50 protein-coding genes and 1 pseudogene (1 of these 51 only partly in view) are annotated in these 57,671 nt (G+C 57.4%); 25 read left to right on the top strand and 26 right to left on the bottom strand.

Features of this window, described 5'->3' with window-relative positions; translation table 11 throughout:
- The 3 genes in view from tamA to IM273_RS09675 are tightly spaced (at most 2 nt apart) and all read left to right on the top strand, a layout consistent with a single transcriptional unit that may run on beyond the window.
- Positions 1 to 1,584, top strand: partial view of an autotransporter assembly complex protein TamA gene (gene tamA / locus IM273_RS09685; RefSeq protein WP_045259622.1) — the 3' portion only. Its footprint begins 150 nt before the window's first position; the window shows 1,584 of its 1,734 coding nt (coding positions 151–1,734); the start codon falls outside the window, past its left edge; its stop codon occupies positions 1,582 to 1,584.
- Positions 1,581 to 5,357, top strand: a complete 3,777-nt coding sequence (gene tamB, locus IM273_RS09680; RefSeq protein ID WP_193051133.1) for an autotransporter assembly complex protein TamB — start codon at positions 1,581 to 1,583, stop codon at positions 5,355 to 5,357. The genes tamA and tamB overlap by 4 nt, the downstream gene beginning before the upstream one ends.
- A 2-nt stretch (positions 5,358 to 5,359) precedes the next feature.
- Positions 5,360 to 5,704 (top strand): gamma-glutamylcyclotransferase, encoded by a 345-nt coding sequence (locus IM273_RS09675; RefSeq protein ID WP_008501424.1) that lies wholly within the window; start codon positions 5,360 to 5,362, stop codon positions 5,702 to 5,704.
- 314 nt (positions 5,705 to 6,018) lie between these two features.
- Here IM273_RS09675 and IM273_RS09670 read toward each other — a convergent pair whose 3' ends face one another.
- The 3 genes from IM273_RS09670 to ppa all read right to left on the bottom strand — a co-directional run bounded on the left by IM273_RS09670 (position 6,019) and on the right by ppa (position 7,820).
- Positions 6,019 to 6,489 (bottom strand): hypothetical protein, encoded by a 471-nt coding sequence (locus IM273_RS09670; RefSeq protein WP_193051132.1) that lies wholly within the window; start codon positions 6,487 to 6,489, stop codon positions 6,019 to 6,021.
- Complete coding sequence (locus tag IM273_RS09665) at positions 6,486 to 7,070, bottom strand: hypothetical protein (RefSeq protein ID WP_028015288.1); 585 nt, start codon at positions 7,068 to 7,070, stop codon at positions 6,486 to 6,488. The genes IM273_RS09670 and IM273_RS09665 overlap by 4 nt, the downstream gene beginning before the upstream one ends.
- Positions 7,071 to 7,289: 219 nt before the next feature.
- Positions 7,290 to 7,820, bottom strand: a complete 531-nt coding sequence (ppa, locus tag IM273_RS09660; RefSeq protein WP_006810347.1) for an inorganic diphosphatase — start codon at positions 7,818 to 7,820, stop codon at positions 7,290 to 7,292.
- Positions 7,821 to 8,129: 309 nt separating this feature from the next.
- Here ppa and ytfQ point away from each other — a divergent pair, with 309 nt between their 5' ends.
- The 5 genes from ytfQ (at position 8,130) to IM273_RS09635 (ending at position 14,343) form a co-directional block, all read left to right on the top strand.
- Positions 8,130 to 9,086: a galactofuranose ABC transporter substrate-binding protein YtfQ gene (ytfQ, locus tag IM273_RS09655; protein WP_021240696.1), complete on the top strand. Its 957-nt coding sequence runs from the start codon at positions 8,130 to 8,132 to the stop codon at positions 9,084 to 9,086.
- Positions 9,087 to 9,151: 65 nt separating this feature from the next.
- Positions 9,152 to 10,654 carry a galactofuranose ABC transporter, ATP-binding protein YtfR gene (gene ytfR, locus IM273_RS09650; RefSeq protein ID WP_059357779.1) on the top strand — a complete coding sequence of 501 codons (1,503 nt, stop codon included), beginning with the start codon at positions 9,152 to 9,154 and terminating at the stop codon, positions 10,652 to 10,654.
- 10 nt (positions 10,655 to 10,664) lie between these two features.
- Positions 10,665 to 11,690: a galactofuranose ABC transporter, ATP-binding protein YtfT gene (ytfT, locus tag IM273_RS09645; protein WP_028015290.1), complete on the top strand. Its 1,026-nt coding sequence runs from the start codon at positions 10,665 to 10,667 to the stop codon at positions 11,688 to 11,690.
- Positions 11,677 to 12,678, top strand: coding sequence for a galactofuranose ABC transporter, permease protein YjfF (gene yjfF / locus IM273_RS09640; RefSeq protein WP_021240694.1), 1,002 nt, complete (start codon positions 11,677 to 11,679; stop codon positions 12,676 to 12,678). Before ytfT ends, yjfF begins: the two co-directional genes overlap by 14 nt.
- A 93-nt stretch (positions 12,679 to 12,771) precedes the next feature.
- Positions 12,772 to 14,343: a methyl-accepting chemotaxis protein gene (locus IM273_RS09635; protein ID WP_047364065.1), complete on the top strand. Its 1,572-nt coding sequence runs from the start codon at positions 12,772 to 12,774 to the stop codon at positions 14,341 to 14,343.
- Here the strand turns inward: IM273_RS09635 and IM273_RS09630 are convergent.
- Positions 14,315 to 14,671: a LysR family transcriptional regulator gene (locus IM273_RS09630; RefSeq protein WP_193051131.1), complete on the bottom strand. Its 357-nt coding sequence runs from the start codon at positions 14,669 to 14,671 to the stop codon at positions 14,315 to 14,317. The genes IM273_RS09635 and IM273_RS09630 overlap by 29 nt on opposite strands.
- Before the next feature lie 148 nt (positions 14,672 to 14,819).
- Positions 14,820 to 15,818, bottom strand: a complete 999-nt coding sequence (fbp, locus tag IM273_RS09625; protein WP_028015293.1) for a class 1 fructose-bisphosphatase — start codon at positions 15,816 to 15,818, stop codon at positions 14,820 to 14,822.
- A 197-nt stretch (positions 15,819 to 16,015) separates the two neighbouring features.
- On the opposite strand from fbp, the gene mpl reads away from it, so the two are divergent.
- A complete protein-coding gene (mpl, locus tag IM273_RS09620; RefSeq protein WP_028015294.1) occupies positions 16,016 to 17,389 on the top strand; it encodes a UDP-N-acetylmuramate:L-alanyl-gamma-D-glutamyl-meso-diaminopimelate ligase in 1,374 nt (457 codons plus the stop codon).
- A 73-nt stretch (positions 17,390 to 17,462) separates the two neighbouring features.
- On the opposite strand, the gene yjgA is transcribed toward mpl, so the two are convergent.
- Positions 17,463 to 18,014, bottom strand: a complete 552-nt coding sequence (yjgA, locus tag IM273_RS09615; protein WP_028015295.1) for a ribosome biogenesis factor YjgA — start codon at positions 18,012 to 18,014, stop codon at positions 17,463 to 17,465.
- A 95-nt stretch (positions 18,015 to 18,109) separates the two neighbouring features.
- Here yjgA and pmbA point away from each other — a divergent pair, with 95 nt between their 5' ends.
- On the top strand, positions 18,110 to 19,462 hold the full coding sequence (gene pmbA / locus IM273_RS09610) for a metalloprotease PmbA (protein WP_032644960.1): 1,353 nt from the start codon (positions 18,110 to 18,112) through the stop codon (positions 19,460 to 19,462).
- Between the two features lie 41 nt (positions 19,463 to 19,503).
- Positions 19,504 to 19,890: a cytochrome b562 gene (gene cybC / locus IM273_RS09605; RefSeq protein WP_193051129.1), complete on the top strand. Its 387-nt coding sequence runs from the start codon at positions 19,504 to 19,506 to the stop codon at positions 19,888 to 19,890.
- A 70-nt stretch (positions 19,891 to 19,960) separates the two neighbouring features.
- Here the strand turns inward: cybC and IM273_RS09600 are convergent, their stop codons facing one another.
- Entirely contained in the window at positions 19,961 to 20,116 is a 156-nt protein-coding gene (locus IM273_RS09600; protein WP_041911460.1) for a Hok/Gef family protein, read from the bottom strand.
- Between the two features lie 416 nt (positions 20,117 to 20,532).
- Here IM273_RS09600 and IM273_RS09595 point away from each other — a divergent pair, with 416 nt between their 5' ends.
- Genes IM273_RS09595 through IM273_RS09550 form a run of 10 tightly spaced genes read left to right on the top strand, consistent with a single transcriptional unit; the run spans position 20,533 to position 29,107 of the window.
- Positions 20,533 to 20,871: a PRD domain-containing protein gene (locus tag IM273_RS09595; RefSeq protein ID WP_026080657.1), complete on the top strand. Its 339-nt coding sequence runs from the start codon at positions 20,533 to 20,535 to the stop codon at positions 20,869 to 20,871.
- Between the two features lie 10 nt (positions 20,872 to 20,881).
- Positions 20,882 to 21,244, top strand: coding sequence for an SFCGS family glycine-rich protein (locus IM273_RS09590; protein ID WP_023293430.1), 363 nt, complete (start codon positions 20,882 to 20,884; stop codon positions 21,242 to 21,244).
- Positions 21,245 to 21,246: 2 nt separating this feature from the next.
- The gene (locus IM273_RS09585) at positions 21,247 to 21,546 is read left to right on the top strand and encodes a DUF4312 family protein (protein WP_006810338.1); all 300 of its coding nucleotides are present in this window, start codon (positions 21,247 to 21,249) and stop codon (positions 21,544 to 21,546) included.
- 22 nt (positions 21,547 to 21,568) lie between these two features.
- On the top strand, positions 21,569 to 22,345 hold the full coding sequence (locus tag IM273_RS09580) for a DUF4311 domain-containing protein (RefSeq protein WP_023310182.1): 777 nt from the start codon (positions 21,569 to 21,571) through the stop codon (positions 22,343 to 22,345).
- A 13-nt stretch (positions 22,346 to 22,358) separates the two neighbouring features.
- Positions 22,359 to 23,000: a DUF4310 family protein gene (locus IM273_RS09575; RefSeq protein ID WP_003856081.1), complete on the top strand. Its 642-nt coding sequence runs from the start codon at positions 22,359 to 22,361 to the stop codon at positions 22,998 to 23,000.
- Between the two features lie 42 nt (positions 23,001 to 23,042).
- Positions 23,043 to 24,176: an amidohydrolase/deacetylase family metallohydrolase gene (locus tag IM273_RS09570; protein WP_193051127.1), complete on the top strand. Its 1,134-nt coding sequence runs from the start codon at positions 23,043 to 23,045 to the stop codon at positions 24,174 to 24,176.
- On the top strand, positions 24,160 to 25,278 hold the full coding sequence (locus IM273_RS09565; protein WP_028015299.1) for a DgaE family pyridoxal phosphate-dependent ammonia lyase: 1,119 nt from the start codon (positions 24,160 to 24,162) through the stop codon (positions 25,276 to 25,278). The genes IM273_RS09570 and IM273_RS09565 overlap by 17 nt, the downstream gene beginning before the upstream one ends.
- Positions 25,275 to 26,015 carry a KDGP aldolase family protein gene (locus IM273_RS09560; protein ID WP_193051125.1) on the top strand — a complete coding sequence of 247 codons (741 nt, stop codon included), beginning with the start codon at positions 25,275 to 25,277 and terminating at the stop codon, positions 26,013 to 26,015. Before IM273_RS09565 ends, IM273_RS09560 begins: the two co-directional genes overlap by 4 nt.
- A 25-nt stretch (positions 26,016 to 26,040) precedes the next feature.
- Positions 26,041 to 27,177: a lactonase family protein gene (locus IM273_RS09555; RefSeq protein WP_193051123.1), complete on the top strand. Its 1,137-nt coding sequence runs from the start codon at positions 26,041 to 26,043 to the stop codon at positions 27,175 to 27,177.
- A 19-nt stretch (positions 27,178 to 27,196) separates the two neighbouring features.
- Positions 27,197 to 29,107, top strand: coding sequence for a PRD domain-containing protein (locus IM273_RS09550; RefSeq protein WP_193051121.1), 1,911 nt, complete (start codon positions 27,197 to 27,199; stop codon positions 29,105 to 29,107).
- 31 nt (positions 29,108 to 29,138) lie between these two features.
- On the opposite strand, the gene nrdG is transcribed toward IM273_RS09550, so the two are convergent.
- The 5 genes from nrdG to IM273_RS09525 all read right to left on the bottom strand — a co-directional run bounded on the left by nrdG (position 29,139) and on the right by IM273_RS09525 (position 36,776).
- Entirely contained in the window at positions 29,139 to 29,603 is a 465-nt protein-coding gene (nrdG, locus tag IM273_RS09545) for an anaerobic ribonucleoside-triphosphate reductase-activating protein (RefSeq protein WP_048999490.1), read from the bottom strand.
- Positions 29,604 to 29,688: 85 nt separating this feature from the next.
- Complete coding sequence (gene nrdD / locus IM273_RS09540; RefSeq protein ID WP_100170980.1) at positions 29,689 to 31,827, bottom strand: anaerobic ribonucleoside-triphosphate reductase; 2,139 nt, start codon at positions 31,825 to 31,827, stop codon at positions 29,689 to 29,691.
- A gap of 369 nt (positions 31,828 to 32,196) precedes the next feature.
- Positions 32,197 to 32,769: a PTS sugar transporter subunit IIA gene (locus IM273_RS09535; RefSeq protein ID WP_126326224.1), complete on the bottom strand. Its 573-nt coding sequence runs from the start codon at positions 32,767 to 32,769 to the stop codon at positions 32,197 to 32,199.
- Position 32,770: 1 nt separating this feature from the next.
- Positions 32,771 to 35,368 carry a glycoside hydrolase family 38 C-terminal domain-containing protein gene (locus tag IM273_RS09530; RefSeq protein ID WP_193051119.1) on the bottom strand — a complete coding sequence of 866 codons (2,598 nt, stop codon included), beginning with the start codon at positions 35,366 to 35,368 and terminating at the stop codon, positions 32,771 to 32,773.
- A gap of 10 nt (positions 35,369 to 35,378) precedes the next feature.
- On the bottom strand, positions 35,379 to 36,776 hold the full coding sequence (locus IM273_RS09525; RefSeq protein ID WP_072058717.1) for a PTS fructose transporter subunit IIC: 1,398 nt from the start codon (positions 36,774 to 36,776) through the stop codon (positions 35,379 to 35,381).
- Between the two features lie 179 nt (positions 36,777 to 36,955).
- Here IM273_RS09525 and IM273_RS09520 point away from each other — a divergent pair, with 179 nt between their 5' ends.
- Positions 36,956 to 37,615: a MurR/RpiR family transcriptional regulator gene (locus IM273_RS09520; protein ID WP_028015308.1), complete on the top strand. Its 660-nt coding sequence runs from the start codon at positions 36,956 to 36,958 to the stop codon at positions 37,613 to 37,615.
- A gap of 8 nt (positions 37,616 to 37,623) precedes the next feature.
- Here IM273_RS09520 and IM273_RS09515 read toward each other — a convergent pair whose 3' ends face one another.
- The 4 genes from IM273_RS09515 to treR all read right to left on the bottom strand — a co-directional run bounded on the left by IM273_RS09515 (position 37,624) and on the right by treR (position 42,706).
- On the bottom strand, positions 37,624 to 38,370 hold the full coding sequence (locus tag IM273_RS09515; protein WP_028015309.1) for an oligogalacturonate-specific porin KdgM family protein: 747 nt from the start codon (positions 38,368 to 38,370) through the stop codon (positions 37,624 to 37,626).
- 135 nt (positions 38,371 to 38,505) lie between these two features.
- Positions 38,506 to 40,161: an alpha,alpha-phosphotrehalase gene (gene treC / locus IM273_RS09510; protein ID WP_193051116.1), complete on the bottom strand. Its 1,656-nt coding sequence runs from the start codon at positions 40,159 to 40,161 to the stop codon at positions 38,506 to 38,508.
- A gap of 51 nt (positions 40,162 to 40,212) precedes the next feature.
- Positions 40,213 to 41,631: a PTS trehalose transporter subunit IIBC gene (treB, locus tag IM273_RS09505; protein ID WP_045259643.1), complete on the bottom strand. Its 1,419-nt coding sequence runs from the start codon at positions 41,629 to 41,631 to the stop codon at positions 40,213 to 40,215.
- Positions 41,632 to 41,758: 127 nt separating this feature from the next.
- Positions 41,759 to 42,706, bottom strand: a complete 948-nt coding sequence (gene treR, locus IM273_RS09500; RefSeq protein WP_028015312.1) for a trehalose operon repressor TreR — start codon at positions 42,704 to 42,706, stop codon at positions 41,759 to 41,761.
- 390 nt (positions 42,707 to 43,096) lie between these two features.
- Between treR and mgtA the strand changes: the two genes are divergently transcribed.
- Positions 43,097 to 45,805, top strand: coding sequence for a magnesium-translocating P-type ATPase (gene mgtA, locus IM273_RS09495; RefSeq protein WP_193051114.1), 2,709 nt, complete (start codon positions 43,097 to 43,099; stop codon positions 45,803 to 45,805).
- A gap of 178 nt (positions 45,806 to 45,983) precedes the next feature.
- Positions 45,984 to 48,368: a beta-N-acetylhexosaminidase gene (locus IM273_RS09490; RefSeq protein ID WP_193051112.1), complete on the top strand. Its 2,385-nt coding sequence runs from the start codon at positions 45,984 to 45,986 to the stop codon at positions 48,366 to 48,368.
- Positions 48,369 to 48,451: 83 nt separating this feature from the next.
- On the opposite strand, the gene gbpA is transcribed toward IM273_RS09490, so the two are convergent.
- From gbpA to IM273_RS09465, 5 genes are all read right to left on the bottom strand, one after another.
- The gene (gene gbpA, locus IM273_RS09485) at positions 48,452 to 49,903 is read right to left on the bottom strand and encodes an N-acetylglucosamine-binding protein GbpA (protein ID WP_045259606.1); all 1,452 of its coding nucleotides are present in this window, start codon (positions 49,901 to 49,903) and stop codon (positions 48,452 to 48,454) included.
- Between the two features lie 139 nt (positions 49,904 to 50,042).
- The gene (ridA, locus tag IM273_RS09480) at positions 50,043 to 50,429 is read right to left on the bottom strand and encodes a 2-iminobutanoate/2-iminopropanoate deaminase (protein ID WP_003863373.1); all 387 of its coding nucleotides are present in this window, start codon (positions 50,427 to 50,429) and stop codon (positions 50,043 to 50,045) included.
- A 73-nt stretch (positions 50,430 to 50,502) separates the two neighbouring features.
- On the bottom strand, positions 50,503 to 50,964 hold the full coding sequence (gene pyrI, locus IM273_RS09475; protein WP_010427352.1) for an aspartate carbamoyltransferase regulatory subunit: 462 nt from the start codon (positions 50,962 to 50,964) through the stop codon (positions 50,503 to 50,505).
- A 12-nt stretch (positions 50,965 to 50,976) separates the two neighbouring features.
- Entirely contained in the window at positions 50,977 to 51,909 is a 933-nt protein-coding gene (gene pyrB, locus IM273_RS09470; RefSeq protein ID WP_028015316.1) for an aspartate carbamoyltransferase, read from the bottom strand.
- 34 nt (positions 51,910 to 51,943) lie between these two features.
- Positions 51,944 to 52,048 carry a pyrBI operon leader peptide gene (locus IM273_RS09465; RefSeq protein ID WP_022646880.1) on the bottom strand — a complete coding sequence of 35 codons (105 nt, stop codon included), beginning with the start codon at positions 52,046 to 52,048 and terminating at the stop codon, positions 51,944 to 51,946.
- Here IM273_RS09465 and IM273_RS09460 point away from each other — a divergent pair.
- A pseudogene (locus IM273_RS09460) lies at positions 52,028 to 52,145 on the top strand (hypothetical protein). The gene IM273_RS09465 and the pseudogene IM273_RS09460 sit on opposite strands and share 21 nt — an antisense overlap.
- Before the next feature lie 3 nt (positions 52,146 to 52,148).
- Here the strand turns inward: IM273_RS09460 and IM273_RS09455 are convergent.
- The 5 genes from IM273_RS09455 to arcA form a co-directional block, all read right to left on the bottom strand.
- Positions 52,149 to 52,628: an arginine repressor gene (locus IM273_RS09455; RefSeq protein ID WP_028015317.1), complete on the bottom strand. Its 480-nt coding sequence runs from the start codon at positions 52,626 to 52,628 to the stop codon at positions 52,149 to 52,151.
- Between the two features lie 80 nt (positions 52,629 to 52,708).
- Complete coding sequence (locus IM273_RS09450) at positions 52,709 to 54,112, bottom strand: YfcC family protein (protein WP_045259604.1); 1,404 nt, start codon at positions 54,110 to 54,112, stop codon at positions 52,709 to 52,711.
- 47 nt (positions 54,113 to 54,159) lie between these two features.
- Positions 54,160 to 55,164, bottom strand: a complete 1,005-nt coding sequence (argF, locus tag IM273_RS09445) for an ornithine carbamoyltransferase (RefSeq protein ID WP_003863360.1) — start codon at positions 55,162 to 55,164, stop codon at positions 54,160 to 54,162.
- Positions 55,165 to 55,189: 25 nt separating this feature from the next.
- On the bottom strand, positions 55,190 to 56,101 hold the full coding sequence (gene arcC, locus IM273_RS09440; protein WP_126345977.1) for a carbamate kinase: 912 nt from the start codon (positions 56,099 to 56,101) through the stop codon (positions 55,190 to 55,192).
- Between the two features lie 9 nt (positions 56,102 to 56,110).
- Entirely contained in the window at positions 56,111 to 57,331 is a 1,221-nt protein-coding gene (gene arcA, locus IM273_RS09435; RefSeq protein WP_193051110.1) for an arginine deiminase, read from the bottom strand.
- Positions 57,332 to 57,671: the final 340 nt, after the last annotated feature.

Raw genomic sequence — 57,671 nt, 5'->3', positions numbered from 1 at the left:
GTGACGCCGGACCGGCGTTTTCGCGCGCGCGTGGATGACGCGATCCGTGAAGGGCTAAAAGCGCTGGGGTATTACGAACCCACCATTGATTTCGATCTCCGCCCGCCGCCAAAGAAGGGGCGTCAGGTGCTTATTGCCCGCGTCTCGCCGGGCGAGCCGGTGCTGATTGGCGGCACGAACGTCATCCTGCGCGGCGGCGCGCGTACCGACCGCGACTACCTGGACCTGCTCAGCACGCGGCCGAAAATCGGCACCGTGCTCAACCACGGTGACTACGACCACTTCAAAAAAGAGCTGACGAGCGTCTCTCTGCGCAAGGGCTACTTCGACAGCCAGTTCAATAAAAGCCAACTGGGCATCGCGCTGGAGCGACGTCAGGCCTTCTGGGATATTGACTACGACAGCGGCGAACGCTACCGCTTTGGCGATGTAACGTTTGAAGGTTCGCAAATTCGTGAAGAGTATCTGCAAAACCTCGTGCCGTTTAAAAAAGGCGATTACTACCAGTCGAGCGATCTGGCGGAGCTGAACCGTCGCCTCTCCGCTACCGGCTGGTTTAACTCCGTGGTTGTCGCACCGGAATTTGATAAGTCTCGCAAAACCAAGGTGTTGCCGCTGCATGGCGTTGTCTCGCCGCGCACCGAGAACACCATTGAGACCGGTGTTGGCTACTCGACAGACGTCGGTCCGCGCGTGAAGACCTCCTGGAAAAAGCCGTGGATGAACTCCTACGGCCACAGCCTGACCACCAGCGCCAGCATTTCCGCACCGGAACAGCAGCTTGATTTCAGCTATAAAATACCGCTGCTGAAAAACCCGCTTGAGCAATATTACCTGGTGCAGGGCGGCTTTAAGCGTACCGATTTGAACGATACCGAGCAGGACTCGACGACGCTTGCGGTTTCACGCTTCTGGGATCTCTCCAGCGGCTGGCAGCGCGCCATTAACCTGCGCTGGAGCCTTGATCACTTTACCCAGGCAAACGTCACCAACACCACTATGCTGCTTTATCCGGGCGTGATGATCAGCCGTACCCGCTCGCGCGGCGGCCTGATGCCAACCTGGGGTGATTCACAGCGTTACTCTATCGACTACTCCAATACGATGTGGGGCTCTGACGTCGACTTCACGGTGGTGCAGGCGCAAAACGTCTGGATCCGCACGCTGTATGACAAACACCGCTTTGTGATGCGCGGCAATCTCGGCTGGATTGAGACGGGTGATTTCGAGCGCGTTCCGCCGGACCTGCGCTTCTTCGCCGGGGGCGACCGCAGCATTCGCGGGTATAAGTACAAATCGATCTCACCTGAAAACGAAAAAGGCCAACTGACCGGGGCATCCAAACTGGCGACCGGATCGCTGGAGTATCAGTACAACGTCAGCGGCAAGTGGTGGGGCGCAATGTTTGTTGACGGTGGTGAAGCGGTGAACGATATCCGCCGCAGCGATTTCAAAACCGGTGCAGGCGTGGGCGTACGCTGGCAATCACCCGTCGGACCTATCAAGCTCGATTTCGCCGTGCCGGTGGGCGACAAAGATGAACACGGATTACAGTTTTACATCGGTCTGGGGCCTGAATTATGAGTTTATGGAAGAAAATAAGCCTCGGGGTGCTGATTTTTATCGTGCTGCTGCTCGGTACGGTGGCGTTTCTGGTGGGAACGACGACCGGGCTGCATCTGCTGTTTAACGCCGCGAACCGTTGGGTGCCGGGGCTGGAAATTGGTCAGGTAACGGGCGGCTGGCGAGACCTGCGTCTGAAGAACATCCGCTACGAGCAGCCGGGCGTGGCGGTCAACGCCGGGGAATTCCATCTCGCGGTGAAGCTGGGCTGCCTGCGGGATAGCAAGCTCTGCGTGAACGATCTGTCGCTAAAAGACGTCAACGTGGCGATAGACTCAAAGAAAATGCCGAAGTCTGCGCCGGTTGAGGAAGAGGACAGCGGCCCGTTGAATCTCTCCACGCCGTACCCGATTGCGCTCTATCGGGTGGCGCTCGATAACGTCAATATCAAAATCGACGACACCACCGTTTCGGTGATGGATTTCACCTCCGGCCTGCGCTGGCAGGAGAAAAACCTCACCCTGACGTCAACCTCGCTGCAGGGGTTGCTGATCGCGCTGCCGAAAGTGGCGGACGTGGCGCAGGAAGAGATCGTCGAACCGAAGATCCAGAACCCGCAGCCGGAAGAGAAGCCGCTGGGCGAAACGCTGAAAGAACTCTTCTCGAAGCCTGTCCTGCCTGAAATGACCGACGTGCATCTGCCGCTGAACCTCAACATTGAGGAGTTCAAAGGCGAGCAGCTGCGCCTGACCGGCGACACCGATCTGACGGTCTTTAACATGCTGCTGAAAGTCAGCAGCATTGACGGCAACATGAAGCTCGACGCGCTGGATATCGATACCAACCAGGGCTCGGTGAACGCGTCAGGCAACGCCCTGCTGCGCGACAGCTGGCCGGTGGATATCACCCTCAATAGCGCCCTGAATATCGACCCGCTGAAGGGCGAAAAAGTGAAGGTTAAAGTGGGCGGGGCGCTGCGCGAGAAGCTGGATATCGGGGTGAATCTCTCCGGCCCGGTAGACATGGCCCTGCGCGCGCAAACCCAGCTGGCGGAAGCCGGGCTGCCGCTCAATCTGGAGGTTGTCAGCAAGCAGCTTTACTGGCCGTTTACCGGCGAAAAACAGTATCAGGCCGACGATCTGAAGCTGAAGCTGAGCGGCAAGATGACCGACTACACGCTCTCGTTCCGCACTGCGGTGAAGGGGCAGGGCGTGCCGCCCGCGACCATCACGCTGGATGCAAAAGGCAACGAACAGCAGGTTAACCTCGACAAGCTGACCGTCGCGGCGCTGGAAGGCAAAACGGAACTGACCGCGCTGCTCGACTGGCAGCAGGCGATCAGCTGGCGCGGCGAGCTGAAGCTGACGGGAATTAACACCGCCAAAGAGGTGCCGGACTGGCCGTCGAAGCTGGACGGGCTGATCAAAACCCGCGGCAGCCTCTACGGCGGCACGTGGCAGATGGACGTGCCGGAAATCAAGCTCACCGGGAACGTGAAGCAGAACAAGGTGAACGTTGAAGGCTCGGTGAAGGGCAACAGCTACCTGCAGTGGATTATCCCGGGACTGCACGTGGCGCTGGGCCGCAACACGGCGGATATCAAAGGCGAGCTGGGGGTAAAAGATCTCAATCTTGACGCCACCATCGACGCGCCGAATCTGGATAACGCCCTGCCGGGTCTGGGCGGTACGGCGAAAGGACTCCTGAAAGTGCGCGGCACCGTGGACGCGCCGCAGCTGTTGGCAGATATCACCGCCAACAATCTGCGCTGGCAGGAGCTGAGCGTTGCCCGCGTCCGCGTGGAAGGGGATGTGAAATCCACCGATCAGATCGGCGGCAACCTGAACCTGCGCGTGGAGCGCATTTCCCAGCCGGACGTGAACATCAGCCTGGTGACTCTGGACGCCAAAGGGAACGAGAAGCAGCACGACCTCCAGCTGCGCGTGCAGGGCGAGCCCGTCTCCGGCCAGCTTCACCTGACCGGCAGCTTCGACCGGAAGGAAACGCGCTGGAAAGGAACGCTGGACAACACCCGCTTCAACACCCCGGTGGGGCCGCTGGCGCTGTCGCGCTCCATTGCGCTGGACTACCGCAACGCCGAGCAGAAGATCAACATCGGGCCTCACTGCTGGACCAACCCGAACGCGGAGCTGTGCGTGCCGCAGACCATTGATGCGGGGGCGGAAGGGCGCGCGCAGATCAACCTGAACCGCTTCGATCTGGCGATGCTGAAACCGTTTATGCCGGACACCACGCAGGCCAGCGGCGTCTTCAGCGGGAAAGCCGATGTCGCCTGGGACACCACCAAAGAGGGGCTGCCGCAGGGCAGCGTCACGCTTTCCGGCCGTAACGTGAAGGTAACGCAGGAGGTGAACGATGCGACGCTGCCGGTGGCCTTCGACACCCTGAATGTGAGTGCAGACCTGCATAACAACCGTGCGGAGCTGGGGTGGCTTATCCGTCTGACCAACAACGGCCAGATGGACGGGCAGATACAGATTACCGATCCGCAGGGGCGGCGCAATCTGGGCGGCAACGTCAATATTCGTAACTTCAACCTGGCGATGGTCAACCCAATCTTCGCCCGCGGGGAAAAAGCCGAGGGCATGGTGAATGCCAACCTGCGCCTGGCGGGCAACGCGCAAAGCCCTCAGCTGTTCGGCCAGCTGCGGCTCAGCGGTGTGGATATCGACGGTAACTTTATGCCATTCGATATGCAGCCCAGCCAGATTGCGATGAACTTCAACGGCATGAGCTCGACGCTGAACGGCTCGGTATTAACTCAGCAGGGGCAAATCAACCTGAGCGGCGACGCGGACTGGAGCCAGCTCGACAACTGGCGCGCCCGTATTGCCGCGAAAGGCAGTAAGGTGCGCATCACCGTACCGCCAATGGTGCGCCTGGACGTCTCGCCGGACGTGGTCTTTGAGGCGACGCCAAGCCTCTTCACCCTGGATGGCCGCGTGGACGTGCCGTGGGCGCGCATCGTGGTTCACGAGGTGCCGGAAAGCGCGGTTGGCGTCTCCAGTGATGAAGTTATGCTCAATGAAAATCTGAAACCTGCCGAAGAGAAGAGCGCTGGCATACCGATTAATAGTAACCTTATCGTGCACGTGGGAAATAACGTGCGGTTGGATGCGTTTGGGCTGAAGGCGAGGCTCACGGGCGACCTGAAAGTGGCGCAGGATAAACAAGGGCTTGGCCTCAACGGGCAGATCAATATTCCTGAAGGGCGTTTCCATGCCTATGGTCAGGATCTGATTGTCCGTAAAGGCGAGCTGCTGTTCTCCGGTCCACCGGATCAACCGCTGTTGAATATCGAAGCGATTCGTAACCCGGAAGCGACGGAAAACGACGTCATTGCTGGCGTACGCGTCACCGGCTCTGCCGACGAACCGAAGGCGGAGATCTTCTCCGACCCGGCGATGTCGCAGCAGGAAGCCCTCTCTTATCTGCTGCGCGGACAGGGTCTGGACAGCGGACAAAGCGACAGTGCGGCGATGACCTCAATGTTGGTCGGTCTGGGGGTTGCACAAAGTGGGCAGGTTGTGGGTAAAATCGGCGAGACGTTCGGCGTAAGCAATCTGGCGCTGGACACCCAGGGCGTGGGTGACTCCTCGCAGGTGGTGGTCAGCGGCTATGTACTGCCGGGTCTGCAGGTAAAATATGGTGTGGGGATCTTTGACTCACTGGCAACACTCACGTTACGCTATCGCCTGATGCCTAAGCTATATCTGGAAGCAGTGTCCGGCGTAGACCAGGCACTTGATCTGCTCTATCAGTTTGAGTTTTAGCAATGCGAATATTTGTCTACGGCAGTTTACGAACCAGGCAAGGCAACAGTCACTGGATGACCAATGCCCAGCTACTGGGGAATTACAATATCGAGAACTACCAGTTGTACAGCCTGGGCCACTATCCAGGCGCGGTTCCCGGCGAAGGAACAGTACAGGGTGAAGTTTATCGTATTGATAATGCTACACTTGCCGAACTTGATGCCTTGCGCACCAGGGGCGGTGAATACGCTCGCCAGTTGATCCAGACACCGTACGGAAGCGCGTGGATGTATGTCTACCAGCGTCCGGTCGACGGGTTAACGCGGATTGTAAGCGGTAACTGGTTAGACAGAGACCAGTACTGAAAAACGACAACGCCACCGTGAGGTGGCGTTGTTTTTTTCACTTTCAATTCTCTTCTGTATCCCTGCGTCGGGTTAAAAAAAGAGGAACGAACAGCATGATGTATGGGGCAATAAGCCATAAAAAACACAAGGCGCGTGAACGGCCATAGTAGTTTATGCATCGCGTATTGCTTGATATGACGGGCAGGAAAAACAGTAAAAACAGCAAAATCGCATAATCGCTTCGATAAGGGATCCATAAGTAAAACAAAAACCAGGCAAGTTGGAATGTCAGGATGCAGAGATACTGCCATTTGCTGTCTTTGCCGTAACAGTCAAACGCCTTTATGTAGCCCATCTTTATGCTTTGAAGAAAGAAACTTAGCATGTATAACGCTCACGATCGCGACGGTCAGAAGCGTGCTCGTCAGCAACGCTCCTAAAAAATAGCTGTGGGTGATATCAGTAGCACCCGAGCTTAAAGTATGTAATTTACTATATCCTCTATCTACTGCAACAAAAAGCGTATATAGCCCGATGTTAATAAAGAACTGAAGCAGACAAGAAGTGACAATATTCGCTGGAATTCTTTTTAATATAGTGAGCAACGTATAAATAATACTTGCTGAAAGAGCGAAGTAAAGCCCGTTAAATAAACTGGATAGTAAGGGGCTGTTTATTTCGCTGAATATTAAATTATCGCTTCCATAATACCATGCCAGATATTGAGTATACGTACTTCTGCCAAAGATAAAGGAGGCAATAATAATGACGAGTAGACTTACGATATGGATTTTCTTACTCATAATTTTGCTCCCTTAGAAAGCAGTTCCTTCATCGTTTTACTGGCCTCCAGCTGATCTTTGATTATGGCAAGGTCACGATTGTTGTGATTATATTTTGCAATAGCGGTTGGCGTTCCTTTACCACCATTGTCCATAAAGAAGACAATATCCTTACGACCATAAAGAAGGACCTGTGGGATGGGATCACGCCCATAGCTCACCGCCTGAGGAAGGGAGTGAATAGACTCTGTCGTGAGGAAGCGAGGAATATTTTCATGCTCAATATTGCCTAAAGGTGTAGTGGCTACAAGAGAGCCGATAAAATCAGTCGTATACACTAACGTATCTGTATCTTTGGTCGTTACTTTCGAGCCCGTAAGATATTTTATCTGTTGCCAAAGTGTAATATCTTTTGGGGTAACCTTAACACCATCCATAAACATATCTTGCTTGCGTTTTAGCTGAATGACAGTGCGGTGTACCTGTGTCAAAGAGGGGCTGATTTCCCCAACGGAAGGCATAAGTCCATCGCGGGAATATAGCCTTTCAATAATAAAGTAAATTCCAGTTGGGCGGGCAACATCAATGTTAATGGATGACATATGAATCCTGTAATCAATGGGGATTAATGCTCATTATGACAGTATGTGATTAATTGACAGCCTATTCAACCACTCCCACCATAAATGAGAGGGTGTCTTTGTTGTATTAACATGAAAGCCAAAGGGAATGGGATTTATCTTAAAAGCTAATGTATGCTGCTTTTAACAAAGATAAAAAAAGCCCCAGTATGCGGGGCTTTCATCAATCGACAGTAAGAATTACTTCTTAGCAGCGCGTTCGAAAGAGGCGATGATTTCTGCTTTCGCCGCTTCTGCGTTGTCCCAGCCTTCAACCTTAACCCATTTACCTTTTTCGAGGTCTTTGTAGTGCTCGAAGAAGTGGGCGATCTGCGCTTTCAGCAGCTCTGGCAGGTCATTCACATCTTTAATGTGATCGTACTCTTTGCTCAGCTTGGTGTGCGGTACCGCAACCAGCTTCGCATCTTCACCCGCTTCGTCAGTCATCTTCAGCACGCCAACAGGACGGCAGCGAATGACGGAGCCTGGCTGCAGTGGGTATGGCGTTGGAACCAGCACGTCAACCGGGTCACCGTCCAGAGACAGGGTGTGGTTGATGTAGCCGTAGTTGCACGGATAGAACATGGCGGTAGACATGAAACGGTCAACGAACAGCGCACCGGTGTCTTTGTCGATTTCGTATTTGATTGGATCTGCGTTGGCCGGGATTTCAATAACAACGTAGATGTCTTCTGGCAGTTCTTTACCCGCTGGGACGTTGAGTAAGCTCATGTCGGTGTCCTTTAAAATGGATGGTAAACAAGTGGCAGGTATTATAGCCAACTCACGCTGAATGTCTCCGCCTCTTTTCGCATTCTCTCCCCGCAAGCCCCACTTTTCAGACCGTTTCCATGACAGGAAAATCCATAAACTCAGCCGCATTTTTAATGGTGAAATGAAAGCGATTACAAACTTGTGATTAACATTTTATTCACTTTCCTGAAGTGTGATGTAACGCAATTCGTTACATATTTCATTGGCTATAGTCATTTCGCAGAACATCTTTTAACCAACAATAAACACCCCTACGAGGACGCTCATATGTGGAAGCGCTTACTTCTTGTCACAGCAGTTTCGGCAGCCATGTCGTCTATGGCGATGGCCGCTCCCTTAACCGTAGGTTTTTCGCAAGTTGGCTCTGAATCCGGCTGGCGTGCGGCGGAAACCAACGTTGCGAAAAGCGAGGCTCAGAAACGCGGCATCACCCTGAAAATCGCCGATGGTCAGCAAAAGCAGGAAAACCAGATAAAAGCCGTGCGCTCGTTTATCGCCCAGGGCGTGGATGCCATCTTTATTGCACCAGTGGTGGCGACCGGCTGGGAACCGGTTCTGAAGGAAGCGAAAGACGCTGAAATTCCGGTCTTCCTGCTCGACCGTTCCATCGATGTTAAAGACAAATCTCTCTATATGACCACCGTCACCGCTAATAACGTGCTTGAAGGGCAGTTAATTGGCGACTGGCTGATTAAACAGGTCGACGGCAAGCCGTGTAACGTCGTTGAACTGCAGGGCACCGTCGGCGCGAGCGTGGCCATCGACCGTAAGAAAGGGTTTGCTGAGGCCATTGCCAAAGCGCCAAACATCAAGATTATCCGCTCCCAGTCCGGCGACTTTACCCGCAGTAAGGGTAAAGAGGTCATGGAGAGCTTTATCAAGGCTGAAAACAACGGCAAGAATATCTGCATGGTTTACGCCCACAATGATGACATGGCGATCGGGGCGATTCAGGCGATTAAAGAAGCGGGCCTGAAGCCGGGCAAAGATATCCTCACCGGCTCTATCGACGGCGTGCCGGACATCTACAAAGCGATGATCGACGGTGAAGCCAATGCCAGCGTCGAGCTGACGCCGAACATGGCGGGCCCGGCATTCGACGCGCTGGAGAAATTCAAGAAAGACGGCACGATGCCTGAGAAGGTGACCGTCACCAAGTCCACGCTCTACCTGCCTGATACAGCGAAAGAAGAGTTAGAGAAGAAGAAAAATATGGGCTACTGATCCAGTGAAATTGCCGGGTGGCGCTGCGCTTACCCGGCCTACGGGAACGTGCCGGGGACGTGAATATGAAAACTGAACAACACCAGGAAATCCTCCGCACAGAGGGCTTGAGTAAATTCTTCCCCGGCGTAAAGGCGCTGGATAGCGTTGATTTCAGCCTGCGGCGCGGTGAGATCATGGCGCTGCTGGGCGAGAACGGCGCGGGAAAATCGACGCTGATTAAATCGCTGACGGGCGTTTATCACGCCGATCGCGGCACCATCTGGCTGGAAGGCAACGCCATTTCGCCAAAAAATACCGCCCACGCCCAGCAGTTGGGGATCGGAACGGTTTACCAGGAAGTGAACCTGCTGCCGAATATGTCGGTGGCGGACAACCTGTTTATTGGCCGCGAGCCACGCCGCTTTGGCCTGCTGCGCCGCAAAGAGATGGAGGCGCGCGCCACGAAGCTGATGGAGTCCTACGGCTTCTCCCTCGACGTTCGCGAGCCGCTGAACCGCTTTTCCGTGGCGATGCAGCAGATCGTCGCCATCTGTCGCGCGATCGATCTCTCTGCGAAGGTGCTGATCCTCGATGAACCCACCGCCAGCCTCGATACCCAGGAAGTGGAGATGCTCTTCACCCTGATGCGCCAGCTGCGCGATCAGGGCGTGAGCCTGATCTTCGTCACGCACTTCCTCGATCAGGTGTATGAGGTGAGTGACCGCATTACGGTGCTGCGCAACGGCAGCTTTGTCGGCTGCCGCGAAACCCGCGAGCTGCCGCAGATCGAGCTGGTGAAAATGATGCTGGGCCGCGAGCTGGAAACCAACGCGCTCAAGCGCGCGGGCCGCACGTTGCTGAGTGAAAAACCGGTTGCCGCGTTCAGCGATTACGGCAAGAAAGGCGTGATATCGCCGTTTAACCTTGAGGTGCGTCCCGGCGAAATTGTCGGGCTGGCGGGCCTGCTAGGCTCGGGCCGAACCGAAACCGCCGAGGTGATCTTCGGGATCAAGCCTGCCGACAGCGGCACCGCGCTGATCAAGGGCAAACCGCAAACCCTGCGATCGCCGCATCAGGCCTCCTGTCTGGGCGTTGGCTTCTGCCCGGAAGACCGGAAAACGGACGGCATCATTGCCGCCGCCTCGGTGCGGGAAAATATCATCCTGGCCCTGCAGGCCCAGCGCGGCTGGCTACGCCCGATCCCTCGTAAAGAGCAAAACGCCATCGCCGAGCGCTTTATTCGCCAGCTCGGCATCCGCACCCCGAGCGCGGAACAGCCGATTGAATTTCTCTCCGGCGGTAACCAGCAGAAGGTGCTGCTCTCCCGCTGGCTACTGACCAAACCGCAGTTCCTGATCCTTGACGAGCCGACGCGCGGTATCGACGTGGGCGCGCACGCCGAAATTATCCGGCTTATCGAAACGCTCTGTGCGGACGGGCTGGCCCTGCTGGTTATCTCATCCGAGCTGGAGGAGCTGGTGGGCTATGCCGATCGCGTCATCATCATGCGCGATCGCAAACAGGTGGCAGAGATCCCGCTGGATAAACTGTCCGTTCCGGCAATCATGAATGCCATCGCGGCGTAAGGAGTGAATCGTGATGTCCCGTTCGCTTTCGCAAACCGGTGAGTCAAAGCGCCGCTTTAGCTGGCCAACCGGCACGCCGCAAATTGCAGCGCTGCTGGTGGTGCTGCTGGTAGATAGCCTTGTCGCACCGCATTTCTTCCAGATTATTGTTCAGGATGGCCGCCTGTTTGGCAGCCCGATCGATATTTTAAACCGCGCCGCGCCCGTGGCGCTGCTGGCGATTGGGATGACGCTGGTGATCGCCACCGGCGGAATAGATCTCTCCGTCGGCGCGGTGATGGCTATCGCCGGGGCCACGGCAGCCTCCATGACCGTGGCCGGTCACAGCCTGCCGATGGTACTGCTGGCGGCCTTAGGCACCGGCGTGCTGGCCGGACTATGGAACGGCATTCTGGTGGCGGTGCTGAAAATTCAGCCCTTTGTCGCTACGCTGATCCTGATGGTGGCCGGGCGCGGGGTCGCACAGCTGATCACCTCGGGGCAGATTGTTACCTTCAACTCTCCGAGCCTGGCATGGCTTGGCAGCGGCAACCTTCTGTTCTTCCCGACGCCGGTGATTATTGCCCTGGTCACGCTTATTGTCTTTTGGCTCTTCACCCGCAAAACGGCGCTCGGGATGTTTATTGAGGCGGTGGGGATCAACATTCGCGCCGCGCGCAACGCCGGGGTCAACACCCGCCTGATGGTGATGCTGACCTACGTGCTGAGCGGCGTCTGCGCCGCCATTGCCGGTGTCATCGTCGCCGCCGATATTCGCGGGGCCGATGCCAATAACGCCGGGCTCTGGCTGGAACTGGATGCGATCCTCGCGGTGGTGATCGGCGGCGGGTCGCTGATGGGCGGGCGCTTTAACCTGCTGCTCTCGGTGATCGGCGCGCTGATCATTCAGGGTATGAACACCGGGATCCTGCTTTCGGGATTCCAGCCGGAACTCAACCAGGTGGTAAAAGCGGTAGTTGTACTCTGCGTGCTGATCGTCCAGTCGCCGCGCTTTGTCAGCATCATTAAGGGGATCCGTGGCCATGATAAAACGTAATTTACCGTTAATGATCACGCTGGGCGTGTTTGTGCTGGGGTATCTCTACTGCCTCACGCAGTTCCCCGGTTTTGCCTCAACGCGCGTGATCTGCAACATTCTGACGGACAACGCCTTTTTAGGCATTATCGCCGTCGGCATGACCTTTGTGATCCTCTCCGGCGGGATCGATCTCTCCGTCGGGTCGGTGATCGCATTCACGGGGGTATTCCTCGCGAAGGCGATCGGTTTCTGGGGCATCTCGCCGCTGGTGGCGTTTCCGCTGGTGCTAGTGATGGGCTGCGCGTTTGGCGCCTTTATGGGGCTTCTGATCGACGCGCTGAAAATTCCGGCCTTTATCATCACGCTGGCCGGGATGTTTTTCCTGCGCGGCGTAAGTTATCTGGTGTCGGAGGAGTCGATTCCGATTAACCATCCGGTGTATGACACGCTCTCCAGCCTGGCGTGGAAAATTCCCGGCGGCGGTCGCCTGAGCGCGATGGGGCTGCTGATGCTGGGCGTGGTGGTGATTGGCATTTTCCTCGCCCACCGCACCCGGTTCGGCAATCAGGTATACGCCATTGGCGGCAACGCCACGTCGGCCAACCTGATGGGGATCTCGACCCGCAGCACCACCATCCGCATCTATATGCTTTCGACCGGCCTGGCAACGCTGGCGGGTATTGTCTTCTCGGTGTATACCCAGGCGGGCTATGCCCTTGCAGGCGTCGGCGTGGAACTGGATGCGATTGCTTCTGTGGTTATCGGCGGCACGCTGCTCAGCGGCGGGGTAGGGACGGTGCTGGGGACGCTGTTCGGCGTCGCGATTCAGGGGCTGATACAAACCTATATCAACTTTGACGGCACGCTCAGCTCGTGGTGGACGAAGATCGCCATCGGCATTCTGCTGTTTATTTTTATTGCCCTGCAGCGGGGGCTGACGGTGCTTTGGGAGAACCGTCAAAGCTCGCCTGTTACCCGCGTAAACACATCGGTAACAGAGCGATAACACACTGAATTTGCTTAAAGTCTAAACATTTTCCGGTAGCGGCCGATACTCTTCTTTTATGCCCAGAAATATCTCGCTACCGGAAATAATATCATGCTTAAAACGCTATCGATTCGTACCGGCTTGCTCTCTTTACTGGCCGTTATGACCCTTCTGCTGCTGATTGTCAGCGGCATCGGCATTTATGCCCTCACACAGAGTTCTTCCTCACTGCAGCGCATTAATCACCTTCAGGGTGAGCAGATGGTGCAGCTGAACACCGGCTATACGCTGATCCTGCGCGCACGCAATGAGGCGGGTCAGGCCGTCCGCATGATGGAAATCGGCATGCTGGACGATGCGGCCAAAGCGGTAAAAAACATCAATCAGGAAGTCGCCCTGGCCCGGAAAACGTTAAAAGGCGTGATTGACGGCGGCGTGGCTGACGAACAGGGGCAGCAGCTCCTCGACAAAGTCGCGGCCAGCCTGGCGACGTATAACCAGCAGGGGATCGGCCCGATGCTGAAAACCCTGAATGACCAGAGCGCAGACAGCTATTACGATCTGCTGGAGAACACGCTGATTCCGGTGGCGAAGCAGTTCGATAACGACATGCAGGCGTTTCAGAAATGGAGCGAAGCGCGAGGTCAGGCGGAAGTGAGCGCCGTGCAGGCGAGTAAAACCCGCGTGCTGATCCTGATTATTGTCGCCGCGCTGCTGACGGCGGGCATTATCGTGCTCGCCTGGCTGGCGCTGCGCCATATGCTGCTCAAGCCGCTGTCTGCCTCCATTGCGCAGCTGGAGAACGTGGCGGCGGGCGATTTAACCCACACGCTGAATGCCCCGGCGAGCCAGGAGTTTAACCGCCTCAATGCGGCGATAGAGGAGATGCGTCAGTCGCTGATGAGCTCGGTTCTGCGGGTTCGCGATGCCAGCTCGCAAATTGATACCGGCAGCCGCGAGCTGACGGCGGGGAACCGGGATCTTGCCGAGCGCACCGAATCCACCGCCACGTCGCTGGAGCAGACCGCCGCCAGCATGGAGCAGATCACCGCCACGGTGAAGCTTAACGCCGACAACGCTGAGCAGGCGCACCAGCTGGCGAAGTCTGTTTCCGACACCGCCGATCACGGCAGCGAAATGGTCTGCTACGTGATTGAAAAAATGCGCGATATCTCCGGCAGTTCGGCGCGCATCGCCGACATCCTGAGCGTGATTGACGGTATTGCCTTCCAGACCAACATTCTGGCGCTTAACGCCTCCGTGGAAGCGGCGCGCGCGGGCGAGCAGGGGCGCGGGTTTGCCGTGGTCGCGGGTGAAGTCCGCAACCTTGCCAGCCGCAGCGCCGACGCGGCGAAAGAGATCCGCTCTCTGATCGGCGATTCGCAGGCCCACGTTAACGAGGGCAGCGAGCTGGCCCAGCAGGCGGGTGAAACGATGGATGAGATTGCCACCGAAGTGCTGCGCATGACCAAACTGATGCGCGAAATTGCCACCGCGTCTCAGGAGCAGAGCCGCGGCATCGAGCAGGTGAATATTGCGGTGAACCAGATGGATGAAACCGCGCAGCAGAATGCGGCGCTGGTGCAGCAATCCTCCGCCGCGACCCGCTCCCTTGAGGAGCAGTCGCGTCAGCTGATGGAAGCCATGTCATCATTTAAAGTGACGGCTCAGACTGCGGCATAATATTTCCCAGCCCCGGTGCGTTCTGTGCCGGGGCTTTATTTCTCGCGGAATTTACCGCCGCAATATTATCGTGAATATTACCCATTAATAATTCCAGCGAGTTGGTTAACGCTAACGCTTTTTCAGTCGGCTCGAGATATAAACCTTTGCGAAAAAATAACGGCTCATCAAACAGTTGATTAAAACGCTTCAACGCCAGGCTTACCGCAGGACGGGACATCTCCAGGCGCAAAGAGGCTTTTGCCATACTGCCGCAGCGGACGACTTCAATAAATACAGGGATAAGATTTAAATCAATGCCGGTATTAGCCCGGGAATAATTTTTCATTGCAATTCTGCTCCAGGAAATAAATGTCAAACTGTTATGGAAATAATGCAGGAGCAGGGGTGAAGATTAAAGCGTGATTTTTATAAACACTTATACGGTAAAATATATAAATGTGTTGGGGAGCCAGACTGGCTCCCCGGGAGAGATATTACGCGTCCGGATACTCACGGATAAAACGTTCAACGTCTTCAACCATATGGTTGTTGCCAACGAAGAACGAACGACGCTGGTGAAGGCTTTCCGGCACGATGTCCAGAATACGCTGTTTACCGTCGCTCGCCTTGCCGCCCGCCTGTTCGGCCAGGAACGCCATCGGGTTGCATTCGTACAGCAGGCGCAGCTTCCCGTCCGGGTGGCTGGCGGTGCTTGGATAGAGGTAGATACCGCCCTTCAGCAGGTTACGGTGGAAATCCGCGACCAGAGAGCCAATGTAGCGGGACGTGTAAGGGCGCTGGGTCGCTTTATCTTCTTCCTGGCAGAATTTGATGTACTTCTTCACGCCGTTCGGGAACTTGATGTAGTTGCCTTCGTTGATGGAGTAAGTGCTGCCTTTCTCCGGGAAGCGCATACGTTCCTGGCACAGGCAGAAGACGCCCAGCGACGGATCGTAGGTAAAGGCGTGAACCCCGCATCCGGTGGTGTAGACCAGCATGGTGGACGAGCCATAAACGACGTAACCGGCCGCAACCTGGTTACTGCCCGGCTGCAGGAAATCTTCCTCGGTTACCGGCGTACCAACAGGCGTGACGCGGCGGTAGATGGAGAAAATGGTACCGACAGAAACGTTAACGTCGATGTTGGAGGAGCCGTCGAGTGGATCCATCAGTACGACGTATTTCGCGTGTTCACACCCTTCGAATACAACAATTTCATCTTCTTCTTCGGAGGCGATACCCGCAACGATGTCGCGCGCGCGCAGTGCAGCTTTCAGTTTTTCATTTGCGAACAGATCGAGTTTCTGCTGAACCTCGCCCTGAACGTTCTCGGCACCGCTGGCACCCAGGATATCGACCAGACCGGCCTTGTTGATATCACGGTGGATGATCTTAGCGCCCAGCTTTATTGCCGACAGCAAAGCAGTGAGTTCACCCGTAGCATGAGAGAACTCGTGCTGCTTTTCGACAATAAATTCACCTAACGTTTTCATAACACTTTCCCTGCATCTTTGTGAGTAGAGCGATTGTATGTTCACTAAAACGACTAAAGCCCAACAATCTTAACAAATATTCAAATAGTAGCGCAGAGGTGAATCGCGCCAGCAACATACGGATTTACCTGAAATGCGTTTCACAGCCGCTAACATGTGAGTAAAATGTGCGCCACATTAAAGAAGGATAGTGACGTATGCGCATTCATATATTGGGGATTTGTGGCACTTTCATGGGCGGACTGGCAATGCTGGCGCGCTCGCTGGGCCATGAAGTGACAGGTTCGGACGCCAATGTGTATCCGCCGATGAGCACGCTTCTGGAAAAACAGGGCATCTCTTTAATTCAAGGCTACGATGCCAGCCAGCTGGATCCCGAGCCGGATCTGGTCATCATTGGCAACGCCATGACCCGCGGTAACCCGTGCGTTGAAGCGGTGCTGGAACGCAATATTCCGTTCATGTCCGGCCCGCAGTGGCTGCATGATTTCGTGCTGCGCGACCGCTGGGTGGTTGCCGTAGCCGGTACCCACGGCAAAACCACCACCGCCGGCATGGCGACCTGGATCCTCGAAGCCTGCGGCTACAAGCCGGGCTTCGTGATCGGCGGCGTGCCGGGTAACTTCGACGTCTCTGCGCGTCTCGGCGACAGCCCGTTCTTTGTGATTGAAGCGGATGAATACGACTGCGCATTCTTCGACAAGCGTTCCAAATTCGTGCACTACTGCCCGCGCACGCTGATCCTCAACAACCTTGAGTTTGACCACGCGGATATCTTTGACGACCTGAAAGCCATTCAGAAACAGTTCCACCACCTGGTGCGCATTGTCCCGGGCCAGGGCCGCATTATCCTGCCGGAGAACGACATCAACCTTAAGCAGACCATGGCGATGGGCTGCTGGAGCGAGCAGGAGCTGGTGGGCGAGCAGGGCCACTGGCAGGCGAAAAAACTCAACGCGGATGCCTCCGAGTGGGAAGTACTGCTCGACGGTGAGAAAGTGGGCGAGGTGAAGTGGGGCCTGGTGGGCGAGCACAACATGCACAACGGCCTGATGGCGATCGCCGCGGCGCGCCACGTGGGCGTACTGCCTGCGGATGCGGCCAATGCGCTGGGGACGTTTATCAACGCCCGCCGCCGCCTGGAGCTGCGCGGCGAAGCGAACGGCGTGACGGTGTATGACGATTTCGCGCACCACCCAACCGCCATTCTGGCGACGCTTGCTGCGTTACGCGGCAAGGTTGGCGGCACCGCGCGCATTCTGGCGGTGCTGGAACCGCGCTCGAACACCATGAAAATGGGCATTTGCAAAGACGACCTCGCGCCGTCCCTGGGACGTGCCGACGAAGTCTTCCTGCTCCAGCCGCAGCATATTCCGTGGCAGGTGGCTGAAGTGGCCGACGCCTGCATTCAGCCTGCGCACTGGAGCGCGGACGTGGATGTCTTAGCGGATATGGTGGTGAAAGCCGCACAGCCTGGCGACCACATTCTGGTGATGAGCAACGGTGGGTTCGGTGGGATCCATCAGAAGCTGCTGGACGGTCTGGCGAAGAAAGCCGCGGCCGCAGAGTAAAAAAAACCCGGTGGCGCTAGCGCTTACCGGGCTTACATTATCTCTTCTCCCTCTCCCCTTTGGGGAGAGGGGCTTACTCTGCGTTCTCAGACAGCTCGCGCAGATACTGGAAAATCAGACGCGCGGATTTCGGCGGCTTATTCCCCTCTTTCTCTTTCTTCGCGTTGCGGATCAAAGAACGCAGCTGCTGGCGGTCGGCATCCGGCCACAGGTTCAGCACTTCCGGTACCGCATCATCACCCTGTTCAATCAGACGATCGCGGATCTGCTCCAGCTTATGAAACAACGCAACCTGCTGGTTGTGGCGGTTTTTCAGCTTGTCTAGCGCCTGACGGATCGGATCCACGTCGCGCTGACGCAGCATTTTACCGATAAGCTGAAGCTGGCGACGACGGCCTTCTTTCTTGATTTTCTGTGCCAGTTCAATGGCATCACGCAGATCCTGGTCGAGCGGGATCTTATCCAGCGCGTTTTTACCCAGTTCTACCATTTCTGCGCCAAGCTGTTTTAACTCTTCGGCGTCACGTTTAATTTCACTTTTACTGACCCAGATGATCTCATCATCTTCGTCTTCGATGTCATCACCGGGAACGTCGTCGAGCCAGTCTTCGGGCTGCTTAGTCATGTCAGGCTCCTTAAAAAAAGAGGCTAATGTTACCAGTTAAGACGCGCACTGAAAAACGGTTCTCTGTTAGACTTCACTTAACTCTCTTTTACAGTATGGCATTTGCGATGAAAGTAACCTCACAAGTTGAAGCGCAGCGTAAGATTCTGGAAGAAGCCGTCTCCACCGCGCTGACGCTCGCTTCAGGTAAATCAGATGGCGCCGAAGTGGCGGTCAGCAAAACCACCGGCATTAGCGTGAGCACCCGCTATGGCGAAGTGGAGAATGTAGAATTTAACAGCGATGGCGCGCTTGGGATCACGGTGTATCACCAGAACCGCAAAGGCAGCGCGTCGTCCACCGATCTCAGCCCGGATGCCATCGCCCGCACGGTGCAGGCGGCGCTGGATATCGCCCGTTACACCTCTCCGGATCCTTACGCAGGCGTGGCGGATAAAGATCTGCTGGCGTTTGACGCGCCGGATCTCGATCTGTTCCACCCGGCTGAAGTCACGCCGGATGAAGCGATTGAGCTGGCCGCGCGCGCCGAGCAGGCGTCTTTGCAGGCTGATAAGCGCATCACGAATACCGAAGGCGGCAGCTTCAACAGCCACTACGGCATCAAAGTCTTCGGCAACAGCCACGGCATGCTGCAGGGCTACTGCTCCACCCGTCACTCGCTTTCAAGCTGCGTGATCGCCGAAGAGAACGGCGACATGGAGCGTGACTACGCCTACACCATTGGCCGCGCGCTGGGGGATTTGCAGTCTCCTGAGTGGGTGGGCAAAGAGTGTGCCGAACGCACGCTGTCTCGCCTGTCTCCGCGTAAGCTCTCCACCATGAAGGCCCCGGTCATTTTTGCCAATGAAGTGGCGACCGGCCTGTTTGGCCATCTGGTGGGCGCTATCGCGGGCGGCTCGGTGTACCGTAAATCGACCTTCCTGCTCGACTCGCTGGGCAAGCAGATCCTGCCGGAATGGCTGACCATCGAAGAGCATCCGCACCTTCTAAAAGGGCTGGCCTCCACGCCATTCGACAGCGAAGGCGTGCGCACTGAACGCCGCGATATCGTTAAAGACGGCATTCTGACCCAGTGGCTGCTGACCAACTACTCCGCGCGCAAGCTGGGGCTGAAAAGCACCGGACATGCGGGCGGGATCCACAACTGGCGCATTGCCGGTCAGGGCCTGAACTTCGAGCAGATGCTGAAAGAGATGGGCACCGGTCTGGTGGTCACCGAGCTGATGGGCCAGGGCGTAAGCGGCATCACAGGCGACTATTCTCGCGGTGCGGCAGGCTTCTGGGTCGAAAACGGCGAAATCCAGTATCCGGTGAGCGAAATTACCATCGCCGGCAACCTGAAGGACATGTGGCGCAATATCGTTACGGTCGGTAACGATATTGAAACACGTAGCAATATACAGTGTGGTTCTGTGTTACTGCCGGAAATGAAAATCGCCGGCCAGTAATACCCGTAAAGGCGTTTTAATAATAAAAAAGGAAGTGAGCAATGCGTAAACACCTGTTAGCGATCGTCGCGGCTTCAACGCTGGTTCTTAGCTCTTCTGCGTTTGCTGCCGATCTCGAAGACAACATGGACATCCTCAGTCAAAACCTGAAGGTAGTGCAGAAAACGGACAATGCGGCGGAAATGAAAGGCGCACTGACCAAAATGCGTGAAGCGGCGCTGGACGCGCAAAAAGCGACGCCGCCAAAGCTGGAAAGCAAAGCGGCAGACAGCGCAGAGATGAAAGACTACCGCCACGGCTTTGACGTGCTGGTCGGTCAGATCGACGGCGCGCTGAAGCTGGCTAACGAAGGCAAAGTGAAGGAAGCCCAGGCGGCGGCCGACCAGTTTGTGGCGACGCGCAACACGTATCACAAGAAATACCGTTAATTGGGTGCCTGAGCTGTACGTCCTTCCTCCGTATGCGGAGGCGCACTAAGCGCCCCCGCATCCTTGCTCCCTACTGGCCGGAGCGACAATCCATCCGCGCTGTCACTTCAAGCGAGCCGTTTCGAAAACGGATCTCGCACAGTGTTTTCCTCGTCACCAGCGTTAAGATGATTATTGTCAAAGCAACAATCATCGAAACCCGGATAATTGGGGATTGGCGTTTCATGGATGCCTCCTTGCTTTAAAGCGGGCGAGGTAGCGAACTCCACGGTCCGACGTGTCGTTTCGAGCCCCCGCCCTGATTTTCTATCAGGCGGGGCTTTCCACTTTCCGTCCCATGCCTGAGACGGTCAGTCTCAAGCACCCGCAGCCACTCTAGCGAATCCCCATAAGAAAACCTTATCCACGTCACATTTCTACGAGCCTGCTCGTAAACTTTTCCACTCCGCTTACCTGTTTAGTGCCGCTTAATAGCGTGATATTCATCACGTAAATGCGGCCGTTAATCCAGATTCACCATATTTATGTGGCACAGATCACTGCTGCGGCTCGCCTTTCCACTTCGAAGTGGAAAACAACTCGCTACAAACCCTTCACGCCCAACGTTAGTTTTATTCCAGAGCCATTAACGGGGTAAGACGAGTGATTAACGGAGCGGTAATGAACGACGTTGGGGAACAGGCGGTACAAACAGAACAGCTCGCGAACACCATGCTGCAGCAGGTTTATGCCCTGCTGGCCCGGCACAACATCATCCCCAATGCGGTACAGGAGCAGATGCTCACCTCCCACGTTCGCGCAATGGCGCACCGGTCCGTGACCGGCGAGCCGCTGCCGGAGGTTGAAGCAGAGCTGTTCGACGAAATTTCACCAGATTCAATGCAGCTTGCCCGTGAAGTGGTGGCGCAGTTTGGCAACCTTCCTGATGAAGAGGCCTGGCTGCTCTCCGTTCACTTTGAAGTCGCGAAAGACAACCTTTAAGGAGCAACACATGGAACAGATTACAGTCGTGATTGGCGATCGCCTGGGTAAAGGTCAGAAAGTGGCTGCGGGTGTGGAAAAAGCAGGTGGACGCGCAGTGGTTGTGCCGGGCATGGCGGCGGACATGAAGCTCGGCGACGTAATGAAAGCGGAAAACGCCACCTTCGGCATCTCCTTCTGCGGCAGCGGCGGCGCGGGTGCCATCACCGCCCAAACCAAATATGGCTACAAGGCCAAATACGGCATGCGTTCCGTGGAAGAGGGCGTGACCGCCATCAACGAAGGCTGCAACGTGCTGGGCTTTGGCTTTATGGATAAAGAAGAGCTGGGCGAGCGTCTGGTGCAGGCGTGGCAGAAGAAATACGGCGCATAAGCATGAAAGAACAGTTCACAACCACGGTGAGAGTGAAGGGGAAGGGCGACGCCAAAGCGCGCGCCTTTGCCGACGCGCTCAACCACGTTCAGGCCGCGGTGATGAAAGCCTCACCGCATATCTTACTGCGTATTGAGCCACAGGATGTGCAGGTTGTTCAGGCGCAAGAAGCGGTGCGTAAAGAAGCGTTTCTGTTCTTCTTTTTGCGCCGGGAAAGACGCACCTACAGCGTGGAGCTGGATGTGACCGTCAACGTGACCGCCATCAATCTCGACCAGGTGGATTTCGTCACGCAACGCTGATTATTCATAAAAGGGCAGACTGATGTTCTTAATTATATTAATAAAATCGCTCATCATTGGCGGCCTGGTTGGCGTCGGTGTCGGAGCCGGGGCTGCACGCATGTTTCATGCGCCTACCACTCAGGGTATGGGCGCGTTTCGTACGTTGGGGGAACTGAACTCCTGTGAAGGGGATCCGGCGTCCCACTTCTCCTTTGGGTTAGGTTTCTTCTTTAACGCCTGGGCCTCTTCCGTGGCTGCAGGTGCCTTCACACAGGACGTTGACCACCGCATCATCCCGAACTGGGGTGCTGCTGCACTGATGATCAAAAACCGTAACGTCGGCGAAACGCTGCACGATCCCCGCAAAATGGCGATTGCCTGCGGCGTGATTGGCATGCTCGTCGTCACCTTCCTGAACCTGACCGCCTCCTCCGTGCCGGCAGCGCTGCAGGTTACCGCCGTGAAGGTGCTGGTGCCTGCCGCGAACCTGCTGGTTAACACCGTGATGCCGGTGATCTTCTGGCTGGCGGCCATCGACGCGGGTAAAAAATCGGGCTTCTGGGCCACCATCTTCGGCGGCGCGGCGCAGCTGATCATGGGGAACGCCGTACCGGGTCTGGTTCTCGGCATCCTGATCGGTAAAGGCGTTGAGGAGAGCGGCTGGAACCACGTCACAAAAGTGATGATGGCGGCGATCGTGCTGCTGTTCGTGTTGAGCGGCTTCTTCCGCGGCTTCGACATGAAGATGATCGAATCCTTCCATCTGACCGTGCCGAACTGGCTCGACATGATCCACAACTCGCTCAGCGGTAAATAACAGGAGCCTCTAAATGGAACAGAATAAAGGTTTTTGGTATGCCGACTGGTCGTTCCCGATCTTCGTTGGCCTGCTCTCCTCCGGCGTCTTCGCCGGGACGCACATGTACTACCTCTATGGCATCGGCGCGTTTAACGAAGTGGCCTTCGTGGCGATGCTGAAAGCGGGAATCGATACCGGCGTCTACGGCGCGGTGGCGGCGTTCGGCGCGAGCTTCCTGTTCGCCCGCATTATTGAAGGGTCGCTGGTGGGTATTCTCGACATCGGTGGGGCGATCCAGACCGGCGTGGGCCTCGGCGTACCGGCGCTGCTGCTGGGCGCGGGGATCATGTTCCCGGTGACCAACTTCATTGCCTCGCTGATTACCGGCCTGGTGATTGGTCTGGCGATTGGCTACGTCATCATCCTGGCGCGTAAGTTCACCATCAACCAGAGCAACTCCACCTACGGCGCAGACGTGATGATGGGCGCGGGTAACGCCTCCGGCCGCTTCCTCGGGCCGCTGATTATCCTCAGCGCGATGACCGCCTCCATTCCAATCGGCGTCGGTTCGCTGGTAGGCGCGCTGCTGTTCTACATCTGGCAGAAGCCGATTACCGGTGGCGCCATCCTCGGCGCAATGATTTTGGGCTGGCTGTTCCCGGTCGCCCTTTAATACCCGCGGGCGCTCCGGCGCCCGCCCTATCAGGAGATCCTCATGTTTGATTTACTCCTGCGCCGTGCGCGCCTCGCCGACGATACCCTGACCGATATCGCCATTCAGGACGGGAAGATCGCCGCGACGGGCGAAATTGACGCTCCCGCCCGTAAAACGGTTGAGCTTAACGGTGACGTGTACGTTAGCGCGGGCTGGATTGACTCCCACGTTCACTGCTATCCGAACTCACCGATTTACCACGACGAGCCGGACAGCGTGGGTATTGCCACCGGCGTCACTACCGTGGTGGACGCGGGCAGTACCGGGGCCGACGACGTGGACGATTTCTACGCGATTACCCGCAAGGCCTCCACCGAGGTCTTTGCCCTGCTGAATATCTCCCGCGTGGGGCTGATTGCCCAGAACGAGCTGGCCAACATGGCAAACATTGACGCCGATGCGGTGAAGCAGGCGGTGAAGCGCCACCCGGATTTTATTGTCGGCCTGAAGGCGCGCATGAGCAGCAGCGTGGTCGGTGAAAACGGCATCACGCCGCTGGAGCGCGCCAAAGCCATCCAGAAAGAGAATGGCGATTTGCCGCTGATGGTGCACATCGGCAATAACCCGCCGAACCTCGATGAAATCGCCGAGCTGTTAAGCTCCGGCGACATCATTACCCACTGCTATAACGGGAAGCCTAACCGCATTCTGACGCCGTCCGGCGAGCTGCGCGCCTCCATCACCTCCGCCCTTAAGCGCGGCGTGCGTCTGGACGTCGGCCACGGTACGGCGAGCTTTAGCTTTGAGGTGGCGAAACGCGCCATCGCGATGGGCATTCTGCCGCACACCATCAGCTCGGATATCTACTGCCGCAACCGCATCAACGGCCCGGTCGGCTCGCTGGCAAGCGTGATGTCGAAGTTTCTCGCCATCGGCATGTCATTGCCGCAGGTGATTGACTGCGTGACCTCGAACGCCGCCCACGGCCTGCGCCTGACGCGCAAGGGCCGCATCCAGCCGGGTCTCGACGCCGACCTGACGCTGTTCACGATTAAACGCCAGCCAACGGTGCTGACGGACGCTGAAAACGACAGCCTGCAGGCTGAACACATTCTGGTGCCGCTTGCCGCGATCCGCGCGGGCAAGGGCTACATGACCGAACAAGGGAGCACGGAACATGCCTTCGATTTATGAGAAGTATAATTTAAAGCAGGTTATCAACACCTCTGGCCGCATGACGGCGCTGGGCGTCTCCACGCCGCGCCCGGAAGTAGTGCAGGCGGCGATGGACGGCATGAATCATTACTTCGAGATGAAGGATCTGGTTAACAAAACCGGGGAATACATCGCGAAGCTGCTGGATGTGGAAGGCGCGACGGTGGTCTCCTGCGCGTCGGCGGGCATCGCCCAGTCCGTGGCGGCGGTGCTGGTAAAAGACAGCGACTGGCTGCTGGAAAACCTGCACGTCACCCCAATCGAGAACAATGAAATCGTCCTGCCGAAAGGCCATAACGTTAACTTTGGCGCGCCGGTCGGCACCATGGTGGCGCTGGGCGGCGGCAAGCTGGTGGAAGCGGGTTATGCCAACGAATGTTCCGCCGACCAGCTGGCGGCGGCCATCACCCCGCGCACCGCGGCGATCCTCTACATCAAATCGCACCACTGCGTGCAGAAAAGCATGCTCAGCGTCGAGCAGGCGGCAGTCGTCGCACGTAAACACTCCCTGCCGCTGATCGTCGATGCCGCTGCGGAAGAAGATCTGCACGTGTACTACCGCTCCGGCGCGGATCTGGTGATTTACAGCGGCGCGAAAGCGATCGAGGGGCCAACCAGCGGCCTGGTGATCGGCAAAACCCAGTACGTCGAGTGGGTGAAACGCCAGACGGCGGGCATTGGCCGCGCCATGAAGGTGGGTAAAGAGGGGATCCTCGGCCTGACCTGCGCCATCGAACACTACCTGACGGCCACCAAAGAAAGCGGTGCCGAGATGGTGGCGAAGATGACGCCGTTTATCGACGCGCTCAACACCCTGAACGGCGTCACCGCCCGCGTGGTCTGGGACAGCGCGGGTCGCGATATCGCCCGCACCGAAATTAAGTTCGACGAAGCCACCACAGGCGTCGGCACGGGTGACCTGGTGAACGCGCTCAAGCAGGGCGAATACGCCATCTATTTCCGTGGCTACAAGGCCAACGAAGGGATTATCGAAGCAGACGTGCGCAGCGTAAGTGCTGACCAACTGAACATCGTCTACCGCCGCATTAGCGAAGTATTAGGACAGGAGAAAAACGCATGAAACTGACCCCCAATTTTTACCGTGACCGCGTCTGCCTGAACGTGCTGGCCGGCTCGAAAGCCAACGCCAGCGCCATTTACGAGGCGGCGGAAGGTCATGTGCTGGTGGGCGTGCTCTCCAAAAATTACCCGGACGTGGCGAGCGCGGTCGAGGATATGCGTGAATACGCGGCGCTGATTGATAACGCGCTCTCCGTGGGCCTCGGCGCGGGCGATCCGAACCAGTCGGCGATGGTAAGCGAGATCTCCCGCCAGGTGCAGCCGCAGCACGTTAATCAGGTCTTCACCGGCGTGGCCGCGAGCCGCGCGCTGCTGGGGCAGAATGAATCGGTGGTCAATGGCCTGGTCTCTCCGACCGGTACCGTCGGCATGGTGAAAATCTCCACCGGCCCGCTGAGCAGCAAAGCGCCGGACGGTATCGTGCCGGTTGAAACGGCGATTGCCTTGCTGAAAGACTTTGGCGGCAGTTCGATTAAGTACTTCCCGATGGGCGGCCTCAAGTGCCGTGACGAATACCAGGCGGTGGCGGAAGCCTGCGCCCGTCACGACTTCTGGCTGGAGCCGACGGGGGGTATCGATCTGGAAAACTATGAGGCGATCCTGCAGATCGCCCTCGACGCGGGCGTGAGCAAAATCATCCCGCACATCTACAGTTCAATTATCGACAAAGCCAGCGGCGATACGCGTCCCGAAGATGTGCGTACGCTGCTGGCGATGACGAAGAAGCTGGTGAAGTAGAACTCACACATATAAAGGAGCCACCATGCACACCCGTAACCTGCTTGTCGCTTCACTCTCAATGCTCGCCACCGCCGCCATCGCCCAGACGCAATACGCCTGGGTGGGCACCTATAATCCGAACGGTGAAGGGCTGTACCGTTTTACCATCGACCCGCAAACCGGCGCGCTGGACGATAAAACGCTGGTGAGCAAACTGCCGAACGCGGCGCAGTTGACCCTTTCGCAAGACGGTAAAACGCTGTATCTGGCAAGCGAAGTGGAGCAGGGCGTGGTGCAGGCGCTGCGCGTCGGCGATAACGGTGAGCTGAGCGAGCTGAATCAGGTGGCCTCCGGCGGCGCCGGGCCGGTGTATCTTTCGCTAACGCCAAACGGCAAGCATCTGCTGGTGGCGAACTACGTCAGCGGATCGATTGCCGTTTTGCCCGTCAACGCGGACGGCAGCCTGGGTGACGCGACGGACAGACATCAGGACCAGGGCGAACCGGGCGCGGCGAAGCCGGAAGCGGCTGTCGAAGGTAGCTTTGCCATCAGCGATCACAACGGCCCGCATGCGCACATGATCGCCGCCGATCCGAACGGTAAGTACGTTTTTTCCACCGATCTTGGGCTGGATCGTATCTATCAGTACCGCTTTGACGATCGAACCGGAAAGCTCACGCCGAACGATCCGCCGTTTATCAGCGCCTCTTCGAAAGGCGCCGGTCCGCGCCACTTCGTCTTTACGCCGAAAGGCGATGCCCTGTGGCTGATTAACGAAGAGGCCTCTACGCTCACCCATTATGCGCTGGACAGCAGCGGCAGGCTGAAAGAGGGCAAAACGGTCTCTGCCCTGCCGGACGGCTATAAAGGCACCAGTTTTGCTGCCGGGCTGGCGCTAAGCGCCGATGGTAAACAGCTGTATGTGGCGAACCGTTTGCATAACAGCATCGGGCACTTTACCGTAACAGCGGAGGGCACGCTGACGCATCAGGAGGATGTCTGGACGCGCGGCGACTACCCGCGCACCCTGACGCTCGATAAGCAGGGCCGCTGGCTGTACGTCATGAACCAGCGCAGCGACAACATTACCCGTTTCCGCGTGGCGCCGGACGGCAAGCTGAGCTTCGAGCCAGACTATACCCCGGTCGGCAGCCCATCCCAGATGGTCATTTCACCCTGAGCAGTAAGAGGACAACGACGTGCGATTTCCGAACCAACGTTTAGCGCAACTTTTCGATCTGTTGCAAAACGAGACGCTGCCGCAGGACGAGCTGGCGCAGCGGCTGTCGGTCTCCACGCGAACCGTCCGCGCAGATATCACCGCCCTGAACGCGCTGCTGGCGAGCCACGGCGCGCAGTTTATTCTGAGCCGGGGTAACGGCTACCAGCTTAAAATTGACGATGCCGAGCGCTATCAGCAGCTGCAGGCATCGCACCCGCGCGCGCTGCGTATTCCCCGAACGGGACCGGAGCGCGTGCACTATCTGGTGGTGCGTTTCCTGACGTCGGCGTTTTCACTTAAGCTTGAAGATCTGGCCGACGAGTGGTTTGTCAGCCGCGCCACCTTGCAGAGCGACATGGTGGAAGTGCGCGAGTGGTTCCAGCGCTATAACCTGACGCTGGAAACCCGCCCGCGCCACGGCATGAAGCTGTTTGGCAGCGAGATGTCGGTCCGCGCCTGCCTGACCGATCTTCTGTGGGAGCTGGCGCAGCAGGACAGCCTTAACCCGCTGGTGACGGAGGTCGCGCTCAACGCCGGGGTACCGGAGCAGATGGTGGTCGTGCTTCACGACGCGCTCACCCGCCATCACATTCGTCTGACCGACGAAGGCGAACTGTTCCTGCGCCTGTACTGCGCGGTGTCGGTGCGGCGCATCAGCGAGGGGTATCCGCTGCCGGAATTCCACGCGGATGACGTGGAAGAGAACGTGCGCGAGGCGGCGAAGGATATCGCGGTGGCCATTCAGGAGCTGGCGGGCAAGGCGCTTGCGCCATCGGAAGAGAGCTGGCTGTGCGTCCACATCGCGGCGCGGCAGATTCAGGAGATTGCCCCCAGCGCGATTAACGCCGACGACGACGAAGCGCTGGTCAACTATATCCTGCGCTACATCAACACCCACTATAACTACAACCTGCTCAGCGACGCGCAGCTGCACGCCGATCTGCTCACGCACATCAAAACCATGATCACCCGCGTGCGCTATCAAATCATGATCCCCAATCCGCTGCTGGACAACATCAAGCAGCACTATCCGATGGCGTGGGATATGACCCTCGCGGCGGTGTCGAGCTGGGGGAAATACACGCCATATGCGATCAGCGAAAACGAGATTGGTTTTCTGGTGCTGCACATCGGCGTGGGGCTGGAGCGCCACTATAACATCGGCTACCAGCGCCAGCCACGCGTGCTGCTGGTGTGCGACGCCGGTAATGCGATGGTGCGCATGATCGAGGCGGTGCTCCAGCGCAAATACCCGCAGATCGAGGTGACGCGCACGCTCACTCTGCGCGAGTACGAGCTGGCGGATGCCATCGGTGAAGACTTTGTCATCTCCACCGCCCGCGTGAGTGAAAAATCTAAACCGGTGGTGACGATCGCCCCGTTCCCGACCGATTATCAGTTAGAGCAGATCGGCAAGCTGGTGCTGGTGGACCGCACCCGCCCGTGGATGCTGGAGAAATACTTCGACGCGGCCCATTTCCGCATTCTCGACAAGCCTGTTGACCAGCAAACGCTGTTCCGCGAGCTGTGTGAACAGCTTGAACGCGAAGGCTTTGTCGGCGCGGAGTTTCTGGATTCGGTCGTTGAGCGTGAAGCTATCGTCAGCACCATGCTCGGCGACGGTATCGCGCTGCCGCACTCCCTCGGCCTGCTGGCACAGAAAACGGTGGTCTATACGGTGCTGGCTCCGCAGGGTATTCAGTGGGGGGATGAAACGGCGCACGTCATCTTCCTGCTCGCCATCAGCAAAAGCGAGTACGAAGAGGCGATGGCGATTTACGACATCTTCGTCACTTTCCTGCGAGAACGCGCGATGACGCGCCTGTGCCAGTGCGAGGATTTTGCGGCGTTTAAGGCTGAGGCGATGGAGAGTTTGAGCCGGTTTTGAGGCCAGGCGGATAGAGGTTATCCGCCTTCATTCACCGCAAATGATGCACAACCTGGTTGCTGCTGCCGCGCCAGATCAGGGCCGGGTCTTTTAAATCCTGCACGAACTTGCCGTCCACCAGCACGTTAATTAAATCCACAACTTCCTTCTGAGCTGCATTCAGCTCATCCAGCTTATATCCCGTCCAGACCCAGATATCTTTTCCCGCGCACTCGCGGCGGATGCGCTTCACCAGCTTCAGGATCTCCGGCACGTTTTGCGGATGGAGCGGATCGCCGCCGGAGAGCGAAATCCCCTGGCGTTTGATGCGCGTGTCGTTCAGGTCGTTGATGATGCGGTCTTCCATTTCAGCGGTAAACGGCATGCCGGAATTTACGCGCCAGGTGCTTTTGTTGTAGCAGCCGGGGCACTCATGTACGCAACCTGAAACGAACAGGGTGCAGCGGGTGCCGGGGCCGTTGACGATGTCGACGGGGTAGTACTGATGGTAGTTCATAGCGGTTAACCAAGCCGGGTACAGTGTGAGTGCGGATTGTAGGCCCGGTAAGCGTAGCGCCACCGGGCATAAATGTGGCATTGGCTCAACCGATCTGCCCATTCCCCAGATGTTTCACCCGGCGCTTCACCTCTTCCTGCTTGCCGGCGTTAAACGGACGGGCATCCGGGCTGCCGAGATAGCCGCACACGCGGCGGGTCACGGAGACACGGGCTGCATCGTGGTTGCCGCATTTCGGGCAGGTAAAGCCTTTGCTCGTACACTCGAACTCACCGGTAAAGCCACACTCGTAGCATTCGTCGATTGGCGTATTGGTCCCGTAATACGGCACGTGCTGATAGCTATAATCCCACACGTCTTCCAGCGCCTTCAGGTTGTGCTGGATGTTCGGGTACTCGCCGTAGCAGATGAAGCCGCCGCTGGCGATGGGCGGATAGGCCGCTTCGAAGTCGATCTTGTCGTACGGGTTTACCTTTTTCTCCACGTCGAGGTGGAAGCTGTTGGTGTAGTACCCTTTGTCGGTCACGCCTTCCACAATCCCGAACTCGGCGGTGTCCAGACGGCAGAAGCGGTCGCACAGGTTCTCGCTCGGCGTACTGTAAAGGCTAAACCCGTAGCCAGTTTCCTCTTTCCACTGGTCAACCGCGTCGCGCAGGCGCTGGACAATCGCAATGCCTTTTTCGCGCAGGGCCTCGCTGTCGTACATATGCGCGTCGCCAGACAGGGCGTTGATGGTTTCGTGGATGCCGATATAGCCCAGCGAAATCGACGCGCGGCCGTTTTTGAAGATCTCGGACACGTCATCGTCCGCCTTCAGGCGCACGCCGCAGGCCCCTTCCATATAGAGGATGGGCGCCACGCGGGCTTTCACCCCTTCAAGGCGTGCGATACGGGTCATCAGCGCCTTACGCGCCAGCTGCAGGCGCTCATCCAGCAGTTTCCAGAATTCAGCTTCATTGCCTTTGGCCTCCAGCGCGATGCGCGGCAGGTTCAGGCTGATGACGCCCAGGTTGTTACGCCCGTCGTGGATCTGCTCGCCGTTTTCATCCTCGTACACCCCGAGGAAGCTGCGGCAGCCCATAGGCGTTTTAAACGAGCCGGTGACTTTTACCACCTGGTCGTAGTTCAGAATGTCCGGGTACATGCGCTTGCTCGCGCACTCCAGCGCCAGCTGTTTGATGTCGTAGTTCGGATCGCCAAACTTGTGGTTCAGGCCGTCGCGGATGGCGAACACCAGTTTCGGGAACACCGCGGTTTTGCGGTTCTTGCCGAGGCCGGAAATACGGTTGCGCAGAATGGACTGCTGGATCAGGCGTGATTCCCAGCTGGTGCCCAGGCCAAAACCGAAGGTTACAAACGGCGTCTGCCCGTTGGCGGTGTGCAGCGTGTTCACTTCATATTCCAGCGACTGGAACGCGTCGTAGCACTCTTTTTCGGTACGGGAGTGCGCATAGCCGTCCGCGTCCGGGATCTGCCACTCTTCGGCAGTTTTCCGATGCTTGTTGAAGCTCGCCGTCACGAACGGGGCCAGCACTTCGTCAATGCGGTTAATGGTGGTCCCGCCATAAATGTGGCTCGCCACCTGAGCGATAATCTGTGCCGTTACCGCTGTCGCCGTGGAGATCGACTTAGGCGGTTCAATCTCGGCGTTACCCATTTTAAAGCCCTGGGTCAGCATGCCTTTCAGGTCGATCAGCATGCAGTTGAACATCGGGAAGAACGGCGAGTAATCGAGGTCGTGATAGTGGATCTCGCCGCGCTCGTGTGCCGAGACCACGTCGCGCGGCAGCAGATGCTGGCGGGCATAGTGTTTGGCGACGATACCGGCCAGCAGATCGCGCTGGGTCGGGATCACTTTGCTGTCTTTGTTGGCGTTTTCATTGAGCAGGGCAGAGTTGGTCTGCTCCACCAGGCCACGAATCTCCTGATTCAGACGACCGCGCTTCTCACGCTGCACGTCGCGATCGTGGCGATACTCAATGTAGGCGCGGGCTAACTGTTTGTAGGGGCCAGCCATCAGCTGGTTTTCAACCGCGGTCTGGATCTCGTTGATATCGACCTGGCTGCGTTCAGTCATCTGGCTGCTAACGACTTCTGCGACGGTGGCGCAGTAATCTGCGTCATCGACTCCCGCTGCTTTAGCTGCACGCAGAATGGCTTCCTGGATGCGCTCTGATTTAAACGGCACTTTACAGCCATCACGTTTCATCACATGCGGTGTCATGATCACTCCATTTTTAAAAACAGGTTATCCACAGAGGTGGAGAAGTATTCACCGGACGTATTCCCCGCCAGGCCAAAGACTTCCCCCGTTCCCAGCTCGTGTTATCCACAATTCCGGCCAGCGTAAGCGCCGTCTTGTTGTTGGAATAGTAGACGATTAATACAAGATGTTGGGTCGGCGTACATTTTAAGTTCTACATATAGTGATTTGCATCAAACAAGTTTGCGATTTATTTGACGCAGAACAAAGTAAAAAGACGAGAGTACAAACGGCGGGCGCTGGAGCAATTGTAAATACGTGCAGGAAAAATCTGATTAATTATTCAACAAAAACAAGCGCTCAACGCGGTACGTGCTGAGCGCCGTTCGGTTAACTCACCGCGCAGGCCCAGCTCAATCCTGCCTGTAAAAAGGCTGCGGTAGCGATACTGCCCAGTATCACCGGAATGAGAAGGGAGCGGTCAGGGGCCGCATCCTGTTTTTGAGGTTCTTCAGCACTCAGGGCGTACATCGCCTCTTCCCGCGTGCGCGCCGCCAGAAGCTGCGCGCGCACTCGATCTTCTGTCAATAAACTGGTCAGCGTCGTCAGCAGCTGCATATGGGTACTGCCTGCTTCCGCGGGCGGAATGGCGAGCAGGAAAACCATTCTGACCTCTTCATCACCGTCCAGCCCCGGCCAGCGTATCGGGTCGTCAAAGAGTGCCAGACAAAACGCCGCCTGCTGCACCGCCTCGGTTTTACCGTGCGGAACGGCGAGCGCTTCACCCAGCGCGGTAGGGCCTTCGCTTTCGCGCTGTAACACGCTCTGGATGAATGTTTCTTCATCGCAGATGATTTTTCGCCTGGCGAGCGGTTCGGCGAGCCAGCGGATCAGCGCTTCAGGCGTACGGTGCGGCGGGTTGATAAAAACCAGATCGGGGTGCGTCAATGCAAGCAAGTTCATATTAAGCCTCCATCAAAAAATCGCAGGTTGCGAAAGGGGGGATTGCCGTTACCGGCGGCACAGACTCTTCCAGATAGTTGATCTGACGTAGCCCCGCCAGACTTTCCGGGACGGGAACCGGCTGCGTCCCGGCGTTAAACACCCGGACGATGGTGCCATTCGACCGTTGCGCATGGGGCAGGGCAGAAAGGACTAGCGGCTCCGGCAGGGTCAATAATGAGAATTGTGCCGGAAGCTGATGTTCGGGCAGACGCAACGCAAAGCGCTCAATGCGGTGATCGAGCGTGTGTAACGATTGCCGTTGGTAGGTGAAGGGCTGTCCGCCCGCCTGATTTTCCAGTTGGCGAAGCGTGAGATGATCGGCGCTGTCGGCCAGCGCGACGGTAAATGAAAAGTGCAGCGGTTTCAGTAACTGGGCGTCGGGGGTCTCAACCACCGTATTATTAATGCCGGACGCACGTCCCGGTCGCCAGTCGAGATCGTTGCGCCCGAGCACGCCCGTCGCTTTAAACAACGTCAGGGCAATCGTCGCGGGTTCGCTGCCGATAATCTGAAATTCCTTCATACCGCGACTATTCACCACCAGCGCTTTGCCCACTTCCGCGACAGCAATAATGCCTTCGGTGGTTTCGATATCCACGGGCATCTCGCGATAGCGCTCCTGCCAGTTTTCACTCTCACACCCCGTATCGCGCTGGATTATCGCGAAGGGCTGGGAGGCGATAGCGTGACGGGTGCGAATATCGCTGCCGATCAGTAAACGTAGCCGGTGATCGCAGTGGCTGTTTTCCAGCGAAGCCTCGACGTACAGGTTCGGATCGTCTTCGCGTAATGTGCACTCCAGACAAATGGATAACGGCGTTCGGGCAGTATCCTGGCGTCCGGCGAGATCTGGCGGAAGAAACAGGGTGGCTTCAACGATCAGCTTTTCGACAAGCGGCGTTTTCAGGCAGCCGACGAGCGTGAAATGGTCGCATCGCGTCGGCGTATCGCCCGCAAGCGGTGAGAAATCGTAGCTGTCGCCCGCATCTGCACAGTCTTCAAGGGTAAAGAACGAGGGGATGCATCTGCCGCTGCGTTTGTCGTGCAGGGTTAGCGTTCCGTCGTCCAGCGTTAATCGATACTGTGCATTCTCTATCTCGCTGCCCGTTGTCTGTTCAGGCTGCCGGAAAGGCGCCGGGTCATCTTCAACGTTAACGCTGAGATAGCCGACCGGCGGCAGAACCGGTGTTTTCACAGCAACGTGCCAGCGGTAATAAGGGGGAAGGGGCGTTTCACACTCGCCTTCGGCGTTAAGGGAGATCGCCGTTCCGCCGGGCAACACGTCTCTTTTCAGGACGTCGAAGGGGATGGCCTGCCCCTGATACATCAGGGCGATATTTTCAGCGCGGCTATAGAGAGTGGTTTTCACCACGCGCTGCGTTTGCGTGCCCAGCGGGTTAAAAATCAGCAGATCGCCTTCCCGAGCGCAGGCGGCGGCCAGGGTTTTCACCACCAGGTTCCACAGGCTATGGCACAGCTGTTCGGTTTGCTCCAGTCGATGCAAAATATCGCGGTTGGTGGCATCGCTGTTACAGCCGCCGATGGAGTCATGGGCATGGCTTCGCAACAGCTTCTTCCAGAGCGTATCGACCACCGAGAGGTTGACCGGCAGCCCCTGATGACGCGCCATGGCGATTGTCGGCTCCAGCTGCCGCAGGATGAACTGCTCAACTGCATCATTTTTCTTTTTAATGTCGTAGCGCACGGAGCCGATCGTTTTATGGATGCGGGTGTAGCGCGGCGATTTCAGCTCTCCTTCCCAGAATTCAAACTGTTCACGCTGCGCGCGCAGAATGTCGACGTAGCGCTCCAGCGAACTGATGACGTAATGGTCCTCATCCGGGGAGCGTGCGCTGGCGACCTGCAGGATTTTCGGCAGCGCCGGGTCGATGCTGACCTGATCGCCGCCGCAGGGCAGCAGCAGGTCATTTATTCCGGCCCGCGAGCGCAGGAGATTGACCATCGGGAAGATTTTTCCCTGCAAATGGCTCGCGTCTGAAGAGATGTTTTTAGCCGCGCCATAACCGAATGCCATCGCGCAGGCGATAACGGTCGCCCCTGACGGCGCGCGCCAGAGGAACTGGCTGCTTTTCGCCTGTCTGTCGTGATCGATGCCGCGCCAGAAGACGATGTTGTCGATATTGCAGCCCTGCAAAATCGTGGGCATCTGCGCATTGTGGCCGAAGGTATCCGGAAGATACCCAACCTGCATGGCGTGCCCCAGTGTCCGGGCAGAAAAAATGCCGTATTTGAGGTTGCGGATAATGGATTCGCCATGCACGTTGTAGGTGTCCGTCTGGGTATACCACGGCCCCACAAAAATCCTTTTCTCTTTGACCAGCGTTTCCAGCCTGGTGCGATAATCGGGATTGATAGCGAGAAAGTCTTCTACCACCGCCATCTGTCCATCAATGTGATAGCAGCTGTAAGCCGGGTCCTGCTCCAGCGTGTCGATGACGTCCGCAAAGTTATATGACGCCAGCACCATGCTGTCCTGACGGGTGAAATACCACTCCTGATCCCAGTGCGTATGGGCAATGACGTGGATCTGATTCATGACCTTCCCCTTAGCTGGCGTTCTTTGGGCTGACGTAAAGCACGCCCAGGGCGCAAATCAGTGCGCCAATAAAGACGCTCGCCAGGTAGCCCGCCACGTTGGTTGCCAGCGGCCAGCCCCAGATGGCCGGCAGCGGCAGCGTCTGCTTCACGCCGAGTGCAATGGCGACCAGCGCGCCGGCAACGGCACCGGTCATGAACACCGGGATCAGACGTGGGTTTTTCAGGATGAACGGGATCGCGCCTTCGGAGATCCCAATCACGCCAAGCAGCAACGAGGTGCTGCCAACGGTTTTCTCTTCCCGGCTAAAAACATCCGGTAGTCCAAAGCGGCCGTTGAGGAACGCGGCAAAGCCGACGCCAATAGAGGGGATCACGATGGAGAGTTCGCGGGCGGTGAGATCAAACGTTTCGCTCATGCCATTCAGGCCGAGCGCGACCGAGCCTGCCGCCTTGTTGACCGGGCCGCCCAGGTCGAACGCGGTGCCTGCGGCGATCATCGCGGAATAGAATCCGCGCCCGGTGTCACCTGCCGAGGTAAAAAAGACCACCATCAGCTGGTTAAGCGAGCCGAAAATCGGGTTAATCAAATATTCCATGACCATCACCAGCGTAATGCCGGTGATCAGTGGGACGACCAGCATGGTCTTGATGGTGGTGAGCTGTTGGCGGACGTGAATGGAATCATTCAGCCAGCGCACCAGATAGCCCACAAAAAAGCCAATGCCGATCGCGCCGAAAAAGCCGGACGGCATAAAGCCTTCGATATCAAAGAAGCGCTTGTAGACCTCGTCTGACATGATGCCGCCGATAAGTCCGGGGATCAGCGCCGGTTTGCCGGCAATGGAAAACGCCAGATACATGGCGAAAACCGGATACATGAACTTAATGGTCATAAAGCCCACTTTATCCAGCACGCTGAACGGCGAATGGTCGATGTTAATAAACTGGCCGGTAATTTTGGCCGTTGCCATCATCAGCCCGCCCATGACCACCACCGGCAGCATATAGCTGATGGCCGCCATGATATGGCCGATAAAAATCTGGTAAGCCGAAGGCTGGAGTTCGTCTTCATGTACGACAGTCGTGACGTTTTTTTCCATGGCAAGCGCCTGACGCAGATAGCGATCGGTATGCTTGATCAGCTCTTGCGTGCGGGTCTGAAGGTGGGGAATGTTTTCAAAGCGCTCGGCATCCTGAATGGGGACGTCGGTTGCCAGAATAATGGCCGTGGCGGAGGCAATATCCTGCTTCGTTAAGCGATTTTTAACGCCGTCGCTGCCCTGCGTTTCGACCTTCACCTCAATATTATGCTCTTTAGCCCATGCAATAATTTTATTCGCCGCCATAAAGGTATGTGCAATGCCCGTCGGGCAGGCCGTTACCGCGACAACTTTCTGTTTCGTCATTGTCATAATTCCCTGGATGTGAAAACAGGGAAAGTATAAAGAGAACCTAAAACAGTTTTTAACGTTTGCTAATACTAATTACGTATCGTGATACGCGTAAATGCAATGTGTGAAGCGCCTTCCAGAGACTATTTCTCTGTTGTGTTAATATCATGCCGGGATTAAACAGGGTGTAATATATGAATTCATTCCAGGGAAGTGAACGCTTGATATTTGAATACATTCAGCATCACGCGTTTAATATTTCTAATATTTCGGCAAAAGAGATTGCCCGTGATACCTTTACAACGACAACATCCGTTAATCGTGTGTGTAAAAAAATGGGGTATAAAAGCTATACCGAGCTTCGGTATCGTTTTTTACGCGATCATTTTACCCCTGCGCCTGCAGTGCCCGACGCGGGTCCGCAGGCGGACGACATTGTGGCGGAGGTGTCCAGGCTGCTCATCCATTCCAGCCATATCTATCTGTACGCACGCGGCGCCTCGCTTACCAGCCTCAACTACCTGTCGCGCTTTTTATCGCTGGCGAGCCTGCCGCATCTTATTTTGAATGACATGCACCAGCTGACACGGGTATCGAAGGGGACGCTGGTGCTGATCAGCAAATCCGGGGAGACACAGTCGCTGATAGAAATGGCGCGAAACGCGCTGCGCAAGGGCTTAAAGATTATTGCAATTACCCGTCAGGGGGCGACGCTGGCGTCGATCTCAACGCTATGCTGGCCGTTATCGATCGACATTAATGCGGTATCGCTGTATCAGCGGGAGGGCCAGCTTGAACTGTTAAGCGCCGTGGACCGTATCGGCTGCAGGCTGCTGCAGCACGATACGGTGTAGTCAGGCCGTCAGAGCTGCTTCACTATCCCCAGACGTACGGCATAATCATTTTCATGGTTGCCGTCATTGTTGATATAGGTTTTATCCAGTGACACCAGCTCGACGTAAGGCGTCCAGCCATCGTCGAGCTGGTAGTTGAACGCAACGGTATGCTCCCAGTAGGTATCATCCCCGGTTCCCTGATCGACATTATCCTGCCAGCGGAAGCGCGGGTTGTAGGACATACCGAATTTGCCAATGTTGTACGCGAACCAAATGTCGAACTGGTGTGACTGACGGCGGGTATAGCCGCTGCCGTCGAGTTCTTTGTCGCTGTGCGCGTCATTGATGGTGTTATAACGGTAACGGGCGGAAAGATTCAGACCGTTATCAAACGCTTTCCAGCCCTGAATGAAGGGGCGATAGTGGGTATTACTGGGGGTGAAAACCGTCACCATGCCAGGCGCAACGGCAAAGCCATTGCCCAGATTGAAGCGCCAGCGCGTTTCAATCTCCTGTGCCGCCTCCGTTAATCCTTTGTCATCGGGATTATTTCGGTCGGTATCACCAAAAAAGGTGTCGTTATGGTTTTGTGCGGCTTCAACGGAGAAGTAAAAACCGTTATCCGCCTGATGCATAACCTTAATACGAGAATCATTTACGTCAGAGCGCGTATTATGGCCAAAGCGAAGGTCGACGGACGTATTTCCGCACCATCCCTGTGTGCTCAATAATAATGCGCTAATACACGTTACTTTAATAATTGTCTTTTTCATCATGTCCTGCCGAGGTTATTTAATTGGCAGGACTATTTTTATTTTCGGTACGCCGTGATGTAAAAGTTATCGTCGTACATTTAGCGTATCGCTAAACATAAAAAAGGAGATACAGCATGCTGTATCTCCTGACGTTTATTCCTGCACCCACCAGATGGCTTCAAACGGGCGCAATTGCAGCGTATCGGGACGAGAGGGGACGTCCTCATAGTTGCTGAGTGCGACCTGCCATGCGCCCTGTACCGGGTCCGGCTGCCACTGCTGGCGCTCTCTGCTCAGGTTTGCCACCACCATCAGCGTCTGGCCCTGCCACTGGCGGCGATAGCACCACAGGGAAGGGTGTTCCGGCAGGAGATCTTCATAATCTCCCCACGTCAGCACCGGGAGGGTTTTGCGCAGACGAATCAGCGACTGATAGGTGTAGAACACTGAATCCGGGTCGTCCAGCGCCGTACGGGCATTCACGGTTTCATAGTTATCGCAGACCCCAATCCACGGCTCGCCCTCGGTAAAGCCCGCATTGTGCGACGCGTCCCACTGCATTGGGGTTCGCCCGTTATCGCGGGATTTACTCGCCAGAATCGCCAGTAATTCATCCGGCTCACGGCCATTGGCCCGCAGTTCGGCGAACATGTTCAGGCTTTCCACGTCGCGGTAGTCGGTGATGCGGCTGAAGTGCGGGTTGGTCATGCCCAGCTCTTCACCCTGATAGATGTACGGCGTGCCCTGCATGCCGTGCAGCACCATGCCGAGCATCTTTGCAGCGTGAACGCGGTGTTCCCCTTCGTCGCCAAAGCGCGACACGATGCGCGGCTGGTCGTGGTTACACCAGAACAGCGCGTTCCAGGCTTTGTTGTGCATCCCCTGCTGCCAGTGACGGAAAAGGGTTTTCAGCGCCACGAAGTCCGGCTTTGCCTTCGTCCACTTTTCGCCGCCGGGGTAGTCCACCTTCAGGTGGTGGAAGTTAAAGGTCATCGACAGCTCGCGCCCGTCGAGCGACGCGTACTGCTGGCAGTTCTCCAGCGAGGTTGACGACATCTCGCCCACCGTCATCAGGTTGCGCGGGGTGAAGACGTCGCGGCTCATCTCCTGAAGATATTCGTGGATGCGCGGGCCGTCAGTGTAGAAGCGGCGACCATCGCCAATGGAGTCGTCCGGGAAATCCTGATCTTTAGAGATGAGGTTAATGACGTCCAGACGCAAGCCGTCCACGCCGCGATCGGCCCAGAACTCGCATACCTTTTTCAGCTCGGCGCGCACCGCCGGGTTTTCCCAGTTGAGATCTGCCTGCTCGGGCGCGAAAAGGTGAAGATAATACTGCTCGCTCTCGGCGTGCCAGCGCCAGGCGTTGCCGCCAAACTTGGAGCGCCAGTTGTTGGGGAGCTGCTCCGGCGTGCCGTCGCGCCAGATGTAGAACTGGCGGTACGGGCTCTCTTTGTTCAGCGACTCGCGGAACCAGGCGTGCTGCGTGGAGGTATGGTTAAACACCATATCCAGCACGATGCGAATGCCGCGTTCGTGCGCTTCGGCAACCAGCTCGTCAAAGTCATCCAGCGTGCCAAAGGACGGGTCGATGGCGGTGTAATTCGCCACGTCGTAGCCGTTATCCACCTGCGGGGAAATATAAAAAGGCGTCAGCCAGATGGCGTCGATGCCGAGGGTTTTCAGGTAATCCAGCCGCTGCGTCACGCCGCGCAGATCGCCGGTGCCGCTGCCGGTGGTGTCCTGAAAACTCTTTGGGTAAATCTGGTAGATGACGCCGTTCTGCCACCAGTGAGGAAGGATATTCATAGTGCGTTCCTGCAAATGCGAAGGGGCGCAATTGCGCCCCGAAAGATGAAGTTAAACAATCTGCAGCGTGCCCTGACGGAATTTACGCTGGTAAACCACGGTGGTGAGCGCCATGGGGACGATAATCGCCACCGCCATGGCCAGGGCAAACACCTGCCAGAAAGTAGGCTGGATGGAGAGGATGCCCGGCAGGCCGCCGACGCCAATCCCGTTCGCCATCACGCCGTTCAGGCCGCACAGCAGGCCCGCCAGGCCAGAGCCGATCATCGCGCAGAGCATCGGGAAGCGATACTTCAGGTTGATGCCGTACATCGCCGGTTCGGTGACGCCGAGATAGGCGGAGATGGCCGCCGGAACGGAGATCTCACGCTCGTTGTGCTTACGGCTAACGATAATGATGCCGGTCACCGCAGAGGCCTGTGCGATGTTAGAGAGGGCGATAATCGGCCAGACCGGGGTACCGCCGAGGCTCTGGATCATCTGCATATCGATGGCCAGCGTGGTCTGGTGCACGCCGGTGATCACCAGCGGGGCATACAGGAAGCCAAACAGCGCGGCACCGATTGGCGCGAAGCTGCCGGTCATCAGATGACGCACCGCGAAGGCCACGCCGTCGCCGATCATGCGGCCAAACGGACCGATAAAAGCGTGCGCCAGGAAGACGGCCAGGATCAGCGAGCAGACCGGCACCACCACCAGGTAGAGGTAATCCGGCACGATGCGCTTCAGACGCGTCTCAATAAAGCCCAGCGCCAGACCCGCCAGCAGGGCCGGAATGACCTGCGCCTGATAGCCCACCTTGGCGATGGTAAACAGGCCGAAGTTCCATACCTCAGGCACCTGCTGACCAAGTAAGTAAGCGTTCATTAACTGCGGAGAGACCAGCGTGACGCCCAGTACGATACCGAGAATTGGCGTACCGCCCATCTTGCGCACCGCGGACCAGCAGATCCCGACCGGCAGGTAGAAGAAGATCGCTTCGCCAATCAGCCACAGGAAGTCATAGATGCTTTGCAGCGCTGGGTACATCTGCGCCAGGGTTTTACCGTCGCTCATCGGCACATCGCCGATGACGTTACGGAAGCCCAAAATTAAGCCCCCGCTGATCAGCGCCGGCAGCAGCGGGAAGAAGATTTCTGCAAAGTGGGAAATCAGCTGCTCGTGCCACTTCATATTCTGGCGCGCCGCCTTCTTCGCCTGCTCTTTATCGGCAGAAGAGTGTCCGGTGGTCGCCAGCAGAGCCTGATAGTAATCGCCCACTTCGGTACCAATCACCACCTGGAACTGTCCGGCGTTGGTGAAGCAGCCTTTCACCATGGAAAGCTCTTCAATCGCCTTCGGGTTGGCCTTGGCCGGGTCGTTCAGCACGAAGCGCAGGCGGGTAATGCAATGGCTGACGGTGGCGATGTTTTCGCGGCCGCCGACCAGGACGATCAGCCGATCGATATCTGCTTGTTTGACTTTACTCATCATGAAACCTCATGACAGATGTTGAGGGGGGTAATGACCTGAGCGCAAGCCTACTCCTTCAGCGTGACGGCGAAAATGGGAACGTTCCCGAAATCGGGCGAAGATCACAATAAACGATTCAGGGGGGTTATGAGAGACGGGCAGGAATAACGATCTGGCGCGGCTCGCTCCGCCCGTTGATCTGCTCGATCAGCTGCGCGGCGGCCTGTCTGCCGGACTCGGCGTAGCCGGGATCGACGGTGATAATTTCAGGGTGCAGGAACTTCATCAGCGGCGTGCTGCCGACGCTCGCCACCTGCAGGTTATCAATGCGCTGCTCCTGCAGATACTTGCTGGCACCCAGCGCAAGGGTGTCCGTGGCGCACACCAGCGCGGTGGTCTGCGGCGTCAGGACGCTGGCGACCTGCTCGTAGCCCTGCTTCATGCCCAGCCCCGGCAGGGAGGCCACGGCAGGGAGATTGTGCTTTTTGCAAAAGGCCAGATAGGCCTCGTGGCGGCGCTTGCCGGTGGTAACGTCCGCGTGCGGCACGCCCAGATAGCTGATGTGGCGGTGGCCTTCTTCGTACAGGCGCTGCATCAGGGTGATAATCGCCCCCTCATCGTCATAACAGACGGAGGCAAAGCCGTGGGCATCGCGCGCCAGCAGCACCAGAGACGGCTGCCAGTGTTTCAGCATCTCCTCGTCAATGCCGGTAAAACCAAACAGCACCACGCCGTCAATGTTACGGCGCTGGAGCATGCCGAGATGTTCTTCCACCAGCTGTGGCGAGAACTGGCTCTCCATCATGATCGGATCATAGCCCTGCTCGTAGAAGGCAGGCAGCATGGTCTGAACGGCGAGGTTTTCGGAGAGGGAATCCAGACGCGAAACGATGATCGCAACCACTTTATCGCTCTGCCCGCGCATGGCGCGCGCGGAGCGGGAAGGGGAAAAACCGTGCTGATTCATGACCGCCTCAACGCGCTCGCGGGTGCGTTCGCTGACGCCGCTTTCGTTGTTCAGCACGCGTGAGACGGTTGATTTCCCCACGCCGCTTAAACGCGCGATGTCTTTAATCGTAAGGCGGTTCTGCATGCTGTTTTCCCTGTAACAACGACAAAATGGTCAATTGAGCCTAATGCTATAGCGCGATTTCGCTATGGGCAAAGTCTGGTTTACGTACTGTTTATTTGCAGGCGCGTATAATACCTCCCGAATCGTCACAAAGGGTACGCTTAAATCTTTATACTGCGCGGCGACACCCTGTTTTTTTACTTACCGGAGGCTTTATGGATCCCGATCCCGCACCTCTCCTGAACGGGAGAATTTGTTCTTTCCGGTAAGCCAGCTTTTGCTGTCTCACCGGTAATGTGAGGCAGCAACGTCCCAAACGTTCCTGCTTGAAAAATTGAGTGCCTGACAGGTACGGCTTTGCCACGCCTGAAGGGATTGCTGCGTCCGCCTGGCGGATGCGGAGGAATGTCTATGTTTAAAAATATCACCCGGCAGCTGCAGGCGATGCTGAGCCGCCATCTGCCACACCGTCTTGTTCAGCGCGACCCGCTGCCCAATGCCAAAAACATGGCGGGAGCGGCGATCCCGGCGTCCCTGACCGAACGCTGCCTGAACGTGGCGGCGATGGATGAAAACGAAGTCTGGCGCGCCTTTGGCGGCCATCCGGAAGGGCTGAACGCGGCAGAAGTGGAAAAAATCCGCGCCGTGCACGGCGATAACCAGATCCCGGCGCAGAAGCCCTCTCCGTGGTGGGTGCATCTGTGGCTCTGCTACCGCAACCCGTTCAACCTGCTGCTGACCGTGCTCGGCATTATCTCTTACGCGACGGAAGACCTTTTTGCCGCGGGCGTAATTGCCCTGATGGTGGGTATCTCCACGCTGCTGAACTTCATTCAGGAAGCCCGCTCCACCAAAGCGGCAGACGCCCTGAAGGCGATGGTCAGCAACACCGCGACCGTCTCGCGCGTGATTAACGACCTCGGCGAAAACGCCTGGGTTGAGCTGCCCATTGACCAGCTGGTGCCGGGCGACCTGGTGAAGCTGGCGGCGGGAGACATGATCCCGGCGGATTTACGCATCATCCAGGCGCGGGATTTGTTCGTGGCGCAGGCCTCCCTGACCGGGGAGTCCCTGCCCGTTGAGAAGGTATCGCGCAGCCGCGACCCGCAGCAGATGAACCCGCTCGAGTGCGACACCCTGTGCTTTATGGGCACCACGGTGGTCAGCGGCACGGCGCAGGCGATTGTCACCGCCACCGGGGGCAATACCTGGTTTGGACAGCTTGCCGGGCGCGTCAGCGAGCAGGAGAGCGAGCCGAATGCGTTCCAGAAAGGCATTGGCCGCGTCAGCATGCTGCTGATCCGCTTTATGATGGTCATGACGCCGATTGTCCTGCTGATCAACGGCTACACCAAAGGCGACTGGTGGGAGGCGGCGCTGTTTGCGCTCTCCGTGGCCGTTGGCCTGACGCCGGAAATGCTGCCGATGATCGTTACCTCCACGCTGGCGCGCGGGGCGGTCAAACTCTCTAAACAAAAGGTGATCGTCAAACACCTCGACGCCATTCAGAATTTTGGCGCGATGGACATTCTCTGCACCGATAAAACCGGCACCCTGACGCAGGATAAAATCGTGCTGGAGAACCACACCGACATCGCTGGTAAAACCAGCGAGCGCGTGCTCCACAGCGCGTGGCTGAACAGCCACTACCAGACCGGGCTGAAAAACCTGCTCGACGTGGCGGTGCTGGAAGGCGTGGACGAGGAGGCCGCCCGTACGCTCTCCGGCCGCTGGCAGAAGGTGGACGAAATCCCGTTCGACTTCGAGCGCCGCCGCATGTCGGTGGTGGTGAGCGAGCAGCCGGACGTGCACCAGCTGATCTGCAAAGGCGCGCTGCAGGAGATCCTGAACGTCTCCACGCAGGTGCGCCATAACGGGGAGATCGTGCCGCTGGACGACACCATGCTGCGCCGCATCAAGCGCGTCACCGACAACCTGAACCGTCAGGGGCTGCGCGTGGTGGCGGTGGCGAGCAAATTCCTGCCCGCGCGGGAGGGGGACTATCAGCGTATCGACGAATCCGATTTGATCCTCGAAGGTTACATCGCATTCCTCGATCCGCCGAAAGAGACCACTGCACCGGCGCTGAAGGCGCTGAAGGCGAGCGGCATCACCGTCAAAATTCTCACCGGCGACAGCGAGCTGGTGGCGGCCAAAGTGTGTCACGAAGTGGGGCTGGACGCGGGCGATGTGGTGGTGGGGAGCGACATTGAGCACCTCACCGACGACGAACTGGCGCAGCTTGCCCAGCGCACGACGCTGTTTGCCCGCCTGACGCCGATGCACAAAGAGCGCATTGTGACGCTGCTGCGTCGTGAAGGGCACGTGGTGGGCTTTATGGGCGACGGCATCAACGATGCGCCCGCCCTGCGTGCGGCGGACATTGGCATCTCCGTGGACGGCGCGGTGGATATCGCCCGTGAAGCGGCTGATATCATCCTGCTGGAAAAGAGCCTGATGGTGCTGGAGGAGGGCGTCATTGAAGGGCGTCGCACCTTCGCCAACATGCTCAAATACATCAAAATGACCGCCAGCTCCAACTTCGGTAACGTCTTCAGCGTGCTGGTGGCGAGCGCGTTTCTGCCGTTCCTGCCGATGCTGCCGCTGCACCTGCTGATCCAGAACCTGATGTACGATGTCTCTCAGGTAGCGATCCCGTTTGATAACGTGGATGACGAGCAGATCCAGAAGCCGCAGCGCTGGAACCCGGCCGATCTGGGCCGCTTCATGCTGTTCTTTGGGCCGATCAGCTCCATCTTCGACATTCTGACCTTCTGCCTGATGTGGTTTGTGTTCCACGCCAACACCCCGGAACACCAGACGCTGTTCCAGTCCGGCTGGTTCGTGGTCGGCCTGCTGTCCCAGACGCTGATTGTGCATATGATCCGCACCCGCCGCATTCCGTTCATTCAGAGCCGCGCCGCGTGGCCGCTGATTGTGATGACGGGCATTGTGATGGCGCTCGGCATCGCGCTGCCGTTCTCCCCGCTGGCAAGCTACCTGCAGCTGCAGGCGCTGCCGCTGAGCTACTTCCCATGGTTGGTGGCGATCCTCGCGGGTTATATGGTGCTGACCCAGATGGTGAAAGGGTTCTATGCGCGTCGATATGGGTGGCAGTAAGCTCATTTTGCCACAATCCAGACGTAGGCCGGGTAAGGCGAAGCCGCCACCCGGCATCTGGCTTTCCTCCCAAATTCAACAACCTGTGATCTCCGTCGGCGCATTCGCTTGACGACAATTTGTACGCATGTTAACAGAATGTTTTGCCTGAATTTGGCCCGTCAGATAAGGAACATTCATGTTACGGTACAGTCTCTTAACCGCCGGGCTTATGCTCGGCGCCTCCGCTTTTGCCGCGCCGGCAGGCGACCTTCCCCTGATGCCCTGGCCTGCGAAGGTTGAACGCCCGACGACGCAGGGCGCGCTGGTGCTTAACAATCAACTCTCCGTGAGCGTCAGCGGCGACGATCTGGGGGACGCGGTCAACCGCCTGCGCCAGCGCATTGCGCTGCAAACCGGCTGGACGCTACAGCCGCAGGCCGAAAAACCTGACAAGCCGACCATCCGTATCGCCATCGCTAAAAAGGTGAAGCCGCAGCCGCTGCCGGACAGCGATGAGAGCTACAAACTCACGGTGGATGCCAACGGCGTGAACATCTCCGCTAACACCCGCTTTGGCGCATTGCGCGCAATGGAAACCTTGCTCCAGCTGATGCAGAACGGTGCCGAAAACACTTCGATTCCGTGGGTTACCATCGAAGATTCGCCGCGCTTCCCGTGGCGCGGGCTGCTGCTCGATTCGGCGCGTCATTTCATCCCGTTACCCGATATCAAGCGCCAGATCGACGGTATGGCCGCGGCCAAGCTCAACGTCCTGCACTGGCATCTGACTGACGATCAGGGCTGGCGCTTTACCTCGAAGCGTTATCCAAAATTAACCCAGCTTGCCAGCGACGGGCTGTTCTACACCCCTGAGCAGATGCGCGAGATTGTGCGTTACGCAGCCGAACGCGGCATACGCGTGGTGCCGGAAATCGATATGCCGGGCCACGCCTCAGCGATTGCCGTCGCCTATCCAGAACTGATGAGCGCGCCGGGGCCGTACGCTATGGAGCGCCATTGGGGCGTGCTGAAGCCGGTGCTGGATCCCACCAAAGAGGCGGCCTACACCTTTGCCGACGCGATGGTCAGCGAACTGGCGGCGATCTTCCCCGATCCGTATCTGCATATTGGCGGCGATGAGGTGGACGACAGCCAGTGGAAGGCAAACGCGGCGATCCAGAGATTTATGCGCGACAACAAACTGGCGGACAGCCACGCGCTGCAGGCGTATTTCAACCGCAAGCTGGAGACGATCCTTGAGAAGCACCACCGGCAGATGGTCGGCTGGGATGAGATCTACCATCCCGATCTGCCGAAAAGCATTCTGATCCAGTCCTGGCAGGGACAGGACGCACTGGGGCAGGTGGCGCAGAACGGCTATAAGGGCATTCTCTCAACCGGCTTCTACCTCGACCAGCCCCAATCCACCGCCTATCACTACCGCAACGAAATCGTGCCGCAGGGGCTGAATGGCGTGGACGTGATAGCGGACACCGACAGCGTCCAGAGCTGGGCTTTCTCCATGCCGCGCCTGAAGGGCAAGCCGGTGGAAGGCAGCTTTACGCTGGTGAAAGGCGACGCCGGGTGGCGCGGTTTTATTGATTTTGCCGGGAAATCGCGTCGGGCGGTGAATAACATTCAGTGGCGCGACGACAACCAGGTGACCTTTACCGTCGACACCTGGATGGGTGAAACGCGCCCGGTGGTCAACGTTGATAACGACAAACTCACCGGCTATTTCCTGGTGGGAAACACCCGCTACCCGATTAGCGGCGCGCGTCTGGACGACGTGCCGAAAGGTACCCCTCCGGTCGTGCCGGACGTGGCGAATCAGGCCAACCTGCTTGGCGGCGAAGCCGCGCTGTGGGCGGAAAACGTGGTGGCGCCGGTGCTGGACATCCGCCTGTGGCCGCGCGCCTTTGCGGTGGCGGAGCGGCTGTGGTCGGCGCAGGACGTCAACGACGTCGACAATATGTACACCCGCCTGCAGGCGATGGACAGCTGGTCGACGGTGTCGGTCGGGCTGCAGCAGCATACCCAGCAGCAGGTGCAGTTCACGCGCCTCGCTAACAATGCGGACACCCTGCCGCTGCAGATCCTCGCTCAGGCGATTGAACCGGCCCAGTATTACACCCGCCAGCACCTGAAGTTCCAGGCCGGAAACTACCATCAGTTTGAGCCGCTTAACAGACTTGCAGATGCGTTGAACGCCGAAAGCGCCACCGTGCGCCAGATGCACAAGTGGGCGGACCGCCTGGTGAGCGACGCGGAAGACACGGAGAGCGCCGAGGCGCTGCGCCACGTCTTTAACCGCTGGCAGAACAACACCAGCGACGTGCTGGCCTTGAGCGAAAACAGCTATCAGCTGAAGGCCATTAAGCCGGTCATTCTGGAGGTGGATAAGCTGGCCTCGATTGGCCTGAGGCTGACGGATCTGGTGGCGCGTCAGGGGACGCTGGACGACAAAGAGATCGCGTCGATCCAGAGCGAGCTGGACAGCGCGGCGAAGGTGCAGGATGAGGTGGTGATTGCGGCGGTCTATCCGCTGGAGACGCTGCTACGCGCCACGCGAAATCAGTAACACACATGCCCGGTGGCGCTGCGCTTACCGGGCCTACGTGGTGTAGGCCCGGTAAGCGAAGTGCCGCCGGGCATAAAGGCCACTCAGTTCTTCAGAACCCACGCCTCTTTCCAGTGTGCGCCAACGCCTGGCTCATACTGGTTTGCGGTTGGGCTGTACTGCACGCAGAAGCCACTGTACGGGAAAGGCTTACATTCGTAGGTCTTACCGTCTTTAGGCTGAAGCACCACGGTACCTGCCTTGTACGACGCGATATTGTCCGGGAAGGTAAAGTCGTGGTGGCCGGTGCTATCCGCAGCGGCATCGCCTTCCAGCATCAGGTTCAGGACGTCCTGCGCGAACAGGGTGCCGTCTTTATTGGTCGCGTAGTATTTCAGCATGTGGTGGCCGGCGGTCACGTCGGTCAGGGTCATGGTGACGTCCTGATTGCTGTTGTTCATGTCCTGCTTCAGGTAGCCTTTTTCCGCACCGTGGTGGTTCATCACGTGTGCTTCAAAATTCACGTCGCCCTGCGTATTCACGTGGAAGGTCACGGTCGCGTTGCCATGTTCGATTTTGCTGTATTGCAGATCGGTAACGGCAATGGTCTCATTCACCTGCGCTTTTTGCTCTTCATAAGAGATAGCAACGGACTGCAGCGTGCTGCCGTCTTTCACGAATACGCTGTTGGCGCCGTGAACCGGGCTGATGTCACCGGCTTCATCCTTCACGCCGACGCGCACGTCGTGCTGTGCGGTGTTGATCTTCTGCGCCAGATCGTAGGACCACTGGTTAGCGTCGCCTTGTTCAGCAGAGCCGATGGTCATCTCGGTGCGCATGGCGGTCACTTCGCCGTGGGCGTCGAAGAAGCGTGCGATAACTTTATCGCCCACGTTCAGGTTATTACCGGCAATCTGGCCGCTCAGGGTTTTGCTCCACTCGGACACAACCGCAGGCGTTTCGTCCGGGGTAACGTTGCCGCCATTCCCGAAATCAACGTCGATAGCCTGATAGAAGCTGTTTGTGGTATCTGCAATTTCCCATACGCCGTAAATTACCTGATAGCCTGTGCGTTCAGGAACATTACAGGTCATGGATTTAGTTACGGCTGGCGCCTGGCTATTTCCGTTAATTGTACAGAACGGGGTTAATTCAAACTGATCGCGAGTTAGCGGCTTATTTGGGTCCCAGTTTTGTTTGGTAATGTAATAACGCCAGTTGGTGGTTTTGTGCGGCGCAGTATGGTGCCAGACAAATTCATGCGGGCCCGCGGTCATCGGGTTTTTAGTCCACGCATTCAGGCTCTGCTTATCCAGCTGTGAATATTGAGAGATACCCGCGCTGGCGAGGTGTCCGTCTGCTGGCTCTGCCCCGGTCGGGAAGCCGGAGGTTTTCTCTACGCTCTGCGGTTCATACTGTACGGAGCCGCAATCAATATTTTGACCCAGCTTACACATATAGGCGCGGCTGGCAGGAGATTCAATATATCCGTGAGCAAATGCCGAAGATGCAACGGTCACTGTTGCGAGGGCAAGTGCAATTTTTGAAAGTTTCATTACTCATCCATTATTAGAGAATATTACTAGGCGAGGGAGAGTCTAATAATGGATCTGGCTCTGTGTCATTTTACCCGGAGAGTAAAAATAACCGAAATAAAAAAGGCAGCCCGAGCTGCCTTCTGTTTATTGAAAAGTATTAACGACGTACGGCGATCGCTTCAATTTCAATTTTCACGTCTTTTGGCAGACGCGCCACTTCCACGCAGGAGCGCGCCGGGAAGGTGGCGTTGTGCTCGGTGAAGAACGCTTCATACGTAGCGTTAACGGTGGCGAAGTCGTTCAGATCTTTCACGAACACCGTCGTTTTGACGATATCACCCACTTTCAGGCCCGCAGATTCAACGATAGCCTGCACGTTTTCCAGCGACTGACGCGCCTGCGCCGCCACGTCGGCCGGTACTTCACCGGTTTTCGGGTTTACCGGGATCTGGCCAGAGGTGATGATCATGCTGCCCAGATCAACGCCCTGAACGTATGGGCCGATAGCCGCTGGTGCATTTTCCGTCGCGAGTACTTTGCTCATTTTTTCTCCAGAATTACAGCGTTAAGAATGTTCCCGGCCATTATAACAGCCGGGATTTCATTACCAACCTCAATTAGTTGGCCAGCACCACATAATGGGAAAACTCTTTTTCGCAGTATTTGCATTTGAGCGCGATGTCATTGGCGCGCTTTTTCACTGCAAAGCTGGACGAAACCGGCTCGGCGTGGCTGATGCAGTTGCTGTTCGGGCAGACCAGCACGCTTTCGATGCGCTCCGGCAGGCTCGGGCGGGATTTGCCCACCACGTCGTAATCGTCGATGCGGTTAACCGTGGCGTCCGGCGCGTACAGCGACAGCTGGTTGACCTGCTCGTCGGTCAGGAAGGTGTTCTCGATCTTGATCAGATCTTTACGGCCCATTTCGCCGGACGGCAGGTTCAGGCCGATGGTGATGCGCTGGTCGGTTTCGGTCAGTTTGAACAGCGTCAGCAGCTTAAAGCCCACCTGTGCAGGGATGTGGTCAATCACGGTGCCACGCTTGATGGCTTCAACCTGGAGTTTGTTATCGTGTGTCATGGTCGTCTCCCCTTACAGAGCTAATTCGCGATTCAGAACCAGTGCCAGTAACGCCTGGCGAGCGAAGATGCCGTTTCCGGCCTGCTGGAAGTACCAGGCGTGCGGCGTTTTATCCACGTCGGTGGCAATCTCATCGATGCGCGGCAGCGGGTGCAGCACCTTCATGTTGTCGCGCGCGCCGTCGAGGTCGCTGGCGCGCAGCACGAACTGCGCCTTCACGTTGGCGTATTCGGACGGATCCAGACGCTCTTTCTGCACGCGGGTCATATAGAGAATATCCACGTTGCCCACCACCTCTTCGATGCTGGCGTGCAGGCTCCACGTAATGCCTTTCTCGTCCAGCATGTCGAGGATGTACTGCGGCATCGCCAGCGCGTCCGGGGCGATGAAGAAGAAGCGGTTGCCGCTAAATTTCGCCAGCGCCTGGGTCAGGGAGTGGACGGTGCGGCCGTACTTCAGGTCACCGACCATGGCGATGTTCAGGTTTTCAAGCGTGCCCTGCGTCTCCTGAATGGTGAACAGGTCCAGCAGGGTCTGCGTCGGATGCTGGTTGGCGCCGTCACCGGCGTTCAGCACCGGAATGCCGCCAGAAAACTCGGTCGCCAGACGCGCCGCGCCCTCCTGCGGGTGGCGCATCACAATCGCGTCAACGTAGGTGCTGATCACTGAAATGGTATCCGCCAGGGTTTCGCCTTTTTTGCCCAGCGACGTGTTGCTGCTGTCCGAGAAGCCCACCACGCTCGCGCCCAGGCGGTGCATGGAGGTTTCAAAGGAGAGGCGGGTGCGCGTCGAGGCTTCAAAGAAACAGCTCGCGATCACCTTGTGCTTCAGCAGCTCCGGCTGCGGATTGGCCTTCAGTTTTGCCGCGGTTTCCAGAACCAGTTCCAGCTCTTCGCGGCTGAGGTCGTTTATGGAAATGATGTGTTTTTGATAAAGCGGATTCATGTTTATCTCCTGACGCCGGGCAAAAAAAAGCCCCTCAAATGAGGGGCTCTGGGAATAGGTTTAGCAACGGGAAGAAAAACGGCAGGCCAGCGTCTGATTTCAGACGCGGTAAGACGTTATGTCGTACACGCTTGACCATGCTTCCTCCCGGCAAATTGTCGGGCATTATACGCAGCTCGTTTTTGGGATCAAGCGATTTAATGCACGCTTTACTCAATGCAAACGGTTCTTTATGAATATTAATGCATTCTGAGCAAATAATTAATTTGCTTGTGCACCAGCGCGGTACGCTTCACCACCCGGGGCGCGACCCAGACAATACTGCTTCCCGCCACCACGCCTAAAATTTCCGGTAACTGGTGATAATCCAGAATACGCGCCACCGCGCGGCCATATCCGGCAACGGTATGAATAAGGATAAATTCGCTATTGTGCTCCACGCTCACCACCATTTCGGAGACGGTACGCGCGGCGTCGGGGGCAGGGCGCAGCTGGGGATTCAGCGAATAAATCTTTAGCCCTTTGGCATTGCGAATTTTTATGACGCCAAGCAGCTTGAGCAGACGTGAAACGGTGGACTGGCTGATGGTCTCAAAACCCCGCTCCTGCAAGTCGCGGCGGATCTCTTCCTGAGAGAGATAGCTCTTTTCCGCGATCAGACGCTGGCAGACCGTTAGCTGTAGTTGTTCTTTGGGAGAGTACTCTTCGTAATCCATCATAGTTCCCATATCAGTTCCCGAAATAACCGGTGGCACCGCACCGATCCGTAGGCCGGATAAGCGCAGCGCCATCCGGCAAATCACAACAACGCGCCCAGGCTTAACGCCACCATAATCACCACCGTCAAAATCCCCAGCAGCGGCGCGACCCATTTCAGATAACGCACGTAGGGCACGCGGGCGATAGCCAGCCCGCCCATCACAACGGCAGAGGTGGGGGTGATAAGGTTAACGATGCCGGACGCCGACTGGTAAGCCGTAACCACCAGGTCGCGGTTGACGTTAGCGAAATCGGCAAGGGGCGCCATGATCGGCATCGTCAGAACGGCCAGGCCGGACGAAGAAGGCACAAGAAACGACAGCACCACCTCCAGCCAGTACATCACGTTAATGAACGCCACCGTCGACAATCCGGTGACCATCCCCTCGGCGCTGTGCAAAATGGTGTGGGTAATCATGCCCTTATCCATAATCACTACGATACCGCGCGCGATGCCGATAATCAGCGCGACGCCCAGCAAATCTCGCGCGCCGTTGATAAAGGTTGAGGTCAGCTCCTCTTCGCTCATGCGGGCGATAAGCCCAACGATAATGGCGCTGGCGAGGAATACCGCCGAGATCTCCGCCATCCACCAGCCCAGCACCGCCACGCCGTAGATCATCACCGCGAAGGCGAGGGCGAAAATCACCAGGATGAGTTTGCGCACCGGGGTAAATTCCAGCGACTGCTCGCCCTTGTTGCCGAGGAAGTGGGCGAGGTTCTCCTCCTGTTTATCCGCCACGATCGACAGCGACGGATCTTTGCGCACCTTGCGGGCATAGCGCATCACCCACGCCACGCAGATGATCCAGCCGATGACCAGCAGCGCGATGCGCAGCATGATCCCATTGGTGAAGGGGATCCCGGCGGCGTTGGCGGCGATCACCGTCGCGAACGGGTTAATGGTGGACCCGAGCGTGCCGATCCCCGCCCCGAGCAGTACGGTGGACGCGGCAACCACCGGATCGAACCGCGCCGCCAGCATCACCGGCACCAGTAAGGTATAGAAGGGCAGCGACTCTTCGGCCATGCCGTAAATCGTGCCGCCTGCGGCAAACAGCGCCATCAGGATCGGGATCATCCACTCTTCGCGCCCGCGCAGCTTAGTGGTGACGCGCTCGATCCCGGCGTCAATTGCCCCGGTTTTGGTGACGATCCCGAGAAATCCCCCGATGATCAGGATAAACAGCGCAACGTCGATCGCCCCGGCCTGGCCGGATTCCGGATCGTACAGTCCGGCTATCGGGGCCATCAGCACCGACACCAGCCCCTGCGGGTGCGATGCCACGTGCGCATAGGTGCCGGCAACCGGCACCTCTTTGCCGAGCGCCTCGTTCATCGCCATATGGTACTGCCCGGCCGGAACAATCCACGTCAGCACGGCAACCACGGCAATCAGAAAAAAGAGAATGGTGTAAGCGGAGGGAAACTTGAACTTGCCCATGATGTTCTCCTGAAACCCGGCGCACCCCGCGGCGCGCCGGGCGGTGATTAGTCGCCGAGTGTCGCCACCATGACCGCCTTAATGGTGTGCATGCGGTTTTCTGCTTCGTCAAAGACGATGGAGTTCGGTGATTCAAAGACCTCTTCCGTCACCTCCAGCCCCTTCAGGCCGTACGCCATCTCGATCTCGCGGCCCACTTTGGTGTGCTCGTTGTGGAACGCGGGCAGGCAGTGCATGAACTTGACGTTCGGGTTGCCGGTGGCCTTCATGACGTCCGCGTTGATTTGATACGGCTTCATCAGGCTGACGCGCTCGGCCCAGGCCTCCTTCGGCTCGCCCATGGAGACCCACACGTCGGTGTAGAGGAAATCGGTGCCCTGCACGCCTTCTTCCACGTCGTCGGTGAGGGTGATGCGTGCGCCCGTTTCTTTGGCGATGGCGCGGCACTGCTCAACCAGCCCGGCTTCCGGCCAGAAGGATTTCGGTGCCACAAGGCGGATATCCATCCCCATCTTGGCCGCGCCGACCATCAGGGAGTTGCCCATGTTATTCCGCGCGTCGCCGAGATAGGCAAAGCTCAACTCTGGCAGGGTTTTGCCCGGTGAATGCTCCAGCATGGTCATCAGGTCAGCGAGAATTTGCGTCGGGTGGAACTCGTCGGTCAGGCCGTTCCACACCGGCACGCCCGCGTATTCTCCGAGCTCCTCGACGATGGCCTGGCCGTAGCCGCGGTACTCGATGCCGTCATACATGCGGCCCAGCACGCGGGCGGTGTCTTTCATCGACTCTTTATGGCCGATCTGCGACCCGCTTGGGCCGAGGTAGGTGACCTGCGCGCCCTGGTCAAACGCGCCCACTTCGAAGGCGCAGCGGGTGCGGGTGGAGGTTTTTTCAAAGATCAGGGCGATGTTTTTCCCGACCAGCGTCTGCTTTTCGCGCCCGGCTTTTTTGGCCGCCTTCAGCTCGATGGCGAGGTCGATCAGGTACTGAATTTCCGCCGGGGTGTAGTCCAGCAGTTTGAGGAAGTTGCGGTTTTTCAGGTTAATGGTCATGGGTAAATCCTTTTTAAATGAGTGATCAGTTACGAATCAGCGTGCCTTTCTCGCCCGCCAAAATCTCCGCGCCGTCGGCCAGCGCGCCGATCCCGGCAATGCCGTTGCAGGCCTCAACAAATTCGCGGCAGGCGGCGACCTTCGGCCCCATCGATCCGGCGTCGAACGGCATGTCTTTAAGCAATTCCGGCGTCACCTGCGCCAGCGGGCGCTGGGTCGGCTTGCCCCAGTCGAGGTACACCGCGTCGGCATCGGTGAGGATCAGCAGGGCGTCGGCCTCGATCTGACGCGCCAGCAGGGCGGCGGAGAGGTCTTTGTCGATCACCGCCTCAACGCCGCGATAGCCGTTGGCGTTCTCCACTACCGGCACGCCGCCGCCGCCGTTGCAGATGACCAGGTGGTCACGCTGGATCAGCGCCGTAATGGCATCGCTCTCCACGATGCGCTTCGGCTGCGGAGAGGGCACCACGCGGCGGAAATAGGTGCCGTCGGCCCTGAACGTCCAGCCTTTTTCTGCGGCCAGCGCTTTCGCCTGGGCCTCGCTGTACACCGGGCCGATGTACTTGGTCGGGTTGCTAAAGGCCGGATCGGCGGCGTCCACTTCCACCTGGGTGAGCAGGACGCTCACCTCACGCTGCGGCAGATTGTTTTTCAGCGCCTGCTGGAGCATGTAGCCGATCATCCCCTGGCTTTCCGCGCCGAGAACGTCCAGCGGGTAGGGCGTCACTTTGTCGTAGGCGCTGTTCTGCAGCGCCAGCAGCCCGACCTGCGGCCCGTTGCCGTGCACCAGCACCACGCGCCACTGCGCCGTCAGCCCGGCGATGGTGCGGGCGGCCTGCTCGATGTTCTGGCGCTGGATATCCGCTTCCAGCGGCTCGCCGCGCTTGAGCAGCGCGTTGCCGCCCAGGGCCACAACCAGAGTGGGTTTTCGTTCCATGATGGCTCCTTAAATTCCGTCGCGTTCCAGTGGGCAGCTCATGCAGCGCGCGCCGCCGCGACCGCGTCCCAGCTCGTCGCCAGGGATCGGCAGCACGGTAATGCCCGCTTTGTCGTACTTCTCGTTGGTCCAGACGTTGCGCTCGTAGCCGATCACCACGCCAGGGCGGATGGTCAAAACGTTGTTGGCGTCGTTCCACTGCTCGCGTTCGGCTTCAAAGGCGTCGCCGCCGGTGGTGATCAGGCGGACCTGGTTAATGCCGAGGGCTTTCTCAATGGCGTGCAGCAGGTCGGTTTCCTGCGTGCGCAGCAGGCCGCCGCGTCCGTCCGGCGTGAGCGTCCAGCACTGGGCGTCTTTGCGCACTACTTCCGGATAGACGGAGAAGGTATCCACGTCGATGTGGGTCATCACCGTGTCGAGGTGCATGCAGGAGCGGTGTTTTGGCAGCTCAACGGCAATCACGCGTTCGGCCTGACGGTGTTTAAACAGGCTGTTGGCGAGGAACTCCACGCCCTGCGGCGTCGTGCGCTCGGACATGCCGATCAATACCGCCCCGCGGCCAATCACCAGTACGTCACCGCCTTCTAAGGTGGCGTGGTCGTAATTAATATTCTCGTCGCCGAAATACTTAATAAAATCGCCGTCGGCAAATGCCGGGTGCCAGCGATATATCGCGCGCAGATTATTGGTTTCACGCTGGCGGGCGGGTTTCGCCATCGGGTTAATGGACACGCCGTTATAAATCCAGCAGGAGGTATCGCGGGTAAATAAATGGTTCGGCAGCGGCTTCATAATAAAATCATTCGCCGTGTGGGTATCCACTACCATATTTTTAATGGCTGCCGGAATTTCGCCGTAGGTTAATCCCCCGCTTAATCGCCGCGCCAGTTCGCGGTGCGGCATATCCGCCAGCCAGCCGCGCACGTCGCCGGCAAAGGTGGGCCCGAGGCGATAGTCGGAGATTTGCGTTTCAAGAAGCCAGGCTTTCGCTTCTGTAATATCAAGGGTTTGCGTGAGCAGGTCGGTCAACAGCAGGACTTCCACACCCTGCTCGCGCAGCGTGTTTGCGAAGATGTCATGCTCCTCACCCGCCCGTTCAACCGACAGTACATCATCAAATAACAGATCCTGACAGTTTGAGGGCGTTAACCGCTTCAGACTTAAATTAGGGCGGTGCAGCATAACGCTACGCAATTGACCAATTTCAGAACCGACGTAATGCTTTTCCATAATTATTCCTTTAACTGTTTTTCAGAATAAAAAGGGCATGCGCCATGTGGTGTGTTTAATTACATGGCGGCTAAGCTCAATTGATTTCGTGATTTATACTAGGCAGTTAAATAATCCGTAATGTGATATTGCTCACGCGAAAATGGATATTAATGAGTTTGTTTTCATTTGCATGATTCGCATCAGATAATGATTAATTTCATATTATTGGGAGTTGAATAGCTAAGCAGGATCCGGTGGCATTATTTGAGGTTGTTATTATTTTGTAGAATTACGCATTTTGTAATTATTAGTTATCCATTTGATTTTAAACGATTAAATAAAATGGAAAGAATGGCTA

The organism is Enterobacter cloacae complex sp. P13B, assembly GCF_014895915.1.
GTDB classification, from domain to species: Bacteria; Pseudomonadota; Gammaproteobacteria; order Enterobacterales; family Enterobacteriaceae; genus Enterobacter; species Enterobacter bugandensis.
This window is presented reverse-complemented; position numbering and strand designations above follow the sequence as displayed.

Bases quoted from the DNA above. Each gene is read 5' to 3' on its own strand.
- gbpA (WP_045259606.1), bottom strand. From the start codon at position 49,903: ATGAAACTTTCAAAAATTGCACTTGCCCTCGCAACAGTGACCGTTGCA.
- nrdG (WP_048999490.1), bottom strand. From the start codon at position 29,603: ATGAACTACCATCAGTACTACCCCGTCGACATCGTCAACGGCCCCGGC.
- treC (WP_193051116.1), bottom strand. From the start codon at position 40,161: ATGAATATCCTTCCTCACTGGTGGCAGAACGGCGTCATCTACCAGATT.
- IM273_RS09580 (WP_023310182.1), top strand. From the start codon at position 21,569: ATGTTCTTAATTATATTAATAAAATCGCTCATCATTGGCGGCCTGGTT.
- pyrI (WP_010427352.1), bottom strand. From the start codon at position 50,964: ATGACACACGATAACAAACTCCAGGTTGAAGCCATCAAGCGTGGCACC.
- IM273_RS09570 (WP_193051127.1), top strand. From the start codon at position 23,043: ATGTTTGATTTACTCCTGCGCCGTGCGCGCCTCGCCGACGATACCCTG.
- IM273_RS09450 (WP_045259604.1), bottom strand. From the start codon at position 54,112: ATGGGCAAGTTCAAGTTTCCCTCCGCTTACACCATTCTCTTTTTTCTG.
- IM273_RS09665 (WP_028015288.1), bottom strand. From the start codon at position 7,070: ATGTCATCCATTAACATTGATGTTGCCCGCCCAACTGGAATTTACTTT.
- arcA (WP_193051110.1), bottom strand. From the start codon at position 57,331: ATGGAAAAGCATTACGTCGGTTCTGAAATTGGTCAATTGCGTAGCGTT.
- IM273_RS09535 (WP_126326224.1), bottom strand. From the start codon at position 32,769: ATGAACTTGCTTGCATTGACGCACCCCGATCTGGTTTTTATCAACCCG.
- treB (WP_045259643.1), bottom strand. From the start codon at position 41,631: ATGAGTAAAGTCAAACAAGCAGATATCGATCGGCTGATCGTCCTGGTC.
- treR (WP_028015312.1), bottom strand. From the start codon at position 42,706: ATGCAGAACCGCCTTACGATTAAAGACATCGCGCGTTTAAGCGGCGTG.
- IM273_RS09515 (WP_028015309.1), bottom strand. From the start codon at position 38,370: ATGAAAAAGACAATTATTAAAGTAACGTGTATTAGCGCATTATTATTG.
- pmbA (WP_032644960.1), top strand. From the start codon at position 18,110: ATGGCATTTGCGATGAAAGTAACCTCACAAGTTGAAGCGCAGCGTAAG.
- IM273_RS09560 (WP_193051125.1), top strand. From the start codon at position 25,275: ATGAAACTGACCCCCAATTTTTACCGTGACCGCGTCTGCCTGAACGTG.
- IM273_RS09600 (WP_041911460.1), bottom strand. From the start codon at position 20,116: ATGAAACGCCAATCCCCAATTATCCGGGTTTCGATGATTGTTGCTTTG.
- mpl (WP_028015294.1), top strand. From the start codon at position 16,016: ATGCGCATTCATATATTGGGGATTTGTGGCACTTTCATGGGCGGACTG.
- ridA (WP_003863373.1), bottom strand. From the start codon at position 50,429: ATGAGCAAAGTACTCGCGACGGAAAATGCACCAGCGGCTATCGGCCCA.
- IM273_RS09565 (WP_028015299.1), top strand. From the start codon at position 24,160: ATGCCTTCGATTTATGAGAAGTATAATTTAAAGCAGGTTATCAACACC.
- nrdD (WP_100170980.1), bottom strand. From the start codon at position 31,827: ATGACACCGCATGTGATGAAACGTGATGGCTGTAAAGTGCCGTTTAAA.
- ytfR (WP_059357779.1), top strand. From the start codon at position 9,152: ATGAAAACTGAACAACACCAGGAAATCCTCCGCACAGAGGGCTTGAGT.
- IM273_RS09465 (WP_022646880.1), bottom strand. From the start codon at position 52,048: ATGGTCAAGCGTGTACGACATAACGTCTTACCGCGTCTGAAATCAGAC.
- IM273_RS09555 (WP_193051123.1), top strand. From the start codon at position 26,041: ATGCACACCCGTAACCTGCTTGTCGCTTCACTCTCAATGCTCGCCACC.
- yjgA (WP_028015295.1), bottom strand. From the start codon at position 18,014: ATGACTAAGCAGCCCGAAGACTGGCTCGACGACGTTCCCGGTGATGAC.
- IM273_RS09490 (WP_193051112.1), top strand. From the start codon at position 45,984: ATGTTACGGTACAGTCTCTTAACCGCCGGGCTTATGCTCGGCGCCTCC.
- IM273_RS09585 (WP_006810338.1), top strand. From the start codon at position 21,247: ATGAAAGAACAGTTCACAACCACGGTGAGAGTGAAGGGGAAGGGCGAC.
- IM273_RS09630 (WP_193051131.1), bottom strand. From the start codon at position 14,671: ATGAAAAATTATTCCCGGGCTAATACCGGCATTGATTTAAATCTTATC.
- IM273_RS09670 (WP_193051132.1), bottom strand. From the start codon at position 6,489: ATGAGTAAGAAAATCCATATCGTAAGTCTACTCGTCATTATTATTGCC.
- mgtA (WP_193051114.1), top strand. From the start codon at position 43,097: ATGTTTAAAAATATCACCCGGCAGCTGCAGGCGATGCTGAGCCGCCAT.
- IM273_RS09530 (WP_193051119.1), bottom strand. From the start codon at position 35,368: ATGAATCAGATCCACGTCATTGCCCATACGCACTGGGATCAGGAGTGG.
- IM273_RS09635 (WP_047364065.1), top strand. From the start codon at position 12,772: ATGCTTAAAACGCTATCGATTCGTACCGGCTTGCTCTCTTTACTGGCC.
- ppa (WP_006810347.1), bottom strand. From the start codon at position 7,820: ATGAGCTTACTCAACGTCCCAGCGGGTAAAGAACTGCCAGAAGACATC.
- IM273_RS09675 (WP_008501424.1), top strand. From the start codon at position 5,360: ATGCGAATATTTGTCTACGGCAGTTTACGAACCAGGCAAGGCAACAGT.
- arcC (WP_126345977.1), bottom strand. From the start codon at position 56,101: ATGGAACGAAAACCCACTCTGGTTGTGGCCCTGGGCGGCAACGCGCTG.
- IM273_RS09575 (WP_003856081.1), top strand. From the start codon at position 22,359: ATGGAACAGAATAAAGGTTTTTGGTATGCCGACTGGTCGTTCCCGATC.
- IM273_RS09525 (WP_072058717.1), bottom strand. From the start codon at position 36,776: ATGACGAAACAGAAAGTTGTCGCGGTAACGGCCTGCCCGACGGGCATT.
- IM273_RS09590 (WP_023293430.1), top strand. From the start codon at position 20,882: ATGGAACAGATTACAGTCGTGATTGGCGATCGCCTGGGTAAAGGTCAG.
- IM273_RS09520 (WP_028015308.1), top strand. From the start codon at position 36,956: ATGAATTCATTCCAGGGAAGTGAACGCTTGATATTTGAATACATTCAG.
- ytfQ (WP_021240696.1), top strand. From the start codon at position 8,130: ATGTGGAAGCGCTTACTTCTTGTCACAGCAGTTTCGGCAGCCATGTCG.
- argF (WP_003863360.1), bottom strand. From the start codon at position 55,164: ATGACCATTAACCTGAAAAACCGCAACTTCCTCAAACTGCTGGACTAC.
- IM273_RS09455 (WP_028015317.1), bottom strand. From the start codon at position 52,628: ATGATGGATTACGAAGAGTACTCTCCCAAAGAACAACTACAGCTAACG.
- yjfF (WP_021240694.1), top strand. From the start codon at position 11,677: ATGATAAAACGTAATTTACCGTTAATGATCACGCTGGGCGTGTTTGTG.
- fbp (WP_028015293.1), bottom strand. From the start codon at position 15,818: ATGAAAACGTTAGGTGAATTTATTGTCGAAAAGCAGCACGAGTTCTCT.
- tamB (WP_193051133.1), top strand. From the start codon at position 1,581: ATGAGTTTATGGAAGAAAATAAGCCTCGGGGTGCTGATTTTTATCGTG.
- cybC (WP_193051129.1), top strand. From the start codon at position 19,504: ATGCGTAAACACCTGTTAGCGATCGTCGCGGCTTCAACGCTGGTTCTT.
- pyrB (WP_028015316.1), bottom strand. From the start codon at position 51,909: ATGAATCCGCTTTATCAAAAACACATCATTTCCATAAACGACCTCAGC.